General features: G+C 38.1%; 56 protein-coding genes, 6 tRNA genes and 1 riboswitch (1 of these 63 running past the window's edge). Of the genes, 15 read left to right on the top strand and 47 right to left on the bottom strand.

Annotated elements, in window-relative coordinates; genetic code table 11:
* The 3 genes from AACL61_RS02065 to AACL61_RS02055 form a co-directional block, all read right to left on the bottom strand.
* Positions 1-220 carry the 5' portion of a helix-turn-helix domain-containing protein gene (locus AACL61_RS02065; RefSeq protein WP_019253142.1) on the bottom strand. It extends 53 nt beyond the left edge of the window, so 220 of the gene's 273 nt are visible here — the first part of the coding sequence; it begins with the start codon at positions 218-220; the stop codon falls past the left edge of the window.
* A 90-nt stretch (positions 221-310) separates the two neighbouring features.
* Positions 311-646 (bottom strand): hypothetical protein, encoded by a 336-nt coding sequence (locus AACL61_RS02060; protein ID WP_229393183.1) that lies wholly within the window; start codon positions 644-646, stop codon positions 311-313.
* The gene (locus tag AACL61_RS02055) at positions 643-846 is read right to left on the bottom strand and encodes a helix-turn-helix domain-containing protein (protein WP_323058286.1); all 204 of its coding nucleotides are present in this window, start codon (positions 844-846) and stop codon (positions 643-645) included. The genes AACL61_RS02060 and AACL61_RS02055 overlap by 4 nt, the downstream gene beginning before the upstream one ends.
* A 134-nt stretch (positions 847-980) precedes the next feature.
* Here AACL61_RS02055 and AACL61_RS02050 point away from each other — a divergent pair, with 134 nt between their 5' ends.
* Both AACL61_RS02050 and AACL61_RS02045 read left to right on the top strand, forming a co-directional pair.
* The gene (locus tag AACL61_RS02050) at positions 981-1,478 is read left to right on the top strand and encodes a helix-turn-helix domain-containing protein (protein WP_229392733.1); all 498 of its coding nucleotides are present in this window, start codon (positions 981-983) and stop codon (positions 1,476-1,478) included.
* Positions 1,479-1,540: 62 nt separating this feature from the next.
* The gene (locus AACL61_RS02045; protein WP_019253146.1) at positions 1,541-2,692 is read left to right on the top strand and encodes a site-specific integrase; all 1,152 of its coding nucleotides are present in this window, start codon (positions 1,541-1,543) and stop codon (positions 2,690-2,692) included.
* A 149-nt stretch (positions 2,693-2,841) separates the two neighbouring features.
* Here AACL61_RS02045 and AACL61_RS02040 read toward each other — a convergent pair.
* The 13 genes from AACL61_RS02040 to AACL61_RS01980 form a co-directional block, all read right to left on the bottom strand.
* Positions 2,842-2,915 (bottom strand) — tRNA-Pro (locus tag AACL61_RS02040).
* A gap of 45 nt (positions 2,916-2,960) precedes the next feature.
* Positions 2,961-3,034, bottom strand: a tRNA-Arg gene (locus AACL61_RS02035).
* Between the two features lie 5 nt (positions 3,035-3,039).
* Positions 3,040-3,111, bottom strand: a tRNA-Gly gene (locus AACL61_RS02030).
* A 90-nt stretch (positions 3,112-3,201) separates the two neighbouring features.
* Positions 3,202-3,284: transfer RNA gene (locus AACL61_RS02025), tRNA-Leu, on the bottom strand.
* A 7-nt stretch (positions 3,285-3,291) separates the two neighbouring features.
* Positions 3,292-3,364: transfer RNA gene (locus tag AACL61_RS02020), tRNA-Val, on the bottom strand.
* Positions 3,365-3,429: 65 nt separating this feature from the next.
* A complete protein-coding gene (locus tag AACL61_RS02015) occupies positions 3,430-4,071 on the bottom strand; it encodes a deoxynucleoside kinase (RefSeq protein WP_078010119.1) in 642 nt (213 codons plus the stop codon).
* A 99-nt stretch (positions 4,072-4,170) separates the two neighbouring features.
* Positions 4,171-5,646 (bottom strand): amino acid permease, encoded by a 1,476-nt coding sequence (locus AACL61_RS02010; protein ID WP_339110913.1) that lies wholly within the window; start codon positions 5,644-5,646, stop codon positions 4,171-4,173.
* Positions 5,647-5,773: 127 nt separating this feature from the next.
* Positions 5,774-5,948: riboswitch (Lysine riboswitch) on the bottom strand.
* A 37-nt stretch (positions 5,949-5,985) separates the two neighbouring features.
* A complete protein-coding gene (locus AACL61_RS02005; protein ID WP_013923838.1) occupies positions 5,986-6,441 on the bottom strand; it encodes a GNAT family N-acetyltransferase in 456 nt (151 codons plus the stop codon).
* Positions 6,442-6,511: 70 nt separating this feature from the next.
* Positions 6,512-7,186 (bottom strand): phosphatase PAP2 family protein, encoded by a 675-nt coding sequence (locus tag AACL61_RS02000; protein ID WP_102815781.1) that lies wholly within the window; start codon positions 7,184-7,186, stop codon positions 6,512-6,514.
* A gap of 55 nt (positions 7,187-7,241) precedes the next feature.
* On the bottom strand, positions 7,242-7,715 hold the full coding sequence (locus AACL61_RS01995; RefSeq protein ID WP_078009679.1) for a threonine/serine exporter family protein: 474 nt from the start codon (positions 7,713-7,715) through the stop codon (positions 7,242-7,244).
* An 11-nt stretch (positions 7,716-7,726) separates the two neighbouring features.
* Positions 7,727-8,482 (bottom strand): threonine/serine exporter family protein, encoded by a 756-nt coding sequence (locus AACL61_RS01990; RefSeq protein WP_078009678.1) that lies wholly within the window; start codon positions 8,480-8,482, stop codon positions 7,727-7,729.
* 100 nt (positions 8,483-8,582) lie between these two features.
* Positions 8,583-8,783 carry a cold-shock protein gene (locus AACL61_RS01985; protein WP_102815779.1) on the bottom strand — a complete coding sequence of 67 codons (201 nt, stop codon included), beginning with the start codon at positions 8,781-8,783 and terminating at the stop codon, positions 8,583-8,585.
* Positions 8,784-8,929: 146 nt separating this feature from the next.
* Positions 8,930-9,604, bottom strand: coding sequence for a metal-dependent transcriptional regulator (locus tag AACL61_RS01980; RefSeq protein ID WP_339110912.1), 675 nt, complete (start codon positions 9,602-9,604; stop codon positions 8,930-8,932).
* Positions 9,605-9,786: 182 nt separating this feature from the next.
* On the opposite strand from AACL61_RS01980, the gene AACL61_RS01975 reads away from it, so the two are divergent.
* Complete coding sequence (locus AACL61_RS01975; RefSeq protein ID WP_102815777.1) at positions 9,787-10,707, top strand: cation diffusion facilitator family transporter; 921 nt, start codon at positions 9,787-9,789, stop codon at positions 10,705-10,707.
* Between the two features lie 63 nt (positions 10,708-10,770).
* Here AACL61_RS01975 and AACL61_RS01970 read toward each other — a convergent pair whose 3' ends face one another.
* The 3 genes from AACL61_RS01970 to AACL61_RS01960 all read right to left on the bottom strand — a co-directional run bounded on the left by AACL61_RS01970 (position 10,771) and on the right by AACL61_RS01960 (position 12,810).
* Complete coding sequence (locus tag AACL61_RS01970; protein ID WP_102815776.1) at positions 10,771-11,463, bottom strand: VIT1/CCC1 transporter family protein; 693 nt, start codon at positions 11,461-11,463, stop codon at positions 10,771-10,773.
* A 14-nt stretch (positions 11,464-11,477) separates the two neighbouring features.
* Entirely contained in the window at positions 11,478-12,161 is a 684-nt protein-coding gene (locus AACL61_RS01965) for a VIT1/CCC1 transporter family protein (RefSeq protein WP_339110911.1), read from the bottom strand.
* A gap of 172 nt (positions 12,162-12,333) precedes the next feature.
* Complete coding sequence (locus AACL61_RS01960; protein WP_339110910.1) at positions 12,334-12,810, bottom strand: universal stress protein; 477 nt, start codon at positions 12,808-12,810, stop codon at positions 12,334-12,336.
* A 276-nt stretch (positions 12,811-13,086) separates the two neighbouring features.
* On the opposite strand from AACL61_RS01960, the gene AACL61_RS01955 reads away from it, so the two are divergent.
* Genes AACL61_RS01955 through AACL61_RS01940 form a run of 4 tightly spaced genes read left to right on the top strand, consistent with a single transcriptional unit; the run spans position 13,087 to position 15,974 of the window.
* Positions 13,087-13,827 (top strand): amino acid ABC transporter ATP-binding protein, encoded by a 741-nt coding sequence (locus AACL61_RS01955; RefSeq protein WP_102815773.1) that lies wholly within the window; start codon positions 13,087-13,089, stop codon positions 13,825-13,827.
* Between the two features lie 12 nt (positions 13,828-13,839).
* Positions 13,840-14,670 (top strand): transporter substrate-binding domain-containing protein, encoded by an 831-nt coding sequence (locus AACL61_RS01950; RefSeq protein ID WP_102815772.1) that lies wholly within the window; start codon positions 13,840-13,842, stop codon positions 14,668-14,670.
* The gene (locus AACL61_RS01945) at positions 14,670-15,308 is read left to right on the top strand and encodes an amino acid ABC transporter permease (RefSeq protein WP_003664618.1); all 639 of its coding nucleotides are present in this window, start codon (positions 14,670-14,672) and stop codon (positions 15,306-15,308) included. Before AACL61_RS01950 ends, AACL61_RS01945 begins: the two co-directional genes overlap by 1 nt.
* A gap of 12 nt (positions 15,309-15,320) precedes the next feature.
* Positions 15,321-15,974, top strand: a complete 654-nt coding sequence (locus tag AACL61_RS01940; protein ID WP_102815771.1) for an amino acid ABC transporter permease — start codon at positions 15,321-15,323, stop codon at positions 15,972-15,974.
* Positions 15,975-16,021: 47 nt separating this feature from the next.
* Here AACL61_RS01940 and AACL61_RS01935 read toward each other — a convergent pair whose 3' ends face one another.
* The 4 genes from AACL61_RS01935 to AACL61_RS01920 all read right to left on the bottom strand — a co-directional run bounded on the left by AACL61_RS01935 (position 16,022) and on the right by AACL61_RS01920 (position 20,516).
* Positions 16,022-17,209 (bottom strand): CPBP family intramembrane glutamic endopeptidase, encoded by a 1,188-nt coding sequence (locus tag AACL61_RS01935; RefSeq protein WP_102815770.1) that lies wholly within the window; start codon positions 17,207-17,209, stop codon positions 16,022-16,024.
* A 147-nt stretch (positions 17,210-17,356) separates the two neighbouring features.
* Entirely contained in the window at positions 17,357-19,213 is a 1,857-nt protein-coding gene (gene rnjA, locus AACL61_RS01930; protein ID WP_102815769.1) for a ribonuclease J1, read from the bottom strand.
* A 430-nt stretch (positions 19,214-19,643) separates the two neighbouring features.
* On the bottom strand, positions 19,644-19,991 hold the full coding sequence (locus AACL61_RS01925; RefSeq protein ID WP_339110909.1) for a DUF3368 domain-containing protein: 348 nt from the start codon (positions 19,989-19,991) through the stop codon (positions 19,644-19,646).
* 78 nt (positions 19,992-20,069) lie between these two features.
* Complete coding sequence (locus AACL61_RS01920) at positions 20,070-20,516, bottom strand: MerR family transcriptional regulator (protein WP_003668831.1); 447 nt, start codon at positions 20,514-20,516, stop codon at positions 20,070-20,072.
* 132 nt (positions 20,517-20,648) lie between these two features.
* Here AACL61_RS01920 and AACL61_RS01915 point away from each other — a divergent pair, with 132 nt between their 5' ends.
* On the top strand, positions 20,649-22,157 hold the full coding sequence (locus tag AACL61_RS01915) for an MDR family MFS transporter (protein ID WP_339110908.1): 1,509 nt from the start codon (positions 20,649-20,651) through the stop codon (positions 22,155-22,157).
* Positions 22,157-22,885: a DUF4811 domain-containing protein gene (locus AACL61_RS01910; RefSeq protein ID WP_339110907.1), complete on the top strand. Its 729-nt coding sequence runs from the start codon at positions 22,157-22,159 to the stop codon at positions 22,883-22,885. Before AACL61_RS01915 ends, AACL61_RS01910 begins: the two co-directional genes overlap by 1 nt.
* Positions 22,886-22,934: 49 nt before the next feature.
* On the opposite strand, the gene AACL61_RS01905 is transcribed toward AACL61_RS01910, so the two are convergent.
* Together AACL61_RS01905 and AACL61_RS01900 are read right to left on the bottom strand one after the other, a co-directional pair.
* On the bottom strand, positions 22,935-23,807 hold the full coding sequence (locus tag AACL61_RS01905) for an RluA family pseudouridine synthase (protein ID WP_339110906.1): 873 nt from the start codon (positions 23,805-23,807) through the stop codon (positions 22,935-22,937).
* 77 nt (positions 23,808-23,884) lie between these two features.
* Positions 23,885-23,959: transfer RNA gene (locus AACL61_RS01900), tRNA-Asp, on the bottom strand.
* 154 nt (positions 23,960-24,113) lie between these two features.
* On the opposite strand from AACL61_RS01900, the gene mprF reads away from it, so the two are divergent.
* Positions 24,114-26,699 (top strand): bifunctional lysylphosphatidylglycerol flippase/synthetase MprF, encoded by a 2,586-nt coding sequence (gene mprF / locus AACL61_RS01895; RefSeq protein WP_339110905.1) that lies wholly within the window; start codon positions 24,114-24,116, stop codon positions 26,697-26,699.
* A 59-nt stretch (positions 26,700-26,758) separates the two neighbouring features.
* On the opposite strand, the gene AACL61_RS01890 is transcribed toward mprF, so the two are convergent.
* From AACL61_RS01890 to AACL61_RS01830, 13 genes are all read right to left on the bottom strand, one after another.
* Positions 26,759-27,331: a DJ-1 family glyoxalase III gene (locus tag AACL61_RS01890; RefSeq protein ID WP_065533247.1), complete on the bottom strand. Its 573-nt coding sequence runs from the start codon at positions 27,329-27,331 to the stop codon at positions 26,759-26,761.
* 12 nt (positions 27,332-27,343) lie between these two features.
* Positions 27,344-28,327: an alpha/beta hydrolase fold domain-containing protein gene (locus AACL61_RS01885; RefSeq protein WP_102815763.1), complete on the bottom strand. Its 984-nt coding sequence runs from the start codon at positions 28,325-28,327 to the stop codon at positions 27,344-27,346.
* Between the two features lie 48 nt (positions 28,328-28,375).
* A complete protein-coding gene (locus tag AACL61_RS01880) occupies positions 28,376-29,935 on the bottom strand; it encodes an MFS transporter (RefSeq protein ID WP_003674934.1) in 1,560 nt (519 codons plus the stop codon).
* Between the two features lie 76 nt (positions 29,936-30,011).
* On the bottom strand, positions 30,012-30,665 hold the full coding sequence (locus tag AACL61_RS01875; RefSeq protein ID WP_339110904.1) for a uracil-DNA glycosylase: 654 nt from the start codon (positions 30,663-30,665) through the stop codon (positions 30,012-30,014).
* A 12-nt stretch (positions 30,666-30,677) separates the two neighbouring features.
* Positions 30,678-32,045: a threonine/serine exporter family protein gene (locus tag AACL61_RS01870; RefSeq protein WP_226062069.1), complete on the bottom strand. Its 1,368-nt coding sequence runs from the start codon at positions 32,043-32,045 to the stop codon at positions 30,678-30,680.
* Between the two features lie 54 nt (positions 32,046-32,099).
* Positions 32,100-32,987, bottom strand: a complete 888-nt coding sequence (locus tag AACL61_RS01865) for a LysR family transcriptional regulator (RefSeq protein ID WP_226061983.1) — start codon at positions 32,985-32,987, stop codon at positions 32,100-32,102.
* A 216-nt stretch (positions 32,988-33,203) separates the two neighbouring features.
* Positions 33,204-33,995, bottom strand: a complete 792-nt coding sequence (locus tag AACL61_RS01860) for an alpha/beta fold hydrolase (RefSeq protein ID WP_016496579.1) — start codon at positions 33,993-33,995, stop codon at positions 33,204-33,206.
* Complete coding sequence (citG, locus tag AACL61_RS01855; protein WP_102815760.1) at positions 33,976-35,403, bottom strand: triphosphoribosyl-dephospho-CoA synthase CitG; 1,428 nt, start codon at positions 35,401-35,403, stop codon at positions 33,976-33,978. Before citG ends, AACL61_RS01860 begins: the two co-directional genes overlap by 20 nt.
* A gap of 96 nt (positions 35,404-35,499) precedes the next feature.
* Complete coding sequence (gene citF / locus AACL61_RS01850) at positions 35,500-37,038, bottom strand: citrate lyase subunit alpha (protein ID WP_102815759.1); 1,539 nt, start codon at positions 37,036-37,038, stop codon at positions 35,500-35,502.
* Positions 37,028-37,933, bottom strand: coding sequence for a citrate (pro-3S)-lyase subunit beta (gene citE, locus AACL61_RS01845; protein ID WP_003670699.1), 906 nt, complete (start codon positions 37,931-37,933; stop codon positions 37,028-37,030). The genes citF and citE overlap by 11 nt, the downstream gene beginning before the upstream one ends.
* A gap of 2 nt (positions 37,934-37,935) precedes the next feature.
* The gene (gene citD / locus AACL61_RS01840; protein ID WP_016496576.1) at positions 37,936-38,229 is read right to left on the bottom strand and encodes a citrate lyase acyl carrier protein; all 294 of its coding nucleotides are present in this window, start codon (positions 38,227-38,229) and stop codon (positions 37,936-37,938) included.
* Positions 38,219-39,274, bottom strand: a complete 1,056-nt coding sequence (gene citC, locus AACL61_RS01835; protein ID WP_102815758.1) for a [citrate (pro-3S)-lyase] ligase — start codon at positions 39,272-39,274, stop codon at positions 38,219-38,221. The genes citD and citC overlap by 11 nt, the downstream gene beginning before the upstream one ends.
* A gap of 10 nt (positions 39,275-39,284) precedes the next feature.
* Entirely contained in the window at positions 39,285-40,442 is a 1,158-nt protein-coding gene (locus AACL61_RS01830; RefSeq protein WP_016496574.1) for an NAD(P)-dependent malic enzyme, read from the bottom strand.
* A 136-nt stretch (positions 40,443-40,578) separates the two neighbouring features.
* Here AACL61_RS01830 and AACL61_RS01825 point away from each other — a divergent pair, with 136 nt between their 5' ends.
* A complete protein-coding gene (locus AACL61_RS01825) occupies positions 40,579-41,520 on the top strand; it encodes a sugar-binding transcriptional regulator (protein WP_016496573.1) in 942 nt (313 codons plus the stop codon).
* A gap of 33 nt (positions 41,521-41,553) precedes the next feature.
* Here the strand turns inward: AACL61_RS01825 and AACL61_RS01820 are convergent, their stop codons facing one another.
* The 5 genes from AACL61_RS01820 to AACL61_RS01800 all read right to left on the bottom strand — a co-directional run bounded on the left by AACL61_RS01820 (position 41,554) and on the right by AACL61_RS01800 (position 48,822).
* Entirely contained in the window at positions 41,554-42,972 is a 1,419-nt protein-coding gene (locus AACL61_RS01820) for an anion permease (RefSeq protein WP_016496572.1), read from the bottom strand.
* A gap of 22 nt (positions 42,973-42,994) precedes the next feature.
* On the bottom strand, positions 42,995-43,930 hold the full coding sequence (locus tag AACL61_RS01815) for an L-lactate dehydrogenase (protein WP_102815756.1): 936 nt from the start codon (positions 43,928-43,930) through the stop codon (positions 42,995-42,997).
* A 64-nt stretch (positions 43,931-43,994) separates the two neighbouring features.
* Positions 43,995-45,389 carry a flavocytochrome c gene (locus AACL61_RS01810; protein ID WP_102815755.1) on the bottom strand — a complete coding sequence of 465 codons (1,395 nt, stop codon included), beginning with the start codon at positions 45,387-45,389 and terminating at the stop codon, positions 43,995-43,997.
* A 121-nt stretch (positions 45,390-45,510) separates the two neighbouring features.
* Positions 45,511-46,899 carry a class II fumarate hydratase gene (locus tag AACL61_RS01805; protein WP_003668857.1) on the bottom strand — a complete coding sequence of 463 codons (1,389 nt, stop codon included), beginning with the start codon at positions 46,897-46,899 and terminating at the stop codon, positions 45,511-45,513.
* A gap of 294 nt (positions 46,900-47,193) precedes the next feature.
* Positions 47,194-48,822 carry a malolactic enzyme gene (locus tag AACL61_RS01800; protein ID WP_102815754.1) on the bottom strand — a complete coding sequence of 543 codons (1,629 nt, stop codon included), beginning with the start codon at positions 48,820-48,822 and terminating at the stop codon, positions 47,194-47,196.
* Positions 48,823-48,958: 136 nt separating this feature from the next.
* Between AACL61_RS01800 and AACL61_RS01795 the strand changes: the two genes are divergently transcribed.
* Positions 48,959-49,840 carry a LysR family transcriptional regulator gene (locus AACL61_RS01795; RefSeq protein ID WP_102815753.1) on the top strand — a complete coding sequence of 294 codons (882 nt, stop codon included), beginning with the start codon at positions 48,959-48,961 and terminating at the stop codon, positions 49,838-49,840.
* Between the two features lie 42 nt (positions 49,841-49,882).
* Here AACL61_RS01795 and AACL61_RS01790 read toward each other — a convergent pair whose 3' ends face one another.
* The 3 genes from AACL61_RS01790 to AACL61_RS01780 all read right to left on the bottom strand — a co-directional run bounded on the left by AACL61_RS01790 (position 49,883) and on the right by AACL61_RS01780 (position 53,185).
* A complete protein-coding gene (locus AACL61_RS01790; RefSeq protein WP_035168606.1) occupies positions 49,883-50,476 on the bottom strand; it encodes a peptidylprolyl isomerase in 594 nt (197 codons plus the stop codon).
* A 73-nt stretch (positions 50,477-50,549) separates the two neighbouring features.
* Positions 50,550-51,596 carry a zinc-dependent alcohol dehydrogenase family protein gene (locus AACL61_RS01785; RefSeq protein ID WP_123835722.1) on the bottom strand — a complete coding sequence of 349 codons (1,047 nt, stop codon included), beginning with the start codon at positions 51,594-51,596 and terminating at the stop codon, positions 50,550-50,552.
* A gap of 50 nt (positions 51,597-51,646) precedes the next feature.
* Positions 51,647-53,185 carry an IS1096 element passenger TnpR family protein gene (locus AACL61_RS01780; RefSeq protein ID WP_102815800.1) on the bottom strand — a complete coding sequence of 513 codons (1,539 nt, stop codon included), beginning with the start codon at positions 53,183-53,185 and terminating at the stop codon, positions 51,647-51,649.
* Positions 53,186-53,422: 237 nt separating this feature from the next.
* On the opposite strand from AACL61_RS01780, the gene AACL61_RS01775 reads away from it, so the two are divergent.
* Both AACL61_RS01775 and AACL61_RS01770 read left to right on the top strand, forming a co-directional pair.
* On the top strand, positions 53,423-54,517 hold the full coding sequence (locus AACL61_RS01775) for an RNA-guided endonuclease TnpB family protein (protein ID WP_339110903.1): 1,095 nt from the start codon (positions 53,423-53,425) through the stop codon (positions 54,515-54,517).
* Between the two features lie 180 nt (positions 54,518-54,697).
* Positions 54,698-56,095 (top strand): DUF2252 domain-containing protein, encoded by a 1,398-nt coding sequence (locus AACL61_RS01770; RefSeq protein WP_339110902.1) that lies wholly within the window; start codon positions 54,698-54,700, stop codon positions 56,093-56,095.
* A 51-nt stretch (positions 56,096-56,146) separates the two neighbouring features.
* On the opposite strand, the gene AACL61_RS01765 is transcribed toward AACL61_RS01770, so the two are convergent.
* Positions 56,147-56,347: a hypothetical protein gene (locus tag AACL61_RS01765; RefSeq protein WP_019253181.1), complete on the bottom strand. Its 201-nt coding sequence runs from the start codon at positions 56,345-56,347 to the stop codon at positions 56,147-56,149.
* A 117-nt stretch (positions 56,348-56,464) separates the two neighbouring features.
* On the opposite strand from AACL61_RS01765, the gene AACL61_RS01760 reads away from it, so the two are divergent.
* Positions 56,465-57,502 carry an aldose epimerase family protein gene (locus AACL61_RS01760; protein ID WP_102816775.1) on the top strand — a complete coding sequence of 346 codons (1,038 nt, stop codon included), beginning with the start codon at positions 56,465-56,467 and terminating at the stop codon, positions 57,500-57,502.
* Positions 57,503-57,671 lie beyond the last annotated feature (169 nt).

Raw genomic sequence — 57,671 nt, 5'->3', positions numbered from 1 at the left:
TTACATTTCCAATTTTGACAAAAGGCAATTTAACTTCATCAGCCCACTTATCAAATGTCTTGTAAGATACCCCAACATACTTCGCCGTTACCTTTTTATTCATGTATGGTGGATAGCCACTTGTATTAACAAAGCTTTCCAATTCTTGATGTAACTGTTGAGAAATTGCTTCTCGTAATTGATTTTCAAAGGTTTCTGATGTTTCTAAGCTTAATTGCAACTCAACCACTCCTTTAAGGAATTCTGCTAGGTTACTTCCTGATGGTCTAAAAATTACGTCGTTTTATTTATGGGTAATTTATAAAATTAATTAGTTGATGTCTGATTTCTTCGATCGTGAACTAGCTCTGTGAGAAATAAGAGCATTCTGTAATACTTGTTTCCGCCTTTCTTTTTGTTTTTCCGTAAGGCGTACTTTCTTACTAATGGAAACCGTCCCTTTATCAATATCACCCTCCAGCATGATTAATTGACCTGCTGAGTTGTAACCTTTGCGTTGAGGACAAGTTACATACTTCTCATACTTCCTGGCATGCTTAGGCTCGTCCGTATAAATGTGCCACGTTTTTGTTTGACGGTCATAAGAAATAATCGTCTCACGTTCTTCTTGTGGGGCTGTTTTCATGTCCTGTTTAACTTCTGTCATTCTTTGTCACCTCCTTGTTTGTTCTGCGCAGCTACTACCGTGTGAGCATTCATAAACTCGTCAATAGCTTTTTTACTAATTCGTTTTGACCTTCCAATCATAATAACCGGCAGGCCCTCACGAATATAATTTTTTAAGCTTTTTTGTGACTTAAAGCCTAAATACTTCGTAGCCTGCTCTAAACTCATAAATTCTGGCACGCCTAATCACTCCTTTGAATACTTTTAGTATTTTATATACTGTAAGTATTATATAACATAATTTGGCATTTTCAATACTTAAAGTATTATTTGATGATTTTTATGGTATTATTATTGAAAGAAGGTGATATCCTTTGTATAGACTTAGAGAGCTAAGAAAAAAACATGGATTATCCTTGGCTCAACTTAGCGATAAATTAAATAGCAGAGGGCTTTCGATATCCTCTGACTCATTGAGTAAATATGAACGTGGAGAACGTGAACCAAAGCTTAAAACTTGGCAAAAGCTTGCTGATTTCTTTAATGTTTCCGTTGAGTACCTCATGGGACTTAGTGATACTCCAAATACTGAACCAAAATGGGACTTTTCAAAACCCTACAAAGATCCACCAGCCCACGGTTTAAGTGGTATGGCTGATGATAATAACCTACCCCTCACCATAAGTAGCCAATCGCTATTTTCAATGCTATACATGATTTACTCCAACCGCGCGTCTGATAACCCTGACGCCAAGTTTGCTGACACAAACGAAAAAATCAGGGAACTAAATAAACCTCAAAAAGAGCAAGTCATCAAAAGCTTTATTTCTTGGTTTGAAAACGAAGTAGATCGCTCTAAAGACATAGATTAACCTCTCAAGTGACATACATAATCACCTGCCGGACAGCTGTGCGATTATGGAGGTTAATCAACATGGCATCTTACCGGAAATATCAAACTAAAAAGGGACAACGTTGGATGGTTACAGTGTCATACACTGATAGATACGGAAAATATCGGCAAGTTAATAAAGCTGGTTTTAAACTAAAAAAAGAAGCCACCCAAGTTGCATTACAACTTGAAAATGAGCTTCAACAAAGAGATTATTTTGCAGATTCAAAGCTAACATTTCAGCAAGTATATACTAAATGGCTTAAGATTAAAGCTGACCTTAAACCATCTAGCTTAAACAATATTCATACAGTTATGCGAAACCACATTTCTCCGTTTTTCGGTGAAATGATCATTAGCAAAATCACAATTGATGATTGCCAAAATGCAGTTGAAAAATGGTATTTCCACCCTTACAAGAAATACTATCGCTTTTATTTATTGTTAAACAGCATTTTAGAGTTTGCTGTTGAGCGTAATTATATTCATACTAACCCTGCTCAAAAAGTTCATTTACCAAGAGCTGACCGCCAACCAGTGAAGACTTCTTCAAAAAAGCAATTCTACACACGTGAGGAGCTTCAAACTGTCTTAAAGGCAATGAAAGCTAACGCTCCAACGGAAATGTTCACTTTCTTTTGGCTTATTGCTAACTCTGGTTTACGCCGTGGCGAAATGTTAGGTTTGCAATGGCAAGATATTGATTTTGAAACTCATACTTTAAGAGTTCAACGCACACAGTCGTTTGGCGTTGGTAATAAATCAATTCTTAATTCGCCTAAAACAAAGAATAGCAAACGAACAATTTTTCTTGCTACGAAAACTGAAAAATACTTAAAAATTTGGCAATTAGAACAGGCAAAATACTTACTTTCTATCGGCCAAAATTCTCATAGAGCTAATTTGCCCGTATTCACCCGTATAAGCGATTCTAATATGATGTCAGTAAATTACCCATCACAATGGTTAAAACGCTTCTGTGAGGCTCACAGCGTCCCATATTTAGAAATCAAGGGGTGGCGACATACTTTTGCAACTCTTGGAATTGAAAATAATAATCTAACGGCTAAACAAGTTCAAGCAGAATTAGGTCACGCTTCCGCTGATACGACCTTAAACGTTTACGCTGGAATATCCGAAGAAGAAAAAGCGAGAACCGCTGACACAATGGCTAATTTAATCGCTTTTGATTAAGAATTTTCATTACAGAATTTTCAAAACTCTATTACAGAATTTTTTACAGAATTGTTGCCTACTAGGTACAATTCAATACATTTTACAAAACAAAAAAGACTGTCATTTCAACGATTTACCGTTTAATGACAGTCCTTATTATATATAAATCGGAATTACAAGATTTGAACTTGCGACCTCTGCGTCCCGAACGCAGCGCTCTACCAAGCTGAGCTAAATTCCGAAAAAATAAGCGTGACAGTTTAACTGTTACGCTTACTATAATTAGTGCACCCAGAAGGAGTCGAACCTTCAACCTTCTGATTCGTAGTCAGACACTCTATCCAATTGCGCTATGGGTGCATATAAGCGGAAGACGGGATTCGAACCCGCGACCCCCACCATGGCAAGGTGATGTTCTACCACTGAACTACTTCCGCATGTCTCTGATAAGTTATTACCTATCAACGATTACTAATATTACATGAAAATCTCATCAATGTCAACAAGAATTTTCAAAAAATATTAAATGCGGATGAAGGGACTTGAACCCTTACATCAAAATGATACAAGATCCTAAATCTTGCGCGTCTGCCAATTCCGCCACATCCGCAAATTAATGGAGGATACAGGGCTCGAACCTGTGACCTCCTGCTTGTAAGGCAGATGCTCTCCCAACTGAGCTAATCCTCCATAAATAGGCTTGCTATATAAATCAGCCTATTTAATATATCATCTATATGATTTTTTGTCAAATCCTATTTAAGATTTAATTCAATTAATTTTTCATCAATCATGGCTAAAACCTTCTTAGCAGCAGCCGGATCTTCAACAAAATCATATTTATCACCATTAATAACCATCTTAGGACTTTCATTATAATCCTCATACCATTGAACATAACGTTCGTTTAAGTTTTTATAATATGAATATAATGAAGGATCATTAGCAATTTGTTCAAATGAACGTCCCCGTTTCTTAATCCGTTCAAGCATTGTCTCAAACGAAATCCTAATTGTAATTAAAAGGTTGGGGGCTTTTTGGTGTGGTTGCTCTGGTAATTCTTCCATCATGTTACCTAATAATGAAGAATAAATATTTGACTCCGTTTCCGTAGCTCGACCCATATCTGCGTTTAACTTGAATAATAAGGCATCTTCAAAAATTGAACGGTCCAAAACATTTAAATCATTTGAGTATGAATCTTTAATCTCATCAAGCCGCTTGTTTAAAAAGTAAATCTGTAATAAGAAACCATATTTTTTAGGATCTTTATAAAAAAGCGGCAAAATTTTATTGTCGTCAACAGATTCATAGAAGGCCTGGCTATTAAGATGGTCTGCCAACAGCTTTGTCAAACTGGTCTTTCCTGCACCGATTGTCCCGGCTATAGCAATCATTAGTTATTTCCCCCTGTTTCAAATTCAAAAAGTAACGAAAACAATTCTAACATTTAAAATAAAAAGGAGCGAGTATTTTCTCGTTCCCTTTTTATTTTATTAATCATCTTCCGGTTCGTACGACTCACCCTTTGTTCGCCTTGATAAATCAACCTTATCAAGCGGAATCAAGTGCGTCTTGTAACGAATCTTGTAGTAGAAGAAAAGAATTAAGAATAATGGAATTCCCATGTAAGTAATTAAAATGTTTTGCCAATCCATTTTTACAAAAGCATCAATGTTTTGACCACAAATAACGATAATACATAGAGTAAGCGCGAATACTGGACCAAATGGGAACCCTGTTGCATGATACTTCAATTCAGACAGTGTATGGCCTTGCTTAAGAAATGCCTTCCTAAAGCGGTAGTGGGAAATTGCAATTCCTAACCATGCAATAAATCCACACAATCCAGATGCACCAATTAAGTAGTTATAAGCTTTGGGACCAATGAATTGGGTTGCATAGGCTGCTAATGAAACAACCATCGTTCCCAGCAAAGCATAAATCGGAATACCATGCCGGTTTACATAACCAAAAATCCGCCATGCATATCCTTCACGCGCTTGTGAATAAAGCATCCGGGTTGAAGCATATAAACCAGAGTTAGCAGCAGAAATGACGGCAGTTAAGATAACCGCATTCATTGCACTAGCCGCAAATGCTAATCCTGCCCGCTTAAACACAATCGTAAATGGACTCATTGTAATATTTGAAACGTCTTGATTCAATAAGTTCTTATCTGTGTAAGGAAGGATGCAGGCAATAACAAAAATAGCAAAAATATAAAAAAGTAAAATTCGCCAGAAAGTTGAATGGATTGCCTTTGAGACAGACTTTTCTGGTGTAGCAGCTTCACCAGCAGTAATTCCAACTAATTCTGTTCCTTGGAATGAGAACCCAGCAACCAAGAAAACACTAATAATTGCTGGCACACCTCCAACAAACGGTGCCTGCTTATAGTGGAAGTTGCTTAATCCAACTGGCTTACCACCCATAATTCCAAAAATAATTGCAACACCGACAATTAAAAATACGATAACTGTGACAACTTTGATTAAAGCAAGCCAAAATTCAGTTTCACCATAAGATCGTACTGATAAATAATTGATTAAGAAAATTAATGCCATCACTGTTACACTAAAAATCCAGCCTGGAACATTAGGAAGCCAATAATTCATTACAATTCCCGCAGTTGTAACATCTACGGGGATTGTAATCGCCCAGTTAAACCAATAATTCCAACCAAGAGCAAAACCTAGTGCTGGATCAACAAATTTTGTTGAATAAGCTGAAAATGACCCAGTTAATGGCATATATGTTGCCATTTCCCCTAGACTCGTCATTAGGAAATAAACCATAATTCCCATAATTCCATATGCAACTAACGCTCCACCAGGTCCCGCAGTTGAAATAGCGGATCCACTGGCAATAAAAAGTCCCGTACCGATTGTTCCACCAAGAGCAATCATGGACAAATGACGTGTCTGTAATGTCCGTTCCATATGACCCGTCGACTTAGATTCATCTGCCATAAATATATTTCCTCCAAATTTGTGTGCCTTAACGTCAACATTTTCGAAGAGGATAAATCAAAAGGGTCTTCTGATCGGTAACCCCACCAGAAGACCCAACTTAATACCTATAATTAATCGTTGAATCAATTTAGGAAGCGCTCCGCAATTATTGCGACAGTCTATAGCCTATTGTGACTATAGCCCAACATCTACCAGAAATAAGCTAAGTAGTGTTTCGGCATATTTCCCTTTTACTAATACTCCGGTGCTTATTCACCTAATACTAGTTACTGATAAAATATGCAACCTCTTCATCGAATGAAATTATACCCCACTCAAATAAAAATGCAAGTCCGATTATTTAATAATGCGTTGCCATAAGTCATCCTTGTCATAAGTAAAACCACATTTAACAAGTACTCGCTGAGAACGATAATTACTTTGTTTGCACTCCGCATGAATCGTAATTTTAGATGGCAAAATAGAAATAAATTTTTGAAGTGCAGTTGTCATTATGCCTTTATTCCATTGGTTTTGCTGCAAAAGATAACCTAATTCATAATGATGAGCAATTCTTTTTCCTTCATCCCCATACCAAGCACTTAATACAATCATCCCCACTACATCTTCATTTAGTTTCACTACCATTACATGATTCTGGCGAACAAACATCTTAATAGCTTGCACACGTTTTTCTCTTTGAAGTGGTAAAAGCAGTCCCACTGCTTGTGTTAAGTTTTCATTATCCAACAATTTAACTATTGCTCCTAAATTGTTATTAGTTTTTGCTGATTCAATTATAATTTCACTCATTTTTCTCCTATTTCCCGGGAAATAAAAAAGAGAAGCAACCAAAAAGATTGCCCTCCATCAATTTCGATTATTAAATTTCAATGCTACGGAAGAACGGAATCCGTTGCAATCGTGGTGCCCAAGCGACATAGAGCCATTCAGCTACTTGTAACCATGCATAAGCTAATAACATTGCACCAATAGTATCAAAAGGCCAGTGAGCATAAAGATATACCCGCGATACCGTCAAAAAGAAGACTGCAAATATTAATAAAATTTGCAAAATTGTGCGGACAGATGCTTTTTGAATAAGCGGAATTACAATTAAGAATAAAATTGCTACTACCAAGAAGAATCCTAAAGTGTGACCACTAGGGAAACTATAGCCATCATCTGCTGCCAAGTGTTGTGCAGGACGGACCCGCTTAACGATGTGTTTAATAATTGTTCCAAGCACATCACCACCAAAAATCGTTCCTAATGACCATAAAGCCGGGATGCGATAGCCCTTCAACCATAAAACACCTGCAATAATAAATACCCATACTAAATCTAAGACCGGTTTAGCTAAAAATGAAAGTAAGCTCATCAAAGCATGGAACCAACCAATTCCTTCCAGGCGCTGACTAGTAAATAACGACTGCAGAACAGCATCAATCATTGTTAGCACTGACGAATTAAACATAATTAATAGCATCAATGCGATAAAGAAACCACCGCTTAAGGCAAAGCGCCACCACCGATGATCATCACGTTCAATAAACATAATCAAGGATTCTCCTAACTTAAATTAATTAATCAAAAATGAGTATACCACAGTGTCAAAAATTCCATCGTGACTTTTTGATTAAATATTTATGAAGATAGTTCAAAACACGATTTAAAAGCTCTCCCAAACCAAAACCAAGCGTAATTGCACCAACAATGACAACTACCTGGTAGAAATAAACATTAACAAGATGGTAATTACCAATAGCAAAATTACGAACCATTTTATAAGCCTGTCCTCCAGGCACAAATGGAACTAGCGCGGGCACATTAAAAACAATAATTGGCATTCGTTTTCGACGAGCTGCTGCCTGGCTTAATACCGAAATTAAGATTGCAGCAACTAAATTACTAAACGCAAGGCCAATGCCACTGCAATAATACATTATCCAGTAGACTACCCATACGCCTCCACCAATCATCCCCGCAGTATGATAGGCACGTTTAGGAATATTTAAGAGGATACCAAAACAAACTGTCGAAACATAGCATAAGAAAAATTGTAATAATAGGTTACCCCAATTCATCTCCTACCCTCCTAATTAAAGTGCAGAACAATTACAATTGCACTACCAATCGAAACGGCAGTTAGAATCGCCTCAATCCCTCTTGTAGGTCCACTAATTAAGTTTCCGGAAACTAAATCCCGTGCCGCATTAGTTAAGGGTACCCCAGGAACCAGAGGCATAACCGCACCAATAATAATATCATTAATATTATTAGCAAGGTGCATTTTAACAAAGATCACCGCCAAAATACCTATAATTAAGGAAGAACAAAACTCTCCTAAATATTGAATCTTAAACTTTCGTAAAAGGTATGAAAATGCTCCGTAACCTACGCCACCTGCAAGAAAACCAGCCCAAGAATCAGAAACATTACCTGTAAAGACAATCATTAATGCACCACTTAAAATCGCAGCAGCAAATGATTCATACCAGTTTTGCCATCTTGACATCTTTTGGCGATCAATCTTTTTTAATTTAGCAAATGCTTGTGGAACATCAATTTTGCGCCGTGCTAGTTCACGAGAAACTTCATTGACATCCGCAATTTTACTTAAATTGTTTTTGCGATGACGAATAGTAATTACTTGGGCATCAGGTTCATTAATCGTCCCAACTACAATTCCAGTTACGGTTGTAAAAGCCTGAAAGCCATGAAGTCCTGCACTTTTTGCCATTCGGGATAAGGTGTCGTTAACTCGTTCCATATTTGATCCATTTTCAATTAAAAGTCTCCCAGCTAGCAAACAAGTCTTTAGTGCTAGTGCTTGTCGTCGTTTCGTTAACATCTTTTCGCCTTCTCTGTTCAAAGATATTTATTATTATCCTCTGTTTAGATAAGGAGCTCAATACAAAAAACGGCCGGAAAAATCCAGTCGTTTTTTGTATTTAGTCTTTAACTACATTTGCAGCTTGAAGGCCACGTTCGCCTTCTTCAACTTCAAACGTAACATGTTGTCCTTCGCTCAATGACTTAAAGCCATCCCCTTGAATAGTAGAAAAATGAACAAACACGTCATCGCCGCTTTCACGAGTAATGAAGCCATATCCCTTATCGTCATTAAACCATTTAACAGTTCCTTGTTCCATGTTGGAAATCCTCCTGTGCATTAAGCACTAATATAATTTGTAATTCGTCTCAGGTGAAGAGATCCATTTGCAATGAAACAATCGAACCAACCGCACTTAAAAAAACTACAAAAACCATTGTATCACATAAGCAATCATTTACATAATTAACCTTTATTTTCTTGAGCTGTGTCCGGTTCAATAAAAATATTATGTGAGGCCTTATATGAAACATTAATTTCTTGGTCGTTATCCTCTTTTTGAATCACAATTGGTCCTTCAAAAGGCTCATGGCGAATTACAGTTACTTGTTCCTGAGGTCGTAATCCTAACTCTTCTAAGTAAGTGAGAAGTTCATGATTATCTAAGAATCGTTCTAGTTCAACTTTTTCCCCATCATTAGCATCTGCTAATAAACGATGTGTTACATCTGGGAACTTGCCATTAGCTGATGGAATTACTCCACCATGCGGACAATGATCAGGGTGTTGAAGAAAAGCATCTAAGGCCGTTGCTAGTCGATCACTTGTCTGATGTTCAAGAATTTCCGCTTCTGAATGGACGTCGGCAAAATTGTAGTGAAGCTTATCCACTAAAAATGTTTCCCATAAACGATGCTTTCGAACTAATTCTGCAGCATACTTTTGTCCCTTTTCAGTTAAAGAAATACCAGCATATGGTTCATGAACAACTAGCCCTTCGTCAGCCAACTTAGAAATCATCTCGGTTACTGATCCAGCGGCAATTCCTAGTCCAAGGGAAATCTCTTTATTAGAAACTTTTTTATGACTACCACCTAATTCAAAAATAATTTTTAGATAGTCTTCCTTCATTGGAGTCAAATTGTTTCACCTCTGGGTATTAAAATTTGGCCTACGATCGGTCATTATGTGTTTTTATATATTAACATTGAACCCAAATTGATTATAGCATATTATTAAAAGTGTAGTTTGGAAAGCCTAACTTTTTTGTTATAAGCTTTTTATAAACCCGCAATCGATCTTTACGGAGGAGTAGGTAAATCATGGACGAAAAAGTAACGGGGAAACGCTTTTTAGCAGTTACCCTCCTAAATGTATTAATTACAATTGTTGAAATCTTCGGAGGTATTCTTTCGGGAAGTTTAGCCTTACTATCAGATGCTTTTCATAATTTAGGGGATTCGCTTTCCATTGTACTAGGCTACTTTGCCCAGCATATTGGCGGGCAACCAGAGAATCAGCAACGAACTTATGGCTACCGTCGAGCTGAAATCCTCTCAGCATTAACTAATAGTATTTTTTTAATTGTTATCTCTGTCTTTTTAATTATTGAAGCTATTAAGCGGTTAGAGCATCCCCAGCATATTAACGGGGGCATTATGTTAACCGTAGCCGTGATTGGTCTGCTTGCCAACTTTATTTCTGCAACCCTCTTACATGCCGGAAGCGAAGACAGCTTAAATGTCAAAGCAACTTATCTCCACATTCTAAGTGATGCACTTTCATCAGTTGCCGTTATCATTGGAGGAATCATTCTTACCTTTGTTAATGTTCCATGGCTTGATCCCGCCTTGACAATTGGGGTTGCCCTCTATATTGCTTATGAGGCTTGGCCGATTATTAATCAAACCATTAAAATTCTCATGCAGTCCTCCCCAGATCTTGATTATAATTCCATCGAAAATGATTTAAAGCAAATCGACGGAGTTACGGCAGTTCATCACGTCCATGCATGGATGATGGATGAACACCGAATCATTTTCTCTGCCCATCTTAATTGTGATGACTTGCCACTAAGCCAAGTTGAGCGAATCTATAGTCAAGTAGAAAAAATCTTGCATGAAAAATATGGGATCTGTCACGTTACTATTCAAGCAGAATATCACCGTGGGAAAGATGAAAAATTATTCAACACTCCTGTTGATGAAAAGAACGTTATTAATAACGATTTCAAAGAGGACTAAAATTAAAAGGAAGCAAAAAGTTGAGCGAAAACTCAGCCTCTTGCTTCCTATTTTTTACATCGATTAAAATAATTTTCCGACTCCATAGTGAATCGTAATCGTAATCAAACCAATAATAATATTTCGAATAACTGCAACTTTTACAAGCCCGTTCCCGAGTTTAGAACTGATATAACCGGTTAGAGCACTCGTAAAGGCAACTGCCAAAATCACGGCATACCACTTATATGCTTCGGGAGCAAAAGTCATCGCCATCAACGGAATTAATCCTCCGGCAGCTGCTGAAAAAAGAGAAGAAAATGCAGCATCCCAAGGGTTAAGATAGTGACCAAGCTCAATATCATACTTAATCCGAACAACTGTCTCGAGGGGCTTTTTATTAAGGAGATCCTTAGCAATTTTGATTGATGTTTCAGGAGTAACTCCTTTATTTACATAATAGTCTTTTACTGCCGCAAGTTCCCCTTCATAATCGTCCTTTAAGAGTTGCTCTTCTTTAGCAACGGCCGCTTTTTCTGTATCCTTTTGAGTAGATACAGAGGCATATTCGCCAGAAGCCATTGAAAATGCACAGGCAAGCAAATCAGATAAGCCAGCAATGAAGATAGTAAAACGGTCACTTGTCGCTGCTGCCACCGATACCAAAACACCGACAACAGTCAAAATCCCATCATTTGAACCTAGTACCCCTGCTCGTAACGTATTCAGTTTTTCTTCCATTGTTTGCTTCTGATGTTTTTTCACCTTAATACTCATTTAATCTCATCTCCCTACCGCGCAAATAATTGTCCAATCAGGTACGTAACCCCCATTGTTAATAATCCAGCAGCTGCATTCCTGATCATCGATTTAATTCGGTTAGATTTTCCTAAAACCGCCGCAAAATAACCAGTAATTAACAAGGCAATTAGAACTGCAATTGCGGTTGCTAAGATTCGAACATTTGCGGGAGAAACGGTAACCGCCACCATTGGTAAAATTGAACCAGTTGGAAAGGATATAAAGGAAGCAATCGCCGCAGCATATGGACTTGTAAACTCATTGGGATTAAAGCCATGGCGCTCTTGAACAGCTGTCCCTAAAGCATCTTTTTCCATTAATTCTTTCGTCGCTTGTTTAGCTAATTGCGGATCAATGTCTTGAGCTTCATATTTCTTTTGAACATAGTCAAATTCATGCTGGTATTGATTCTGAAGCCGCTGCTTTTCACTAATCAAAGCCATTTTTTGTGAGTCCTTTTGGGTCGAAACTGAGACGTACTCCCCCATACACATTGAGATCATACCGGCAAGTGTTCCGGACAAACCCGCGATTAAGATGGAACGGGCATTACTCGTTGCCGCTGCCACCCCGATAACAATTCCGGCAATTGAAATAATCCCATCATTAGCCCCCATCACACTTGCACGCAGAACGTTTACCTTTTGTGCTAGTGACATCTTTTTCTTGGACACATTTATCCCTTCCCTCTTTTAGTTTAGAATCATTATAACATAGGGATAAGAAAAAACAACCAAATAATCTTCAAATGATATTCTATCTTAGAATCATTAAAAAATATATTTTCATGTAAAAAGCGATAGTCCTAATCAGAACTATCGCAATAATCTTAAAAAATTAAATTATTTATTCATAAGCCTGAACAGTGTTTGTCCGAATAACAAATACTGACGTTCCAGCATGACGAGCCATGTATGATGCCTGAGAACCAACCGCCTTACGATTACCCTTCTTACCAATTGAACCAACAACTAATAAATCTGGCTGAAAAGCGGGGATAACATGATTACAAATCCGCTCAGCTGGCCGTTCCCCACGATCAACAATCGCCGTAATCTTTTCTGGATCAACGCCGTAATCAATTGCTGCTTGGACATATTCATTTACCCGTTGACGTAATTCGTCTTCACTGCTATGAACATAATCCTTATCTAAGATTTGATATACATTTACCTGGTCAGTTTCCAGAATTGATACAATTCCTAGCTCTGAACCATCACGTTTCGCCTTATCAACCGCGTATGAGAAAGCGGCACGGGCATCTGGTGCATCGTCAACACCAACGAGGATCTTCTTGAACTTCTTTGGCTTTATTTCGAACATTAGTATTCTCCTCCCTATGTTCTACACTTTAACGGTGAAGCATTACTCGCTCCTCTTCGTTAAATCATATTCTTCACTCCTTATGTTACTACTTATCTCGATTTTGTAAATAATTATTTCGGCATTCCTAAAATAAAAGTGATTTATTAAAGGATTTTATAATTATTTTTTCAAATTCACTTCTGCACAATTCTCATTTTGACGACTTATAGAACAATCGATATAATAAAAGTTACTTACTTCTTGATAATATAACGAAACGGGGTTAATTATTTCATGTCAATGATTGAATTTCATAATGTACAAAAATATTATGGCAAGTTTCATGCATTAAAAGATATTAATTTAACAATCGATGATGGTGAAACAGTTGTTTTAATTGGGCCATCTGGCTCGGGAAAAAGTAGTTTAATCCGGACTGTTAATGGTTTAGATCCTATTAGAGACGGTCAATTAATCGTTAATGGGTTTGACCTTGCCGATAAGAAAACCAATGTAAATTTAATTCGAAAAGATGTCGGAATGGTCTTTCAACACTTTAACTTATACAACAATAAGAGTGTTATCGAAAACATAATGCTCGCACCACGAATTGTATTAAAGCGTCCGGAAGAAGAAAACCGTGAGTTAGCAATGAAACTGCTTGATAAAGTTGGCCTTGCAAATAAAGCTGAAAGTATGCCTGCTCAGCTATCTGGAGGGCAAAAACAACGAATTGCGATTGCCCGCAGTCTGGCTATGAAGCCTAAATGCCTCCTATTCGATGAACCAACAAGTGCTCTCGATCCTGAAATGATTGATGATGTTTTAGACGTTATGAAAGATATCGCTAAAAACTCCAACATGACAATGTTAGTAGTGACCCATGAAATGGGCTTTGCACGGGCAGTTGCTGACCGGGTTATTTTTATGGCAGATGGTCGGATCTTAGAAGACGATTCAACCGAAAAATTCTTTGACGACCAGCCTTCTACAGAGCGTGCTCGCGAATTTATGAGTAAGATCAGTGGTCACTAAGGAGGAATTATAATGAAAAAGTATTGGCGATTGATTAGTCTTAGCGCCCTCCTCTTTGTTGCTCTCCTTACTCTTTCTGCCTGCGGTACCTCAATTGCAAAAAAAGATGTTCTGACCGAAGATATGCGTAGTCAACGAATTACCTGGGGAGTTAAAGCAGATACCCGCCTATTTGGGCTGGAAAATATCCGGACAGGAAAGCTAGAAGGATTTGAAATTGATCTTGCAACAGCTATTACAAAAAAGATCCTCGGCCCACAGGGAAAACCAATTTTTGTTCCTGTAACCAGCGGAACCCGGGTGCCCCTATTAAAAAATGGTAATATTGATGCGATTATGGCAACCATGACGATCACTCCTGAGCGAGAAAAGCAAGTTGACTTTACCCATTCTTACTTTGATGCTGGTCAATCTCTCCTAGTTAAAAAGGGAAGTCCAATCAAAAACATCAGCGATTTAAATCGACGAGGTGCTGTAATTCTTGGGGTTTCTGGATCAAATTCAGTTAAAAACGTTGCGAAGTTTGCTCCTAAAGCACGTGTCCTTCAATTATCTGACTATGCTCAAGCGATGACGGCCCTTAAATCTAAACAGGGGGATGCCCTTACCACTGATAATGGGATTCTCTATGGGATGGCAGCTGAAAACCCGGGCTATGAAGTTGTCGGCGGTAACTTTACTAAAGAACCTTATGGAATCGCCGTTAACAAAAACCAAGCGCGCTTCCGTAATAAATTAAACTGGGCGTTAAGAGAAGTTGAAAAGGATGGTACTTACAACCGTCTTCTTCTTAAATGGTTTGGGAATGTTAAAGGATTTAATTATCAGGAGATGAAACGCTAATGTTAAATTTAATTATAAATGAGTGGCATCCCCTTTTAACAGGCCTCTGGAATACTATTCTGTGTAGCCTTATCGCATTAATTGGGAGCCTCATTATCGGAACCTTTTTTGCTCTTCTTGAGATTTCGCAACACCGTGTTGTTAAAATAATTGGTCATGTCTATGTAGAGGTCTTTCGTAATATCCCATTATTGGTAATTACGATGGCTTTTTTCCTGATCATTCCAATGTATATTGTTAAAATTAATGGATTTACTGCGGGAACAATTGGCTTAACGCTTTATACGTCCGCCTTTATTGCTGAGACCGTACGCGCTGGAATTAATTCAATTGATCCTGGCCAAATGGAAGGAGCCCTTGCCAATGGACTTACTTATGGACAAGCGATGCGCTACATTGTTTTACCACAAGCATTTCGCGTTGTTATTCCACCACTCGGTAATCAATTTATCAATTTGGTTAAAAACTCATCGGTTCTTGCCTTTGTTGCTGGCTTTGATCTTATGTACCAAGGAAATTTAATTGCAAACGATACCTTAGCAACTATGCCCACGTATTTCATTGTCGGTATCATGTACCTCATCATCACGCTTCCGTTGAGTTATTATATGCGACACCTTGAAAAGAAATTGGCCTAGGAGGAATGATCAATGCAAAATTTTATTGACGCTTATTCATGGATTAATATCCGTTTTCTCCTAGAAGGGCTTTGGATTACAATTGAAGTTTCCGTAATTTCAATTATAATCAGCTTTATTTTGGGAACTTTTCTCGGAATTATTCGTTACGCTAACATCAAATACTTATCAGCAATTGTGGGGTTCATTATCGATATTATCCGTAACCTTCCCCTCCTGCTAATAATTTTCTTCACCTACTTTGGTCTCCCGAATATCGGAATTAAACCAGAAATTATTCCAGCTGCAATTATGGCGCTTTCAATTTTCGAATCGGCAATGGTTGCTGAAATTGTTCGCTCAGGAATAAATTCGATTGATTATGGGCAAACAGAAGGGGCATTAGCTAACGGATTATCTAAGTGGCAAGCTTTACGAATTATTGTCTTACCACAAGCAATTAAGAATATGATGCCGGCTCTCGTTAGTCAGTTCATTTCATTAGTTAAGGATACATCACTAGCAACAATCATCGTCTTGCCAGAGTTAATGTACCACGCCCAAATCATCTATGGACAAAACACAAATTATATTATTCCAATGTTCGTTGCGTTAGCAGTCCTCTACTTTATTGTCTGCTACTCATTATCATTGGTTGCACGTTATTTGCATAAACACATTGCCTGAGTATTAAAAACGGCGAGACTAGAAAACTTTTCTAATCTCGCCATTTTTTAATACTGAATCATAAAATCAAACCGTTGATGCTCTCCCGTTAAGCGATTAACATGTCGTTCCATCACTTGACGTCGTTGTCCAAACATCATCCAAACGGCAATTCCAATAAATACTACTAATTCAATTCCCGTCCCAATCCAATCCTGAACTGTTACTTTGCCAGTCATCAACGTTGAATCAGAAGCAATAAATGCCGTCCAATCTAATAAGAAGTGCATTAACATTGCTAACCACAATTGACCAGTATAAACATAAACAGTTGCAAAAAATAGTCCAATACCAGCTGCACTAACTGCTTGTAAAACAGTCATTGACCATTCTTGAGGGCCATAGTTGGTAAGATGAACAATTCCGAATAAAATTGAGCTCGTTGCCAATGCTAACGGAAGGCGTTGCTTGACATTGCGCCAAGCATAGAATAAGATGCCCAGAATAGCGAAACGGAACAAGGTCTCTTCCATTACCGCAGCCTCAAATGCTGAAAGGGTAAAATCCCAATTAGCACGGTGGAGTCTTGGCATTTCTCCCGTATTTAAGGCCATAAAGATAATATCAACAACAACTAATCCAGCAAATATCCCCCAATTAAAATCACCGCTCCAATGTGGTTTTAATCCTGGCCATGATAAGTGCCACGTCCGCATGACAGTTGTCGTAAGAATAAAAAAGGCAACTGCGCCAACTGCACCAGTGGATAATGCCAATAATAAGAAGTGATTATCAACCAAGTCTGTTGGTAAAGCAATCAATGGCGTGAAAACCACCTGAGCTAACCAGGCAATAAAGATTAGTCGTTCGATGCTCCAATGCATGAATTCACCAATTACGCTTGCAAATGGTGCAAACATTATAAAGTAATAAAAAATCATCATTGTCACAACGCCTCGGGATGGTAAACGTAATAGAACAATAATTTCTCGAACCATTACATCCCAGGCAAACACTAAAATTATCGGCTGGGCAATTACCTGCAGCCATGCATTTAACTTCTTAACTAGTAAGGACACATTAGGCAAGAGTTCAAAGATTAAACCAATTCCTAAAATAATAACCATGATCAATAATGCTAATGCAACGGTCTGACGATTAAATTCGTAATTACGAATCATCATCATTGCCAAAATGACCAGGGTCGCCCCAATTTGAACCCGGTACCAGATCCTAAGATAATCGTTTCCGGTCATTTTTCCTCATCCTCTCTGGGAAATATAAAATAATTGCTAAATATGATCATACCAAACAATCTCCTTAGTTTTAAGAACAAATCTTCTTTTTTTAGTTTAAACCACAAAAGAACCTGCAGGCAAAAAAACCGCAAGTTCTTTTATCGTTTATTTTGTGTTTCCAGTTGCAACTGGTTGCTTCTCTTTACTATTCTTCTTTTTAGAATGTTGCTGAGAGTTCCGGTGGGAATGATTATTTTGTCGTTCGTTTTTATGTGTTTGATTATTTTTATTGTTTGGTCGACGATAGTGTTGGTTTTCGGAACGATTATTACCGTTCAAAATTGTCACCATCGGAATAATCACTGGACGACGACCGGTGCGATCATAGAGTAATTTTTGTAAACGGCTGATGATTGTCCGGTTTAATACTCGTTGATCAACGTGTTTGTGATTCTTAAACGTATTAAGGATTGCCCAGAATACTTCATGATTGGCTGCCTTAATTAGTTCTTGTGACTCATGCATATAAACAAAGCCACGAGAAACAATATCAGGTCCCGCAATAATTTGGTAATCCTTTAAGTCGACAACCGCAATCGCTGTTACAACTCCTTCTTCCGAAAGTAAGCGCCGTTCGCGAATTTCTGGGTTTCCAACTGTATCTCCGGCATCACGACCATCGATATAAACATCGCTAACACTATCAATATGGTCTGCTACTCGGCAAGAATCCTTCGTAAGAGCTAAAACATCCCCATTTGCAAGGACAAAGCTATTTTCCTTTGGTACACCAGTCATTTCAGCTAACTTGGTGTGAATTTTTTGCATTCGGTATTCCCCGTGAACCGGAGCAAAGAACTTAGGCTTCATTAACCGTAGCATAAATTCTTCATCGACTTGACCACCGTGTCCTGATGTGTGGATATTATTAACATACCCGTGAATTACATTAGCCCCGCTCTCTTCAAGCTTATTGATAAGGGCATTAACACTAGTAGTATTTCCTGGAATTGGGTTACTAGAGAAAACAACTGTATCTTCGGGCTGAATAGTAATTTGACGGTGAGTACCATTAGCAATCCGACTAAGGGCTGCCATAGGTTCTCCCTGCGATCCAGTACACATGATCAATACTTTTTCTGGTGGATAATTGTTAATTTCATTTTGGTCAATAAGTGAATCTTTAGGAATGTTAAGGTACCCTAATTCTTGACCAGCAGTGATTGCATTTTCCATACTGCGACCAAAAACCGCAATCTTTCGCCCTTGCGCAATTGCGGCATCAGATGCTTCACGCAATCGATAAACATTAGATGCAAATGAGGCAAAGATAATGCGTCCCTTAATTCGTTCAAAGATCCGGCGAATATGGATATCAACCCAGCGTTCAGACTTTGTAAATTCTGGTCGTTCAGCGTTTGTACTATCTGATGTTAAAAGGAGAACCCCATCATCCCCTAACTTAGCCATTTGTTGAAGATTAGGACCTGGTAAATTACCAACTGGTGTTAAATCAAACTTAAAGTCACCAGTCTGGACAATTGTTCCTTGAGGAGTATGAACGGCCACACCCAGGGTATCAGGAATTGAGTGCGTTGTTCGGAAAAAGCTCACCCATAACTTCTTAAAATGAACTTCATCAAATTCATTAATTTCATGCAATTCGGCATTTCTTAGTAAGTGTTTTTCTTCCAGTTTTCCTTTAATTAATGACATTGCAAATGGTCCAGCATAAATAGGTGCATTGACCTTTTGTAAGAAGAATGGTAATCCTCCAATGTGGTCTTCGTGACCGTGAGTAATAAAGATTCCCTTAATCTTATCTTTATTTTCAATGAGGTAATCATAATTTTGAATTACGTAATCCACTCCTAGTAATTCATCTTCGGGGAATAAAACTCCACAGTCAATAACAATAATTTCATCTTGGAATTGTACACAATACATATTTTTACCAATCTCACCAAGACCACCCATGGCGTAAAAGGCAACTTCATTGTTTTTAATCTTTAATTTTGTCATAATACCTTTCCTTCTATAGATTTTTATCATGTTAATTAACGGAATTTAAGTAAGCCAAAAGAACCGCTTTGTTCTGACAAGGTCGGTTATTGATATTCATTTTATTATTGGCACTTAATCTTAATTATTTAATCCGTACGTAAAACTAACTATTATTTTACCACATCTACAAAATTGAAGGTAGTAATTGCCTAATTCTTTGATTAAAAAAGAAGGTTGTGAGTGGGAATTAACTTCCTCGACAAGGCGGTGGGCTAAGGATAGAACGGTGATTAGCACGGCACGGGCTGATTATCGTTCGGACTTAGCCTCGAGCCTTGTAGTTAATTTCCACGATATCTTACTACTGTTCATAAAAGCAGTTGAGGCTGAGAGAAAACAAAAGTTTTCTCCCAGCCACCTTCCTTTTTTAATCCCACTCGTTGCTTGCCTAATCTTCTTCTGGTAACTGTTCCTCTTTTTGTTCCCAAGCCTCCATCCAATCAACAACCGGTTCCCCATCTTCATGAAATTTAACATTAGTCAATGCGGTTAAAATTTTTTGATAAGCTGGCTTACTTAGCCGCGTGCTTACATTAACTAATTCTTGATGACCCATAAAAGCATTATCGCGCAAGATTTGATTAATTGTAGCCATTAATTCATTAGATACTTGTGAGCTAAGGATCTCTAAACTACCTCTATGATATTGATCAACATAAAAATTAATAAAGGAATTAAGAGCAACTTCTTTAGCATTGTCGCTTAACTCACTATAACTTAAACCTGTTGTAGCCAATTAGTATTCTTCCTTTCTCAAATTAATTTACTTTGATTATCCTCTACATTTTAACCTTAACACAAAGTTTATTATCCGTTAATTTTCTTTCCGATCCCGAATACGAAGACTAGTCTTTTCACCATCAATCACTGCATATACTTCTTTTGTGGAATCTTCAGCTAATGCACCCAGCTTAACTTCTCCACTATCTTCTCCAGTTTGTTCTACCTCTTTGATACCGTCCGTAATAAAACGGGTAAAAATCTTATGAAGTTCGCGTCGTTTTCGTTCCTTTTTTACAGCCATCGCTAAAGTAAAACCTTGATCCAAAAATACTTTAATCGTTAATACCTGAAAAATTGTTGGAAAACTAAAATAGTGATTTTTATTCTGCTCATCTTGTTCCGATTTAATATAACCCTTTTTCTCCCAATATCTTAGTTGACTAGTAGAGACACCAGTTACACGTGCTACTTCACTCATACTAATCTTTAATTGTTTACTAGCGATCATTTTTCTAATTTTTTCAGAAAGCGGATCCATCATTTTCCTCCAAAGTGTATATTTTAATCATAAATTACCAAAAATTTGATATCTTTGTCAAATTATTTGACAAAGATATCAAATAGTATTATTATTTTTCACATTGTAAAAATGTAAAGGAGGATTCTATTAGTGAATCAAGAGCAACAACCTGTTGATATTAATGGTCAAACTTATAATCGTTCCTTAATGATCTTTGTCTTATTAATTGGAGCTTTTTGTACCATTTTAAATCAAACTATTCTTTCAACAGCCTTTCCAGCATTAATGGATGCTTTTAATATTAGTACAGCCACCGTTCAATGGTTAACTACTGGGTTCTTAATGGTTAATGGGATTATGATCCCCGTAAGTGCCTACCTAACTAGTCGTTTTAATACTAAAAGTCTTTTTATCATTGCTATGTCGACCTTTGAAGTTGGGACAATCCTAGCATGGATCGCTCCATCATTTGCCGTTTTATTAGCCGGTCGTCTTATTCAAGCAGTCGGAGTAGGAATCAACATGCCTTTAATGCAGAATATCATGCTAACTGTTTATCCTCCTGAAAAGCGTGGGGCTGCGATGGGAGTGAATGGCCTAGTTATCGGATTAGCGCCAGCAATCGGTCCGGCTTTATCTGGATGGGTTATCGATAGTTATAGCTGGCGGTGGCTTTTCGGAATGATTGCCCCCATTACTGCTTTAGTCATCATTGTTAGTCTTTTTGCAGTTAAGAATGTTATCCCTAACAAAAAGCCGCATCTTGACTGGCTTTCTGTTATTATTTCAACACTAGGATTTGGGAGCGTGCTTTATGGGTTCTCAAGTGTCGGTGATAAGGGTTGGACAGATCCAGTTGTCCTTTCAACCATTATCATTGGGGTGATTTTAGTTGTAATTCTAATCATACGTCAAAACAAGCTAGACGACCCATTTCTTGAATTCAAAGTCTTTGAAAGCAAAGAATTCTCCCTCGCAACTATCCTTAGTTCAATTGTAATGATGGCAATGGTTGGGGTAGAATTCGTCATTCCTCTTTACCTTCAAATCATTCATGGAATGTCTGCCTTCCATTCAGGTCTTACCCTTTTATTTGGGGCCCTTTTCATGGGAATTATGAGTCCAATTACTGGGAACTTATTTGACCGTCACGGTGCTAAGCGCTTAGCCTTTACGGGAATGTTTATCTTAACTGTTGGAACAATTCCTTTTGCCTTTATTACTCGTGATACCCCAACTATTTATATTGTCTTCTTATATGCAGTCCGGATGTTTGGTATTTCGATGGTAATGATGCCAGTTACTACGGCGGGAATGAATTCTCTTCCTTACAATTTAATCTCGCATGGTACAGCCGTTAACAACACCATTCGTCAAGTTGCTACTTCTGTGGGAACAGCAATCATGATCTCTGTTTTGACAAATATTACTAATAGCAATCGACCTGCTCATTCATTGCTGACACAATCCCCATTACAATATAAAGCAAAGATGTTTGATGCTACTTTGATGGGGTACCATGCAGCATTCTGGTTTGCAATCGCCTTCTCACTCATTGGTTTATTCCTTACATTCTTTGTTACAAGTGGTAATGGAATTCACCTCCGCCTTGATAGCGAAGACATTGCAGAACCAACTGATAAAGGAGGGATGAAGTAATGGTTATTATTTTAACTTTTCTAGGAGCACTCGCCTTTTTTGCTTGCATGATGTTTATTCGGCAAAAAAGCCTGCGAATTATTTTATCTACACTCACGGGAATTATCTTTGTGGGCTCAACTCTTTTGATGACACTAAATTACAGTCACCATTTTGGAATGCAAAAAGTTACGACAACAACCACCAAGCGGATTTACTCTGCTTCAAATTCCTCAATGCCCCTGGCAATTTATCAACCGGTTGGTAAAAGCGGTCGCGATGATGTTTATATTTATAACACCAAAGTTAAACAAAAAACGCCTTACCATACCCAAGCAAACGAATACACCACTAGCCGGATTAAATGGACTAATGGTTCTACCCCTCAGCTCGTAACAACTGAGACGCGCTGGCAATATCGTAATAATTTTTATAAAGTCCTATATGCATGGTCAGGAATGAACAATGCATTAGTTAAGCGAACTAACGTGTTAGAATATCCACGAATGTATGTTAAACTCACAACGAGTCAGGCAGATAAACTTGCCAGAGTTGCTAAATCTGCTACGGGTGCCAAATTACAAGCACAAGCAGCAGGACAAGGACGCGCTTTTGTTACGTCAAAGCTTCAAGCAGCAATGGCCAAGAATCCTAACATGACTGCTAAGCAAATCCAAGAAGTATCGGCACAAGCAGAACAAGAATTTCAGGCCCAAAGCGTTAAACAAATTTTAAAACAAGTTAAGTAAAAAAATAGAGACTAAGAGAAAAAACAATCTCCTAGTCTCTATTTTATATTTAAACTAATTCAAAAAATGCTGCGGGCAATTCTGAGGTAAATGTCATTTGTTTAAGGGTGAAGGGATCGTTAAAGCTAATTTTACTTGCATGAAGCAACTGATGATCATATTTACTAGTATCACCGCCATAAAGATGGTCACCAATTAGGGGATGACCAATAGCGGCAAAGTGAACCCTAATCTGGTGTGTGCGTCCAGTGTGAAGTCTTACCCGTACTCGTGTCCACTTTGCACCTCGTTCTTCCACCCAATACTCAGTCAAAGCTCGTTGCCCATTCTCGTCAATTACCCGTGCAGCCTGCCCATCCTTTCTTCCAATCGGCTTGTTAATCTCGCCATGTTCGTCCATAATTTGTCCTTCTACTAATGCAGTATACTCCTTCAGCATTTGATGTTGCTGCACTTGCTGACTGATCATACTGGAGGCAATATGATGCTTAGCGATAAGAATTAATCCCCCCGTAAAACGATCCAGTCGTGTAATTAAATGAGGGCGAAGATCTACAGAATTATTTGCGATTAAGTATCCCTTTACCCGATTTAAAACTGTATCATTTTGAACGGTTGGTCCTGGGATAGAAGTCACACCTGCTGGCTTATCTACTACCAACCAATTATTATCTTCATAAACAACATTTAAGGGCTCATTACTAATTTCAACAGTATCATCAGCTAACTCTGGCTGAGCCTTAATGGTTAAAGGTTGATTAGGAAGAATCTGGGTTGTTGGCCGTACCTTCCGATGATCAACAAGGAATTCTCCTTCACCGTTTTTAAGATCGTTAAATAAACGGTGCCCCATCCCCAACGACTGAAGATACTTCTTTATTTTAATCGGTTCGGTTCCTCGGTATATCCACGTATTTTCCATCTTAATTTCCTCCATCAACATTGCAAAAGATACAAAAAAAGAGCTGATGACCTAAATCACAGCTCTTTAATATTGAACGGTCCGTACGAGACTCGAACTCGTGATCTCATCCGTGACAGGGATGCGTCCTAAACCAACTAGACCAACGGACCAACTTGACAACAAATAAAAGTATACGAGATTTCTCAAAATTAGTCAACAAAAATTTGTAATTTATTTTTGATTTTTCGTTTTTCCTATCTATACCGTAAAAATTATCAATAGTTTATAATGAAAGTACTAGCTATTATTAAGGAGGAGTTTTTAATGCAGCAGTTGGGCAAGCGCCTATTAAACTGGTGGTCTAAGTATTCAAAAATCATAAAAGTAGTGTTTGTAACCTCAGTCCTAGTCTTTGTTATTCTCGCGTTAGGTAACTTTTTTAAAACAGTTAAATGGCATGAAGTAGGGGTTGGTTTAGCAAACCTGTCTTGGGAAAGTATCATTCTGCTACTAATTACGGGATGCATCGCAGTCATCCCTATGTTGGGGTATGATTTTGCAATCACTCATTTATTACCCGGGAAATTTAAGAAATCATATATTATCCGCTGTGGATGGATTACTAACACTTTAACAAATATTGCCGGATTTGGCGGAATTCTTGGTTCTACTTTACGAGCATACTTCTATCGAAAGAACGCAACTAAGAAAGAGATTCTACTTGCTATCTCTAAAATCGCTGTTTTCTTACTTTCTGGTTTATCTGTTCTTTGTTGGGTAGCTTTGATCATCATGTTTGTGTTTCACGATGGTGGCCACTTCAACCAATACGCACTTTGGCTTGTGGGGGGCGGATTATATTTCCCAATCGTTTTTTATTTTACTGTTATTCATAATAGTAAAATATTTAAGGATATCACGCCAAAAGTAGGAACCTTTTTAGTTACTAGTTCAACTTGTGAATGGCTATTTGTCGCACTTTTCTTCTTATTAGTCGGTTGGTGCTTAGGCGTTCGGCATAACCTTATTAGCGTTCTGCCGTTATACGTTGTTGCCCAGGTTCTCGGGGTTCTTTCAATGATTCCGGGGGCGCTTGGTTCGTTTGACCTTTTAATGATGTTAGAACTGTCATTACTTGGCGTTTCCCAAACTACCTCTGTTATCTGGTTATTACTATTCCGAATTTTTTACTACATCGTTCCATTAATTATTGCTGGATTCATGTTCTTGCATTCGCTGGCATCACAAGTTAATCAGTTCTTTGACGGATTGCCATTACTAATGGTCCGTAAACTTGCTTACTATTTAATTACAACATTTATGTATATTTCTGGGATTTTGATGCTTATCACTGCCTCAATTCCAGACATCACAGCACAAAATAAGATTATCGCGCACCTTTATCCCTATACCTTCTTCTTCCTCCATCAATTGACAACCATCTTATTTGCACTGGCTATGCTTGCCTGTGCTCGCGGTCTTCAATCAAAGGTGAAAAAGGCATACCTTCCTACTTTAATATTATTGGTAATTGGAATTGCTAATACCATTTGGAATCTGGGAACATTGAGCTTAACAATTTACCTCGTCATTGTTTTGATACTTGTTTTACTCTCTCGCCATGTGTTGTACCGGAAGAAATTGGAATACTCAATTGGGAAATTCGCAATTGATAGTCTTATCTTTGCTGGGGCTTGTATCCTCTATGTAATTGTCGGTGTTATTAATGCTCCTCAATATTCCAGCAAGCATCACATCCCTGATTTCCTATTTTTCCCTGGTGAAAAGATTTGGATTTCTGGACTCTTCGGATTAATCCTCGGCCTCTTATTAATTTTCATCATTCTGCGTTACTTTATGGCCGGGACTGATCCTTTCAATATTCCAAACGTATTTGATGCTGAACGGGTCCGCAATGTTATTAAAGAATATGGGGGAAATGAAACTAGTCACCTTGCCTTCTTAAAGGATAAAAGTATCTACTATTACAGTGTTGACGATCATGATAAGCTCTTTTTCATGTATCGCCGTAAATATGATCGCCTGGTCGTAATGGGCGATCCAGTTGGAGATAAGGATAGTTGGCGACCAGCTCTTCGACAATTTGTCTTAGAAGCTGATAAGTATGGCTATCAGCTTGTCTTTTATGAAGTCTCCAGCGATATGACAACGCTTCTTCATGAATTTGGCTTCGACTTTATTAAAACCGGTGAAACTGGCCTCGTTAAGCTGGCAGACTTTACGCTTGCTGGTAAACGACAACGATCACAACGAGCATTGATGCATAAATTTGATCGTGAAGGCTATACCTTCTCCGTTGAAAAGCCACCATTTAGTAAAGAATTAATGCAAGAGATGAAACAAGTCTCCGATAGCTGGTTAGGAAACGAAACAGAAAAGGGATTCTCTCTTGGTTTCTTTGACTCCTACTATATTAATCAAGCACCAGTTGGCATTATTCGGGATAAAGAGGGCAAAATGGTCGCCTTTGCAACATTTATGCCAACAGGGGGTAAAAAGATTTTAACAATTGACCTTATGCGTCATAGCAAAGATGCTCCTTCTGGAATAATGGATAAAATTTTCATCAGTATGTTCCAATATGGTCAGGAAAACGGCTATACCTACTTTGATCTCGGAATGGCACCTCTTTCAAATGTCGGGGAATATCAATTTAGTTTTATTGAAGAGAAAGCTGCGCACTTTATTTATGAATATGGATACCATTTGTATGGCTTTCAAGGATTACGGCGATACAAGGATAAATATGCGACAGTTTGGTATTCACGTTATACTGCCTTTCGTAAGAAGAATTCAATCATTGCCACAATGATGATTTTAGTTAGCGTTGTTAACCAACGTGTTGATCAGCAAAACCATCGTTCAATCTTCTGGTGGTTGATTAAATAATATTAAGAGGGTGAGGAAAAACTTTTTTCGTTTTTCCTCACCCGCTTTACTTTTATCGCCTATTTTTGATCCATCAAATAATCATATAGCATCTCATGCTTAATCTTATCAGTGTTGTATCCTAATACCTCTGCAATCTGATAAGCAAAGGCTAAGGCAGTTGCGGGGCCACGACTGGTAATGATTTTTCCGTCATTATCAACAACCGTAATGTCCTCTTCAAAATTTGCTGTTGGGGCTACCTTAGCAATTTCCTCGTTAATTCCCGGGAAACAAGTATAGTTATGATTATCAAGCAAACCATACCGAGCCAAGGCAATCGGAGCAGCACACATTGCGGCATCCCACTTATTTTCTGCGTTGCGTTTTTGCATCAATTTCATCAACCTATCATTATCGCGAAGCTTTTGGGCACCCCCGCGACCACCAGGAAAGGCCACCACATCATAATCGAGGAGCCGATCACTCATTACCTCATCACAAGTTAATTCAATTCCATGAGCGCCAGGAACATGAAGATCCTCTAATCCGACCATTGTGGTTTCAATCCCCATTCGCCGGAGAACGTCCACAATTGTAAGTCCTTCTACTTCTTCACAACCTGGTGCAAACACTACAGCAACTTTAGCCAAAATATCACCCCATCAATTATTAATTGTTGCAACTACCCGTTTCATTACACCCTTTGCTTCTGGAATTTGATAAAGCGGGTAAATATGAAACAGTCCACGACCCGTATATGAGTTTACAGCGATCCCAACGTCACGCAATTTTTGAACAAACAAGGTCACATCAGGATACATTATTTCCCTTGTCCCTACAAAAACAGTCACATCGCGCAACTGATCAAGATTCCCATACAAGGGACTTAAGCGATAGTCTTGATGATCCGTATCACCGGCCCACATCGTACCAATTTTTCGCAAACCGTTCACTGCTAGTGTAACATCTTTATCCTCATATTTGCTAATGAGAGGATTTGTAAGGTTAAGATCGAGCCAAGGAGAAAATAAGATGAGGTGACCAGGCTGTGGAAGCCCCTTTTTACCAAGATATTCACAAAAGCCAGCTGCCAATCCTCCACCAGCTGAATCGCCCATAATAGTTACTTTACTAGCAGGCATAAGGGTATAAATTTTACTATAAAGACTAGCAATTTCTTGGTATGCAGTACGGTAAGTATCATGCGGAACCAACGAATAAATCGGGACATAAATCTTCGCATCCGTGGCGATTGCCAACCGATTTAAATATTGCCAATGAGTCTTATCGGGACGCTGAATATAGGCTCCCCCGGTTAGATACATGATTACTCGTTGATTATTTCCGTGATCATTTAAGACATATGTTGTTACTTCCTGTTCTTGACGCTGAACATCAACCGTCATTACAGCAGCAGGCAAGTAGTAATCAGCCTCGTTGTCAATCCATGCGTTCCCCACCAAGGCATTAAACTTATTATTTTCTGCAAGATCGTTTTTAAACCCGCTTAATTGAATTCCCATTTCAGTAAAGGTTGCTTTACTAGAACGATGAGCACCACATCGTCGTAACTCTCGCAAACTATTCTCAAGATTATTAGCCAAATGACTAGCAATTTGAGTATTAAATTTCTTTATTTTCTCCACTGAAACGATCGCTCCTCATTTAAAATCTTACTATTATCCTATCATGATTTAAGATTTTGTGTCTTTAAGATTACCTAAAGCCATTAGCTCGCGTTGATGACAATGGTTTTGCCATCCTAAAACTACAACTAAAATTAAGGCAATAACAATTAAAATTACTGCCGCAATGATAATGTCGCGATACCCATTATAAAGAATCGTACGCATGGTTGGTAAAAGCTTATCTGGAAGGCTACTAGCAGTTTGGGCATTTGATAATTTATTTAGCATTCTTAAGGTAATTCCATGGTGCGTTTGAACACCCTGGAATAGCTCTTGGTTAAGAATAACTCCGTAAACCGCGGACATAAGGGTCTGACTCAAAATTCGCAATAAGTATCCTAGTGAAGTAGCAATTGGCACATCCCGTAATTCAGCATCTGTTTGAACATTAATCTGTAAAATATTAAAGACAAGACCAACACCGAATCCTTCAAAAGCACCCATGAATAAAATAAGCCAGAATGGTGTTTTTTGTCCCCCAATCATTATTCCTAAATAGGCAATAAAAATTGAAGCCGCCCCACAGGTAACAATCCAGTATTTTCCCCATCGTTCCTGTAATACTGGCACTAATTCTGAACCAATAAAGTTAGTAACCGCCCCTGGAATTTGTGTCATCCCCCCAAGCAGCGCACTTAAACCTAAAATTCCCTGCGCCCACATTGGAATATAAGTAACAAAAGCAATAAATGAACCCCAAATTATGACGAATAAAGTAAAATCAATTACTAGTTCGCGATTTTTAAACAGGCGACTAGGAACAATTGGGTCTACCGCCTTACTGTCAACTTTTATCATTCCGCCAAGCAATAAGAGGCCAACAACAAATAAACAGCCCACTACTAATCCAGATGCTGAACCAATTAATTGAACAGCTACTAAAATCATTACTAAACTGACTACCAATAAAGTCGCTCCAAGATAATCAACCGGCTTACCAGCAGCTTGCTTTTTCACATTCTTATAGAACAGACTAATAATGGTAATCGCAATTAAGGCAATCGGCACATTAACATAGAAAACCCAGTGCCAGCTCAACGCGTCAACAATCCATCCACCGAGTAGGGGGCCAATAATCGAAGCAGTTCCAAAACAAGCACTGGCAATTCCCAATACTTGAGCTCGTTTTTTTAGGTTGTCGTACAATTCAGCAAAAACAATAAACGGGATTGTATTCATTCCTCCAGCACCAATTCCCATTACAGTTCGCGCGATAATAAACCATAAAATATTAGGAGCTAATCCTTGAAAGATTGCTCCAACTAAAAACATGGAGGTAGCAGTAATATAGGCTTGCTTGTTTCCCTTATGCTCACCAAACTTACTCCATAATGGGGTCGCAACAGCCATTCCCAAAAGAAAAGTTGCGATGATCCACCCCATATATTGCAACCCATGAAGGTCACTAGTAATAGCTGGCAAGGCCGTATTTACAATCGTACCATCCATTCCCGCCATAATGTTAGATAGTAACAACGCACCAGTAACAATTGTTCGTCGTTGTTGTAATTCCACTTTTTCATCCCCTTTAATTCTCTCCGTACTAAAGAGGATGGAACAGAGCATCTAAGTGCGTTGTCCCATCCTCTTGAATTACAAACTGTTTTCCATTATACGACCTTAGGCATAAAAAGTATAATGGTTATTTTTTCATTTTCTTAATGTCCTGCCCTAACTGTTGCCAGTCAGCTTTAATAGTAGGCTCCAATCGGCGGGCATAGAGTACTGCGGCCGGATGATACATCGGCATAATCCAATGCTTATCAGTCGTCAACTCATAACCATCATGCACATCATTAGTCCGTTGAATTTTTTCGTGGAGAAGTTGCCCATGAAGCTTACCAATATTAGCCTGACTACCAAGCAGCCGTTGTAAAGCCGTATTGCCAAGCGTAATAATAATTTTCGGCTTAACTTGAGCTAATTCCCAATCAAACAAAGGAGCAAATGCTAAGACTTCTTTTTTAGTTGGCGTCCGGTTAGGGTGCTTTTCAATTACTTCACCCGTCTTCTTATCAACTACCTTTTTAATACTATAAGGCCGTTGACGAACGACACTGGTAATATAAACAGTTGAACGTGAATATCCAATAGATTCAATAAATTTCATTAGTTCTTGACCCGAAGCACCAGAAAAAGGAATATTCACTTCTTCTTCGTGACGACCCGGAGCCTCCCCTACTAACATTAAGTCTGGATTAAGCGGTCCTTGTCCTGGAGTAAAACCTGTTAATTGTCGATCCTTTGTTTTTTCTTTTACCTCTGCCAGTAGCGTTGGCGGATATTCTGCAATCATGTTCTCACTCTCCTATCCATTATGTCGCCACTTAGAATCTGTAAGAATACGAGCAGCAATCAATCCCATTGGCAAGAAGACAACAATCATAAGCGCCTTAGTCATCCAAAGAGTTCCTACACTAATCGAAGTTAAACCGATATTATACATTGCCCGATACATGTAAAGTCCTGGGACCATAATAACAATCGATGGAACCGTGATTGAAATTTGCGGATATTGAATTTTACGTTTAACAATTGATGCCAATAACCCGGCAACTAACGCTCCTAAAAATGCAGCTGCTCCTGCTGGAATTCCAGTTAAGTCTGTTAATTCCAACCGTAATGTATTAGCAATCGCACCAATACAACCAGCAGTAGCTGCCATTTTAGGCGTACTGTTAAACATTATTGAGAAGCCAAACACCCCACAGAAGCTGGCAGGCAGCCGGAGTAAAAAGAGCATTAATGCCGATAATGGTAATGCTTGAAAATTCTCAGGACGGAGATTAACCATTAATGCCACGATCCACCCAACCAAGGTAGCAACTGTAATAATTGCGATTGCATAGGTCATTCGTTCAAGCCCGGACCGCATGTCAAGTTTTGAAATATCAAGGCCACTAGTAATAAATGGAAATCCCGGAATAATAAACAGCATTGCGCCGATATACCCTGCTTCATGACGCGAACTCACATTAAACGTTAATTGCATCAAACTTAAAGCCAGCAGGTAAGAAAGGCACGCAACTGCAACCGCAACCGCGACTCCCGCAAATAAGGTAATGTGATGGTCAATCATCTTACGGCGGGCATAGTTTCCAAGGCCAGCCCCGATAAAACTACAAAACATTTCAACTGGTCCACCACCGAGTAAAAAGACAAAGGCGCTACATGCCAGAGCAGCTGCTAGTCCTACTTGGTAAGGAGCGTAATTTCCTTTTGAGTGGGCGATTTCTTCCAAACGGGAGTGGATTTCTCCAATTGTCATCTCACTCCCATGCTGGTCAAATTCTTTAATAAATCGCTCCATCTGCGAAAGTTTCGTCGTATTTACACTTGTGCTTGGTAAAGATATTGCCTGCGTGTAACTATGGTGGGCGTCCATACAAGTATATTCGAGGGAAACTAACCCAATATCGACCGAACAAGTCATTTTCAACGTCCGGGCAACTGTATTCATTGAATCACGGACTCGCCATGCCCCTGTTCCATAAGAAAGCATCATTAATCCAATTCGTCCGACAATCGCTGCTCGTTCTACTAAATTAGCCTCATACGCAGGGGTAAAATTATCATTTGTAAAAAAGTCATGCCATGGAATCGCCATATGATGCTTATCAGACAAATGTTCAGTCGGCGCAAAATCATTCGCTGAGATCTCTTTATCCTTACTCAAACCCATCAAGCTCCTCTTATCAATTCTCTTAACTATTTAATTATACGGCGGCTGTCAAGCGACGGGAGTAATTTCTTTTAATTTAGTGATTAATTGCTGTTCATCATCGCTTAAAATGTAATCCTCCCGTGTGGCAAGCGAAATAAAAAACTTTTCCGGAATTGGGTCTTTAATATCGAGGGCGACAATTCCCGGTTCATCCTTTACTGCATCTTTAACCATCAAACTAATTCCCTTATTTTGCCGTACCAACTCTTTAATCCAAGAAACATTTGGCACCTTATAAATTGCCGTTTGTGGATTAATTTGGGCATAGGTAGAATAAGCTTGGAAGGCAGCTTTATGCACATATTGCTGGTCATAATTAATAAAGATTTCGTTCGTTAAGTCTTGAAAACTAACCGCCTTTTTCTTTGCAAGCGGATGATCAGCACTTACGATGATACTAAATGGTCGCGCAGTTATTAATTCCGCAAAAATACCGGTTTGATCAATTGGTGCAATTGAACCCAGTATGGCAATATCGATCTTTCCCGCTTGTAATTCACTTAGCAATTCATGAGACCCCACAGAAACGATTTTTATTCGTTGAAGAAGCTGCTTAGAAAGATTGCCGATAATGTGTGAAATATACATTTTTCCAATGATTGGCGGAAGGCCGAATTTTATTTGTCGTTGATCGGACCGTGCTATTTCTTGATGAGCAATGTCTATTTTTTTGTTTATCGCCAACGCTTTTTCATATAGTAACTGCCCACTGCGCGTAATCATTTCATCCCTATGAACACGATCTTTGCGCACTAATTTTGTGTCAAATTCTTGTTCAAGGCGACGAATTGCCTGGGTAATACTAGGTTGAGAAACATTAAAATACTTTGCTACTTGCGTATAATTTTTTAATTTAACTAACATGGCAAAGTATTGTAAATCACGAGTATTCATCGTCTTAACCCTTTCTATATCGAAATAATATCTTTATCTTACGTCAATTTATACTTGAATACAAAAGAATGTTCGCAAAAGAAATTAATCTTTTCAACAAGAAGGGCGGCTAAACTAGCTTCATGTTATCTTGTTATTTAAAATAATAAGGCTGGGGGAATTTTTCATTTCTCCCAGCTTCCGCACTAATCTTAAGCTATTCAAGTAAATATTAAATTATTGATGTTCTTTTAAGTAATTGTCCATTATTTTATTAAATTTGTTTGCCTGTTCTGCCATTATTACATGACCACTTTGATCAACAGCTTGATGCGATATAAACTTTGGATTAGCTTGTCTCATAACATCCGCAAATTTACCATTAAAATATGGACTTTGATTTGCGGTAACTAATAATGTTGGAATATTAATTTTTTCAAGTGTTAATCGCCAATCCCGTTTAGCGTGATCATAGAGTAAGGGAAGATTTTCGGCCCTAATAAATGGAAACATTTCTTTTTCTGGCTCTAATTTTGATATTACTTGAGATGGTACCCCATTTAATGTCTCTCTAACATTCCCATGCTCTTTCAATTTTAATTTATACGATGCCCTTGTGACATCCATATATCCATAAGGCCATTGAACCGTATTAAGCATCTTTGGAGATTGATCAATTGCTATCACGCCACTTAAAGGAAAATCAGTATAAAGTGATAAGAATCCATATATTACCGATGCACCCATAGAGTGTCCAATTAAAAAGGGCTTTGTAACATTTAAATAATTTAATAGTTCATATAGATCCTTTATTAAGGGCTCAATGGAATCTAATTGCTCATTCCTAGTTGATGCTCCATGATTTCGCTGATCGTACGTAATTACTTGATAACCTTGCTGAATTAAGTTTTTAATTTGTAAACACCATATTTGTTGATAACCACCAAAGCCATGAATTAAAACAACTGGTTTCCCAGTACCATAAACATAGTAATTAATTCTTATCCCATCACTTGTTTTGAAGTCCATCAGGCAACCCTTCCTTCACTAAAGCTAAAAAGATAGTAACTATTAATAAATCAGCAGTGCCTCCAAGGCTTAAATTTTGTTGAGTGAATTTTTCTTCAATTTGGGTTAGCTTTTGTTGTCCAGACTTAGTATTTATTCCGCCTAGTCTTAAACACTCCTGAATTTCTTTATTTTTCCATTCTTGAATAGCTGGATCCCCTGCTCTTTTAATTAAGGTCGAGTCTTCAATATGTAAAGCTAGTTCTAAAAAAGTTATTAAAATTCGGCTATTCCAATCATAGTTTGATGTTAATAAGGTCGGTAACCCATACTTAAAAACTGTCGGGTATCCTGCATGTGCTTCCCCTCGAATACCAGAAAGGCCGTATTTTAAATACTGTTTCTCACCCGCAGTTAAAAAATTTTTCGATGAAAGGTGTTTTAGATCATCATTAATCAAATTCTTTAACATCTTTTTAATCACGTTTTTAATATCATTTGCATCAAATTGTTTTAGATGCTGTAAGCTGTAGGCTGTTGCTGCAACAAATACTCCTAATGAAAAAACTGCTCCTTTATGAGTATTAACATTATTTGTAGCAACAAACATTGTTTTCTCAGCTTTTTTGCCATATTCACGTAACTCTTCAAATATCAATGATAAATTAGCAGAACGACTCATTATTCCTAGTAATGCTGCTTGATGAAGATAGTTACGCAAACTAATAGAACTATTAATGAATGTAAATATATCCATATCTAAGTGTGCTCCATGTTCAACTGGATCCACTAATCCAGGCTTAGGCCAAGCAGATACTTCATATAAAAGGGCTCGTTGTGCAAGTTGAGTTAACCAATTTGTAATGTTTTCTTTTTCTTGATATGCCAATTCTACGCAAACTAACTGACTAACTTTTTCTTGTAACTCTTCAACTGAATGTCGACGGGAGCGACCACATTCTTTAGCTGGACGACCACAAATTAAACACTTTCTAGCAGGTAGATTTACATCTGACCTTGATAGTGATTTTATTGTTCCACTATCATTAGCTAGCACATCTAAGTCAAATAAACGATAACTTGGCTTCAATTCTTCAAAATGACTCGTAATCTCTTTTACTAAAATTGCACCCATCTCAACAAGATAGAAGCGCTCTGGACCGGTTTTCTTATCCAGCCACTCTTTTTTTGAAATAAAAACAATTCCAGCATCTAATAACATTTTTTCAAATTCATTGAGGCCAGCTATAAAAAATGACTCTATCTTTTTATTATTCTTTATTGGACCAGGAATATTTAATTTAGCTGCTACAACAGTCATTGATGGATTAGTTTTCAATAACTGGTTTTGTATTTTTACACGCTCATCCTTATTTTTTAAAACAGCAAGAATGTCTTGGTATTCACCGTGATCAAAAATAGTTTGCATACTAACTCCTCAAATCAAACTTTAATATTAATTATAGCAATAATGGGTATAAAAAACGGTACTAGAAAATTCCAGTACCGCAATTTCTATTCGTAATTAGTCCTTAATTTGTTTAATTTCATCAATTAAAGTACCATCACGATATTCAACAAGTGCAACTGTTCGATCAGTATATTCAATCTTTTCCGGCTTACCAACAATCTTTTCTGCACGTTGTTGTAATTCTTCAATTGAAATCAATGGAATACTTGGCACATTCTTGAATGTTTCAATTAAATCTTTACGTGCAGGATTTACAGCAACCCCTACTTCAGTAACAACAACATCAATTGATGAACCTGGAGTAGTTACTGAATTAACAGCTGGTACAATTGTTGCAATCCGACCACGAGTTAATGGGGCAGAAATAATTGTCATCTTTGCAGTACCAGCATCTTGGTGTCCACCAACAGCACCACGAATTTCACCATTAGATCCAGTTAAAACATTAACATTGAAATCAGTATCAATTTCCAAAGCAGAAAGAATTGCAATGTCCAGTTGATCAACCATTGCTCCCTTGTTATCAGGATCAGCATACCATGATCCGTCAATTTCAATTTGACCAGGATTACTCTTCATACTTGAAGCAGCACCCTTATCAAAATCTTGAACATCCATAACTTTCTTTACTAATCCTTCTTCTAAAAGTTTAACGATTGGCGAAGTAGTTCCACCACAAGTAAAGGAAGCAGTAATGTTGTTATCAATCATTGCTTGACGAAGGAAACGGGTAACAGCTAAAGCAGCTCCACCAGTACCAGTTTGGAATGAGAAACCTTCTTTAAAGTATGGAGAATTTACAATTACATCATTAACCATCTTTGCAATCTTCAATTCTTTAGGATCCTTAGTGAAACGTGTTGCACCACTACCAATACGGTCTGGATCCCCAACTTTATCAACTTTTACAACGTAATCTACTTGTGTTTGTTGGATTGATGCAGGTGTATTAGGATAATCAGCAATTGTATCTGTTACAAGAACAACTTTATCTGCGTATTTGGCATCAACTAATGCATAACCTAATGATCCCAAAGCTGACTCACCATTCATACCATTAGCATTTCCCATTCGATCTGAGTTAGGAACACCAATAAAGGCCACATCAATTTTAATGTTTCCATTTTCAATTGAACGTGCACGATTACCATGTGAACGGAAAATAACCGGATTCTTTAATAAACCGTGAGAAACGGCTTCCCCAAGACTTCCTCGCATACCAGAACTAGTAATGTTAGTAATTGTACCAGCCTTAATAGCTTCGATTACCTTATCATTCATTACCCCAGTTAACGATGATGGAGCCAAAGTTAAGTCTTTGTAACCCATCTTGATGATTTTATCCATAACCATGTTAAATACAAAGTCACCATTACGGAAGTGGTGGTGGAACGAAATTGTCATCCCGTCCTTCAAGTTATTCTTGATAACATCATCTAATGAATCTACTAACTTATCGTCACCCTTGGTAACACGAACATCATGACCAGTATAGTGAACAATTGGATGACCAATTTCAGTAGTTTCAAATGGCTTGTAGTTTGTTGAATCTAAAATTTTATCTGAAATTTCGCGTCCGACTTTATTTTTCAATGTATTCGCCCTCCTCATTGATCAAGTTAGAAGCCTTTGCTAAACGAATTACCCGTTGTGCACGTAATACAACTGGGCGGTCAACCATTTGACCGTTCATTGAGATAACACCTGAACCCTTTTGGTGTGCTTCTTCAATTGCAGCTTCAACGTCCAATGCATTTTCAATTTCTTTCTTGGTTGGTTCATAAATCTTATTTACCCAATCAATTTGACGAGGGTTAACAAGAGATTTACCGTCAAATCCTAATTCGTGAATGTGTTCAGTCTCACGTTTAAAGCCTTCTACATCATTCATATTAGTAAAGACAGTATCAAAGGCTGCAATGCCAGCGGCACGTGCTGCATGAAGAATCATGTTACGAGCAAATTCAAGTTCTGCTCCATCTGGGTAACGATGAGTCTTCATATCAGTCGTATAGTCTTCAGCAGAAAGTGCCAAACCAATCATCCGGTCAGTACTTGCAGCGATTTCTGGTGCATTAAGCACTCCCTTAGCACTTTCAATAGCTGCCATAACATGCGTTGTACCTGGCTTAATACCAAATTTGTTTTCAGCTTCTTCTACTACTTTTACAAGATCTAGCATCATTTGAGCTGATTCTACTTTTGGCAAACGAACAACTTGAATACCGGCTTTTACCATTGCGAAAACATCATTCTTAAAAAATGGTGTATCAATTCCATTAACACGAACAACTAATTCTGAATCACCATAATCTTGTGTTTGGAGAGCTTGATAAACTAACATCCGGGCAGCATCTTTTTCTGCCATTGAAACTGAATCTTCCAAGTCAAACATAATGGAGTCGGCACCATAAATACCAGCATCCTTTACCATTCCGGCATTGTTACCTGGAACAAACATCATTGTCCGACGTAAACGTTCTTCCATTATTAAAATACCTCCCAGTCTGGTTGATTTGCTGTATCAAGAGCACGTTGAGCAGCAGCCATTGTCCGTGCTTTAATTACACAATCTAAAGCTCCTTTATCCACAGCTTTAACATTGGCATTATCAATTCCATAAGCAGTTAAAGTATCAGTAATCACCTTACGAATTTGATTACCATAAAGTTCTTCCACAGAGGAATCTAAGTCAATGCTGATACCATTATTACCTTGGCTCAAAGTAATTTGAATATCGGAAGATTCCAAAGTTCCTGCTAATGCAGTCTTCTTAATATCCATTATTTAATATACTTCCTTCCTTTATCCGAGTTTGAAGCTCAGACCAGTTGTTTTTAATAAATTCGAGCGTTGTATCTGGAACATACTTTTTTACTAACGCAATATCATCATTAGTAATTGCTGCTCGTACCTTCGTTGCTGAAATAATATCCTGATCCTTGTTTTTCTTTCGATCAATAATCTTTACTTCAACATCAGGTGGTAGAACCCTATTTAACTCTTCATTATATATATTTGTTGTTTTGGAATATGGTTCATTCCCAAGATATCGAGATGTTATATTAAGCGGTTTTGCAATTTGTTCCTTAAAAAGGGTTGCATCCAAGGAAGCTTGAAATCTTCCAACATTTTGATCATCTTTTAAAAAGTATGCTGGAAACGTAGCATAACTAACCATGTATTCCTTACCTGGTACTACTATAACATTTGGTAAATCAGCTACTCCTGCTTTAACTAACTTAAAACGATCAGAAAATGAAAAAATGGAAACATCTTCACTAACAACAAAAACATATACATAATCATTTTCTTTACTAGCAGTTTCCACTAAGTAACGATGTCCTTTTGTAAAAGGATTAGCGTTCATAACAATTCCCGCGATCTTGCTTCTTTCTTGATCGTTAAAGTGTGGCAAAGACGAAATATAGTCATGAATATCAGGAGTACCACTTTCTAATACAGTTCCTTGTTCTACTTTTGCTAATTCATGAAATCCAACATATTGGAAACTTTGGCTATATTGTGGTTTCGTAAAAACAAACAAATGGAAGCGCCCCATCATTGCAGCTTCATTTTCTAATTTACTAACCAAACTATTAAATGTTTCACCATGCCCCTGAACTTTTGAACAAATTGCAATATACTTCAATACATTACCAGCAATTGATCCGGTTGCTAAAATCTCACCATTTTCTTTCCATACAAAAGTCTTATCAATAGAAGATGTTTCTTTTTCAGAAAAAACTTCAATTCCATTGAATTGCAAGAACTTTTGCCACTTGGTGAAATTGCGTTTTAAATGAATGTTAATTTCACGAACTTCCATTAATATTCTCCTAATCGTTATTCTTTTGACTTGCGTAATGTTGAACAGCTTTAGCTACTGTATTTACTACACCATCATCAAATACTCCAGGAACAATTTTTTCAGCTGTTGGATTAGAAATCATATTTGCTAATGCAGAAGCAATTGCTTTTTCAAGGCCAAAATCAACTTTATTTAAATCAGTTGATAATAATCCTTTATATAACCCGGGAAATACCAAAATATTATTTACTTGATTTGGGTATTGACTTGATCCAGTTGCCATTACTGCTACATCTGCATCTTTTGCAACTTGAGGATCAATCTCAGGCTTTGGATTTGCAAGTGCAAAAATAATTGGATTCTTAGCCATTGTCTTTACTTGTTCACTTGTTAAAACATCTGCATCAGAAAGACCGATAAAAACATCCCGATCCTTTACCGCTTCACTTAAATTCTTATAAGGAGTTTGATCAGCACTTTGTTTTACTAAATCTGTTTGATAATGATTATAATTTTGACTATCAACATGCACTGGTCCATCAATATCAACAAATGTAATATTTTTAATACCTGCCGCAAAAAGTAATCGAGCTGTTGCAACTCCTGACGCTCCAACTCCATTAATTATAACTTTCAAATCTTTCAGATTTTTCTTTACTACTCTAGCAGCATTAATTAATCCAGCCAAAACAACAATTGCTGTTCCTTCTTGATCATCATGATAAACTGGAATATTAACTACTTTAGACAATTTCTCTTCGATTTCAAAACAACGAGGTGCTTTAATATCTTCTAAATGAAAACCTGCAAAAGATTCCTGCATATTCTTTAATGTTGCTACAAATTCATTAACAGGAACTTGCTCAACAGTTAAAGGTAGTGCATTAACATTAGCCAAATCCTTATAAAGTAATGCTTTCCCCTCAACAACTGGAAGACCACCGGCTGGGCCAATATTTCCTAATCCCAAAACAGCAGAGCCATCTGTTACTAATGCTACAAGTTTTCCACTAAGAGTATATTTATCCTTTAGTTCGGGATAACGTTCTATAAGCTTAGAGATTATCGCAACTCCTGGAGTATACGCTTCACCTAATTCTTTTCGATTTTTCACTTCAAATTGAGGTGCAATATTAAGTACTCCTTGGTTCTTAGCATGCATTGAGAGTATTTCTTTATCTTCCATTTATCGAAAGCCTCCTCATTTCATTATTAATATCTTACCACCTTTTTAAAAAAATTAAAATAATTACCGTATTTTTTAAATATTTAAAAATAATGATATACTTAAAACAACATTGAGCATGAAAGGAATAAAAATAATGAACTCACAGCATCAACAATTACTCGGTAATCTTGCACAAGATTATTACCTTAGCAAAATGGCAATTAGTGATATTTCTAAAAAATATAATCTTAGTCGCTACCTCATTATGAAATACCTTGATGAAGCATTTTCAAGCGGGATTGTTGATATAAGCATTCATACAGATTATGACCGAAATGCCCAACTAGAACGCGAATTATCAAATAGTTTTGATATAAAAAATGTCTATGTTATCAAAGATCCAAGCAACCCCTTGGACCGCGATAAAATCATTGCTAACTTTGCAGCTAATCAGATTCAATCTCTTATTAAAGAATATAAAATAATCGGATTATCGTGGGGGGAAACAATTTATACTGTTCTTGATCATTTCAGCAAACACTCTTCCCGCAATTTAGTTTTCACACAATTTATGGGTGAAAATATGAAATATAAATCTTCTGCCGCATCAATGCGAATGGTACAAAAAGCTGCATCCAAATATGATTGTCCTTATTACACCATTCCCGGACCACTTTATATTCTTAATGACGAAGCAAGAAATGACCTATATTCCGAACCGGCTTTTACAGAAGCATTTAAGGTTGCCAATAAAATGGAAATGATTGTTTGCGGATTAGGTACTCTCCAATCAATAGACAGTATCCCTGCTTGGCATGATTATAAAAAGAGGTTATTTAAAGGAGTTAGTTTAAACCAAATTGCTGGAATGGCATTTGGTCGTCCATATGATATTAACGGTAACTTTCTAATTCATCCCAATAACGATAAAACTCTCTCTATCCCTTTAAATAAAATTCTTAACGTTCCTATACGCTTTGCTATTGTTCAACGCAAATCAAAGTATCAAGCCGCTTTAGGAGCCCTTCGTGGAGGTTTATTTACTGATATGATACTTACAGAATCAATCGCTTTACGAATTATTGAGGAAATATAAAAAAGACCTGACAAATTTGCCAGATCTTTTTTATTACCATAAACCAATAACTTTCATCCATACTGTTCCGATTCCGATAAATACTACCAGATAAAGAAGACCAAGGATAAAGTTCATTCGCCACCAGTCACTCTGTTTAACGTAACCTGTACTGAATAAAGCAGAAGCAGGACCGTTAGCGTAGTGAGTAGTTGAACTATAAGCGGCAGCAGTCAATGAAAGAAGCATTGCTGCTAAGAATGGTGGAACACCAGCTGAAATCGCAACTCCAAGGAATCCACTAAACATAGCAGTAACTTGGGCTGTACCAGAAGCAAATAGATAGTGACTGTAGAAGTAAATCAGTACTAATGCAATCATGATCACAAACCAGTTCATTCCACTAAGTGAATGACTAACAGTCTTCGAGAACCATGGAATAATTCCAAGCTTGTTTAATTCTCCAGCAAGGAAAATTAAGATTGAGAACCAGAGAACAACATTCCAAGCACCAGTTTCATTTAAAACATCTTTAGTAGTAAGAATACCTGTTAAAAGCATTAATGCAACAGCAATAAATGCAACTGTCATTGCATCCATTCCAATGAAGCTTGAAATCATCCATAGAACGATTGCAATTGCAAAAATAACTAACATTAATTTTTCAGAAAGCTTCATTGGACCCATTTCAGCTAGTTGACTATCAGCTAACTGACGAGCATCCGGTGTTTTCTTAATTTCTGGTGGATACATCTTGTAGATGATCCATGGAATCAATGCTAAAAGAATAACACCAGGAAGTAAAGCAGCTAAGAACCATGAAATCCAAGTAATGTTAACACCCAACTCTTTTGCAAGGCCAACAGCAACAATGTTTGGTGCCATGGCAGTCATAAACATCGCACTAGTAATAATATTGACATGGAATTCAGTGAATAATAAGTAAGAACCCATCTTCCGTTCTGTCCCATCTTTTGGTGATGAATGGAACGTATTCGAAAGAGCATCAATAATTGGTAAAACAATACCACTAGCACGTGCCGTGTTACTTGGTGTAGCAGGCGCTGTAACAAGATCAATTCCCATTAAAGCATATCCTAAACCAATTGATTTTTTACCAAAATAACGAACAAATAGTAAGGCTACTCGATTTCCTAAACCAGTCTTAATAAATCCACGGGCAATTAAGTATGCCATTGCAATAGTCCAAGGAGTACTATTTCCAAAAGCAACTACTGCTTCTTTCATCGGAGCAATTCCTAGTAAGACCGTGAGTGTAAAACCAATTAATGCAACCCCAGCAATTGGCAATGGCTGAGTAATACATCCAACAATCGTTGCAATAAATAATGCTAACAAGTGCCAAGCTACAACGCTAATTCCTACAGGCCGGACTGGAGTACAAAGCCAAATGATAACTCCAACAAGTACCGGCCAGATAAATCCTTTATAATTTACCTTTGATAATCCCATTAGATTATTCCTCCCTTAATAATTAAACTTCCACACCATCTAAGACATCTTTCATCTTAGCAGCAGAGTATTTTAGTTTTTCGATTTCTGTATCCGAAAGTCCGTAATCAATGACTTTTTCTATTCCTGTTCGATTAACAATTGCAGGTATTCCAAGATACAAATCATTAATCCCATATTGACCCGTTAAAGGAGCTGATATTGGGAGCATGATGTTACGATTTTCAATAATCGCTTTTACAATATAAGCAAGATATTTAGCTACTCCATAGAAAGTAGCTCCTTTTCCTTCGATAATCTTACCACCACGTTCTTTAACTGCTTTTTCAAGTTCGCTATAGTCCTGAGCAGTTAAATCAGTAACTTCTTTTAACGGTTTTCCATTAATAGTAGCTTCATCGAATGCACCAAACGATGTATCTCCATGTTCCCCTAAAACTAAAGCATCAATTTCATTTACTGGAATATTTAACTTTTCAGATAAAAGTACATTCAATCGAGCTGTGTCTAGTGAAGTACCAGTTCCTATAACACGATGCTTAGGAAATCCAGAAAGTTGTTGTGTCACTGTAGTTAAAATATCAACAGGATTACTTGATACAACAAAAATGCCGTTGAATCCACTTTCAACAATTGGGTTAACAATAGTTGAAAGAATCTTTGTGTTCTTTGAAACAAGATCCAAACGAGTCTCTCCTGGCTTTCGTGGAACTCCAGCAGTAATAACTACAACATCAGCATCTGTAGCATCAGAATAATCTCCTGCGTGAATGTTGACTGGACTAGTTAGTGGAGTAATATCTTGTAAATCCAATGATTCTCCAGTTGCCTTTTCTTTCTTTAGGTCAACAATAACTAATTCATCAATTTCTTGTGTTGTTTGAAGGAGTGAGAATGCGAATGATGATCCTACAGCTCCATCACCAACAAGCACAACTTTATGATGATGTCTTAACATAAAATTTTCCTCCAAATAATATATAAATAATTGCTCTAGGCAGTTTCTCACTGCCCATTATTTTTTACTTTAAGCCACGGGCGTAAACAGTTACTTGTTGACCTGCTTGACGTCCAAAGACAATTGTTTCTGCAATTGAGTTACCACCAACACGGTTATTACCATGCAAACCACCAGCAACTTCACCTGCAGCATATAATCCCTTGATTACATCCCCATTACCATCAAGCACTTGAGTCTTTGTATTAATATGAATACCACCCATAGTGTAGTGAATTGCAGGTGCAATATGGATTGCGAAGAATCCTGGCTTAGTAATTCCACGATCCATCCCTGTTGTCCGATGGAATTCTTTATCGTCATGATTTTCAACAGCTTCATTCCATGTTACGACTGTCTTCTTTAAGTTCTCAGGATCCATGTTGAGGTTCTTTGCAAGATCCTCAATCGTATCGCCATGAACAACAAGACCAACTTTATCGTAAAATTCAATTGCCTTAGCATGGTCACGAATACCTTGATCAAAAATTAAGTAAGCACTGTGTTCTGGAAGGGCAGTAATCGCATTAGAAACAATCTTTCGAGTGTTTAATTCGTTAACAAACCGATTACCTTCAGCATTAACTAAGATTGCACCTTCACCACGGACAGCTTCACCAATAAGGTAAACATGAGGATTATCTTGTTGAACAGTTGGGTGAACTTGTACAAGATCCATTTGCATTAATTCACCGCCAACGCCTTCAGCAAGCTTCAAGCCATCACCAGTTGCTCCTGGTTGATTGGTAGTCTTGTAATCAGCAAGGTCAGGGCGGAACCGCTTCATGTATTCTTTAGAAGCACCGAATCCACCAGTAGCTAAGATAACAGCCTTTGCGTGGATGGTTTTAATTAGGCCATCAGCATTAGCTTCAACACCGATTACCTTACCTTCATCATCTTGTAAGAGCTTGTTAACTTTAACCTTATTGAATACTGGAATGTTTTCCTTTTGAACAACTTCCAATAAACTCTTTACTAAGAAACCACCAATTGGCGCCATACTTGCTGGACGGTGAGTACGCTTACGAGACATTCCACCAGTAATTGTAATGTCATCAAGCTTAATCCCATGATCAGCTAACCAGTCGATTGCTGGGGCTGTATGATATACAAAGTAACCAAGCATATCCTTATCGTTTAGACGTCCACCATCTTTGTATGTTTCATGGTAAAAGTCAGCAACGTTATCAATTACTCCATGTTGTAATTGCACGTTGGTTTCAGCGGCATTCATTCCTGAAGAAGCTCGGTTGGTATTTCCTCCAAGTTCTTCTTCCTTTTCAAGAACAACCGTCTTCATTCCCAATTCGTTTGCTTGAATTGATGCGGAAAGACCTGTTCCACCAGAACCAATTACAATAACATCGTAATCATTATCTAATTTACTTACAGATAATGGTTGGAATTTTTCAGCCATGATATTGCTCTCCTTTTAATTCTTAATTTTAAATACATTAACAGTCAAAAAGAGTGGAACAAGTTCTTTTTATTGCTTATTTCCACTCTTGCCAAAATTGGCATTACTTTTAACTCAATTCTTATTTATCCCGATCAACGTTGGTCATCTTAAGCATGTCCATCCATTCATCGTATTGTTCTTCAGTAAGCTTACCGGACTTCAAAGCAGCTTCTTTTAATGTGCTACCAGCTTTATCAGCAGCTTGAGCAATCTTAGCACTGTCATGGTAACCAATGTGCGGTGACAAAGCAGTAACAGTCATTAATGAATTATCAACTAATTCTTCCATCCGCTTTTCATTAACTGTCATTCCGTGGATCATCTTGTCAGCAAATCCAGTAATTGTTCCAGTTAATAAGTCAGCTGATTCGAGGAATGCATCGATCAATACTGGCTTGTAAACATTCATTTCGAAGTTACCTTGTGATGAAGCCATTGTTACTACAGTATCGTTACCGAATACCCGTAAAGCAGCCATTGTTACAGCTTCTGCTTGAGTTGGGTTAACCTTTCCTGGCATGATTGATGAACCTGGTTCGTTAGCTGGGATATTTAATTCACCATAACCAGCACGTGGACCAGAAGCCAAGAAACGAATATCTTGAGCAAGCTTGAACATGTCAGCTGCTAATGTCTTCAAAGCACCGTGAACAACATCTAAACCAGAGTGGTTAGCTAAACCGTAGAACTTGTTTGAATCAGCAGTTAAGTTTAAGCCGTAAACTTCGCTAAGCTTTTCAGCAATCTTTTCAGGCATTCCTTCTGCAGCATTCAAGCCAGTACCAACAGCAGTACCACCAATTGCCAATTCATCTAATGTTGGTTCCAAAGTTTTAATGTAATCAAGGTCATGTTCTAAGGAAGCAATGTAACCAGAAAGTTCTTGACCAAATGTCAATGGAACTGCATCTTGCAAGTGAGTACGTCCAACTTTAACAGTCTTCATGTACTTCTCTTCCTTAACCTTTAATTCATCAATTAAGTGTTGAACAGCTGGCTTCAACTTATCAAGCGCTTCTAAGGCAACCACATTCATAGCAGTTGGGAAAGTATCGTTTGAACTTTGACCCTTGTTAACATCATCATTTGGCAAGATTTCAATGTCAGGGTTAATTTCATGAGCCTTGTGCGCAACAACTTCATTAGTGTTCATGTTGGTTTGGGTACCAGAACCAGTTTGGTAAACCTTTAATGGGAAGTCCTTCCGCAATTCTTCATCACTTAATGCGAGTAATTCATCAATCGCTTTAACAATTAAATTACCCTTTTCTTCAGAGATAGCTTTAGTTTCCATATTAGCTTGAGCCGCTGCTTTTTTAATGTTCAATAAAGCACGGATGATTGCTAATGGCATGTATTGACCGGTTGGGAAGTTATTCCGACTCCGTTCTGTTTGTGGTCCCCATAGTGCTTCAGCAGGGATTTTAACAGGACCTAACGTATCTTCTTCAGTACGGTATTCTGACATCTCAAAAACCTCCAATATATTAATTGAGCAATTTTATCTTGTGAAATGTTACACATCATTTACACGTATATCCTACCTTGTAAGTAAAGCTATAGTCAAATCTTTAATTTTCAATAAATTTCACTTATAGCTATTGCCTTACCAACTGCTATAATAGCTTTTTTTAATCGTGTTTGCAAAAGTTTCACAAACTTCGATACAAAAAAACACCTAAGATTTTTTAATTTCTTAGATGCTTTTCTATTTTTGTCTAATAATCTGGTTTTATTATTCACAAAGATGCAAGCTGCTTGATTAATATTGAGGCTTCCAAATTTTTTCTGCTACTGCCTTCTTTGCATCGGTAATTCCGTCGCCGGCTAGGCCTTGATCGATAGCAGATTCGGCTACTCGTTCAGCCACTCGCTTAGAAAATTCTGTTAACTTAGAAACAGGAGGTAACACCGCTGCGCCTGGCTTTTCCGGATCAACTAAGCCACTTAAAGCATGAGCAGCTGCTGCTAACATATTATCATTTAGCACTTTAGCTTCAGCAGCCAAGGCCCCAAAACCAACTCCAGGATAAATTAACGCATTGTTAGCTTGTCCGATTTGGTAAACAGTTCCGTTATATTCAATATCTTTAACCGGGATTCCAGTCGCAATTAATGCCTTTCCATCAGTCCACTTGAGGAGGTCAGCTGCTTTTGCTTCTGCTAACTTAGTTGGGTTAGAGAGTGGAAAAATGACTGGCCGTGAAGTATGAGCTGCCATTTCCTTTACAACCGCTTCATCAAAACTGCCTGGTTGAGTGGATGTACCAATCATTACTGTTGGGTGAACAGCTTTAACAACCGCAAGTAAATTAGTTAATTCATCAGCATTAGCAAATTCGCTCCGTTGACGGGTAAATGGCTTTTGCTTTGGTGTTAAGCCTGGCGTATCTTCAAATAATAATCCTTGCTTGTCAACAAGGTAGAAGTGCTTCTTTGCTTCTTCGGGTGTGAGGCCTTGACGGATCAATTCGTCATAAAGCATCTTAGCGATTCCCATTCCAGCGGTCCCTGCACCGAATGTTAAGAATGTTTGATCCGTTAACTTTTCTTTTGAGATATTCATGGCTCCTAGCACACCAGCTAAGGCAATAATTCCAGTTCCTTGAATATCATCATTAAAGGTCAAAATCTTATCCTGGTACTTATCAAGAATCCGTGCAGCCGTTCCCCGACCAAAATCTTCAAAGTGTAATAAACTCTTAGGGAATAATCCTTCAACTGCATCAACAAACTTATCGATGAAGTCAAAGTAAGGTTGTCCCTCAACGCGCTTAATTCGATTTCCTAGGTAATTAGCGGACTTCAACAATTTTTCATTATTAGTCCCTGCATCAATAGAGACCGGGAGAACTTGGGATGGATCAATCCCAGCCGCTGCCGTGTAAACCATTAATTTCCCAACAGAAATGTCAACCCCATTTACACCCCAGTCACCAATGCCAAGGATTCCTTCAGCATCTGTAACAACAATGAGGCGAATATCACGACCATCGGCGGCATCAGCAAGTTCCTCTTTAATTAAGTCAGGATGCTCAATGCTCAAATATGCAGCATCTTGCGGCTTAATGTAACGTTCATTATATTGCTCAATCGCCTCAGCAATTACGGGATCATACACAACCGGCATAAATTCCGCAATATGTTTTTCCATCAAGTAGAAGAAAAGAGTGCGGTTAGTATTGAATACTTCCATCAACAGGTGACGTTGTTCAATCCGTGAGTTCTTAGATTGATATAACCGGTAGATTTCGTCTGCCTGTTCCTCAATCGTTCTTACACAAGATGGTAACAAGCCTAATAAACCATACTTTTTTCGTTCTTCAATTGTAAAAGCAGTTCCCTTATTCTTAAAGGGGTCATTTAACATTTGCATTCCTTTACGCAACATTATCGCCTATCCTTTACCTTTTATCTGTTTCAACAATCTTAGGGTAATTCCAGCGCTAGTTTATAGTCAAATATATGCTATGATATAAATAAAATTGATAGTACCCATTATAATTACTGACAGAAAGGCATTTACTATGAAATTAAACGACCTAAAATATTATCAAGCACTGGTAAAATATAAAAATTTTTCGCAAGTTGCAACAAAATTTAATGTCAGTCAGCCTACTATTACAATGGCTATCCAACGCCTAGAAAAAGATTTTGGCACGTCATTTTTTGTTCGTGACCATGTCCATAAACAATTACATATCACACCGACTGGTAAGCAATTTGCCGTTCACGTTGACGTTATCTTAAACGAATTAAGGATTGCCCGCCAAGAAATCAATCAAGCTGAATCGTCCAGCATTCGCTTTGGCCTGCCACCCATTATCGGTAATTACTACTTTCCGCCATTGACCCCGCTATTAATGCGAGAAGGCCTTTTAAGCCACTTGGAAACCTCTGAGCATGGTTCGAAGGAAATTCTCAAGATGCTTAAACATGGCCACCTTGATTTGGCATTGCTCGGATCGCTTAACCCCCTAAAGGAAGTGGGGCTAAAAACCACTGAACTAGCTGAGTATCCCTTTAAGATTATCGTTAGCAAGCGCCATCCCCTCGCTGCTAAAAAGGAGATTGATTTTGCTACTCTTAAAAATGAACGCTTTATTGTTCCTGATACTGAATTCTTTCATGAGCAAGCCTTTAAGCAAATCTCTCATTTGGCTCATTTTCGTCCTCAAGTCATCTACCGAACCGCTGACATTCACGTTATCAAAACCATGGTTGCAGAAAATCTTGGAATTGCTTATTTAACAAGTTTGGCGATTACTCCAGAAGATAACATCCATTCCATAAATGTTACTAGCCCGTTAAAACAATCATTTCGCCTGTCAGCTGTTACCCGTTCAACTGAATTATTAACAGCCCCCAAGCAAAAACTATGGGATCTCTTAACTGCAAAAAAGGAATGACAAATAACCGTCTAATACGGTGGCTATTGTCATTCCTTTTTATTATTTCTCTTTTTCAATCTTAATTGTTTTTATAATAACGTCTTTCTTAGGCTTATCCATCGCATCCCGCTTAACTTTGCTGATCTTTTCGACAACATCCATCCCGGATAATACTTGGCCAAATACGGTGTGGTGGAAGTCAAGCCACGGTGTACCACCATGTTTTTCGTAATAATCAATAATCTCCTGCGGATACCCAACGGCCTTCATTTGATCAATCATATTTTCTGGAACATGTTCATTAGTGACAATAAAGAATTGACTGCCATTTGTGTTCGGACCAGCATTAGCCATTGAAAGAGCACCAGTGAAGTTAAATAGTTCTTCAGAAAACTCGTCTTCAAACGGGTGACCATAAATACTTTCGCCACCACGGCCGGTTCCAGTTGGGTCGCCACCTTGAATCATAAAATCCGGAATAACCCGGTGAAAAATTACATCGTCATAATAATTTTTCTCTGCTAATTTAACAAAGTTTTCAACTGTTTTAGGTGCGTACTTTGGAAAAAGTTGGGCCGTAATTGTTCCCATTGTAGTTTCAATTACTGCTTTTGGTCCTTCAACTTCATCCAATGATAATTGGGGATATTTCATAAATAAAGCCTCCTCTTTTCTCTACTAAACCTCTCTAACCATCTTAGCAGGAATCAGAAGGAAAAGACAATTATTAGTCCTCACTAACACGTAATACACAAGCTCCCTTAATATCACCGTGCTTAACATAGCGTAATGCTTCATCAGCCTTTGCTAGTGGATATTCGTGTACTTCAGGATGGATATTGAGACGGTCAGCTAATGTTAAGAATTCTTCCCCATCACGACGGGTATTGCTCTCAACACTCGTTAATGTCTTTTCATGGAATATTTCTTTTTGGTAATTCATCGTTGGAATATCAGTCATATGAATACCAGCTAATGCTAAAGTCCCACCTGGAACTAAACTTGCTAAAGCCGGTAATACCATATCACCAACTGGCGCAAAAATGATTGACGAATCCAAAGGAACTGGCGCGGGGTCATAGGAGCCTTGAACAGAAGCACAACCTAATTCTAGGGCGAATTTCTTTGCATCCTCACCACGTGTAAAGACATGCACTTCAATTCCCTGGGCAAGTGCAATCTGGGCCGTAATGTGCGCTGAGCCACCGAAGCCATATAGTCCTAGGCGGCCACCAGCGGGAACATTGGCACGTTCAAAGGCCCGATAACCAATAATCCCTGCACATAATAATGGAGCGGCCTCTAGGGAATCAAACTTTTCCGGAAGCCGATACGCAAATCCTTCTGGAACCGTGACATATTCTGCATAGCCGCCATCATGATCCCAACCGGTATAAAGTGAGTGGGGACAGAGATTCTCATGACCTGATCGGCAAAACTTGCATACCCCACAAGCATGCCGGAACCATGGAATTCCAATTCGCTCACCAAGCTTAAATCGTTGTGTCTCTGGTCCAAAGCCGACAACTTTACCAACAATTTCATGACCAGGAGTAACGTGTTCGTGGTGAACCGGCAAGTCTCCTTCAGTCACGTGCAAGTCTGTATGACATACTCCACACGTCAATACCTTAACAAGGACTTCTCCCCGTTTAGGAGTCGGCACAGGCTTTTCAGTAAATTCGATTGGTGATTCCTTACCATCAATCGGCCCAGGAGTTGTGACTGCCCAAGCCTTCATTGTTTTCGGAATAGCATTTTCGCGTTTTTCCATCCTTAAAGACCTCGATTAATTAAATATTTCATTCTCTATTGTAGTGCTTTTTATTCATAAGAGTGTCGTATTTTTTCAATTTGACGAGACCATTGATCCTTAAATTTTGGAATGTTTAACGGCTCATTAATAGCTGGATCATCTTTTGCCGCTTGGGTCAGCCCTTCTACTCCTCCAATATCATCTAAGATTCCATTTCCAAAACCACTGACAATTTGGGGACCGGTATGAGCCGGAAGTCGCTTAGGTTTTACTTCCTCAAATTTAATTTTAAAGTTCCACATATCGCCAAAGTCATATACTAGGTTATATTCATGGTCAAGATTACAATCGCCTACCCAACTTTGAGTAATATCTTTGGATTGACCAAAGCCGCTATCAAGAATCGGCAACTGATAATGAGTATTCCCCTGATGCAGTTCAAATAAGTGGTGCCCGTCCGCATTAAATGCTGCTAAAATTGCAAAGCACAACATATCCAGACGCGTATCACCGCTGACGGTAAATCGCCGCCACATTTTAGGATGATAATCGCTAAGCTCAACATAAATAGTATATTGCTTATTAACATATTGGATTGCATGCTCGCGTTGATTCCTTACTTGCCGCTGCATATCACGAATTATACGTTGCAGGTGGTACATCCGCTGTTTAGAACCAAGATCTTTTATCCCCTGACTAATTGCTTGAACAAACAAATCGTAGTCTTCACTAGAGAAGAGATCTTCTGCCCGTAAAAACTTCCCAAATTCGCGAAAGGCATCACTTTTAGAATGAAAGCCGGTATCAGTAGGACGATCATTATGTAGTTTTTCATAGTTAATTAAATAGTGATAGACCAAGGTAATATCATCAAGAACAGATTCGCCCAGGGCTTCACAGTAACCGATGTAATCTGCAGCACAATCCAAATCCCTATCAACGATGCTCTCGCTTTTTCCACGACTTTCTAAATAACCTTGATAATCATCTAAAATCTTTTCTCCTACCGCTGTTGCATTCATGATATCGTTAATTGAAAGTGAGCGGTAAAGATAGCGACGGTTATGTTCATTAAGTTTAGGATGAGTAGCCACCTTAAAGTCCGTAACTGAATAATCTTCAAAAATATCCATTACAACATATTCTTCGTCCGTTGTCTTATTGGTAATCCGTGTCTGTTCTGCTAATTGAAGCGCAATTTCAGCATTGGTCGGGTCTTTTTCCCAATCAATAATTGAATTAGGCCCCATCATGAGGTTCTCATACATCTGCAATTGCTGTTGAGTTTCTGGCTGAATTTGGCGTGTAAATACTACTTTGCTAAATTGGGCATCACGAATCATCCTAATTTTTGCATGCGGAATTGGCGAAACTTCTAATAAACTTAAGAATTCACGCTTAAATGCCGCAATAAAAGAGCGTGAGTCATTAAATCGTTGAGGATAGCGTACAATAATTGGCAACGACATTAAGTTATTCATAATAATCATGAATTCCCCAGTAACACGAATTGTCCAAACATTTGTCTCTAATAGATCAGATGGAGCAATCACCTGTGAATTAATATGCAAATGTTGGGCAAGTGAATTTTCCACTGCAATAATCACCCTATCAACCCCTCCTATAATTTCGCTTATATTAATTTTATTTTGAAAAGCATTATTTATCAACTTAATCAAACCATATTTACTGAAAATTATAGGCAGAAAGCCTGTGACTTCAGTCATGGGATGAATGCCTTCCAAAGCCAGCCATGAGACTGCTTTTTCTTACTAAAAAGTCTATAAAATCTCGTTTTTGCCCCTGCAAATTTAGTAAAATTAAAGTATAAAGGAGTTGAAAACATGACCACAGTTTTGAAAGGGATCAAGCTTCGCTTGTATCCCAACAAGCAACAACAAGCTCAACTATGTCAAATGTTTGGTAATGACCGCTTTGTTTGGAACCAGATGCTTGATATGGCAAAACAACGTTATCAAAACAATCCTAGTAGCCAGTTTGTTGATCAATATGGCATGGATGCATTATTGAAACCTTTGAAGCAGGAATATCCATTTCTAAAACGTAGTGATTCTACCAGTCTCCAAGTTGTTAATCATAACTTATATCAGGCCTTTCAAAGATTATTTAAGCATCTGGGTGGTTACCCACGCTTTAAATCCAGACGGTCTGCTAAGCAGTCCTATACTGGTAAAAGCAAAATTCAAATAGTGGCGAACCGCTATTTGAAATTACCCAAAATTGGCTATATTAAAACCAGCAAAACTCGCCAGTTAACTCATTGTAAGATCAAACGCTATACGGTTAGTTACGATCCGTCGGGTCGTTATTACCTGTCACTACAGGTTGAGACCACAGTACAGCCACTATCGAAGACTAGTCAACAGGTCGGCATTGACGTTGGCGTAACTAATTTAGCCATTACTAGTGACGGCCATAAGTATGCTAAATTTGACGCTGTCTGGTTAACTCAACAGGCGCAACATTGGCAGTCTAAGTATAGTCGCCGCCGTCATCAAGCCACGGTGAGTGTCCGTCAATGGAANNAAGCTCGCTATCAACGACGAGTCGCTGATCAGCGGCGTGATTACCTGCATAAGCTGACGATGGCATTGGTCACGCAATACGATGTGATTGTCATTGAAGATTTGAAAGTCAAGAATCTGCAAAAGAATCATCATCTTGCCGCGGCCATTGCCAACGCTAGTTGGCATCAATTCCGTACCATGCTGGGATACAAGTGTGACTGGTATGGTAAACAGCTCATTACTGTCAAGCCCAACTATACCAGTCAAATCTGTAGTCATTGTGACTACCATAGTGGGTCCAAACCGCTCGCAATTCGTGAATGGACGTGTCCAAAGTGTGGGGCCCATCACGATCGGGATATTAATGCGGCAGTTAATATTCTGCATAAAGGGTTAAAAGCCGTTGGCTAGGGACTAGCCGTGGTAAAAGAACGAAGTTCTGTAAGTTAGGTATTTGGAATACCAATGTAACAGCCTAAATACTACTTCGCGTTCCCAGAAACCGCCGACTTTAGTCGGTGTGTAGTTCATAAATAAACTAGAAGATTTAAAATAAGATATAAGTATTGTCTCTGAAAGGATGCGCAACTTTTGATCAATCAAAATCTCGATATCTTTGACTTACGAAAAATTCAAATCAATAAAACCAAAGCTGAATTGGAAAATAATGGTAAACGGCAGCAAAAAGTAGTCTCTAGTGACATGTTAGGAACCTTCACACCAGTTGATCGGGACCCCGTTAAAATAATTCAGATCACTGAAGCCAACATGATCCCCGAGTTGCTTCCATTGCGTCACCAAAGAATGATTGCCAGTCGCTTTTCATTTTTCCGTGGAACTGCCGAATTAATGGAACATGACCTTAAACGACAGGCTCAAAGCAATCTTCCCGTAATTATCTGCGGGGATGCTCATGTAAATAATTTTGGCTTTTACGCCTCCCCTGAACGCAAACTTCTTTTTGGCCTTAATGACTTTGATGAAGCCCGAATCGGAAATTGGGAAAGTGATTTGAAACGGTTATTAGTTAGTGCTGAACTGGCAGGAGAAGAGAACGGTTTTGATCGCAATGACCTTTACCACCTCCTTCAATTAACCACTAAGACCTACCGCCATACTATCAAAAGCGCCAATAAGATGAGCCTTTCCCAACTGTTTTATTTTTCATTTGCCTATGAAGATATGGGGAAAGCGATTGAGTCTTTTGGTGATATTTCAACGCAAATGCAAACAGTCCTTAATAAGGTTCTTAAAAAGAGTCAGCGTAGCAATTCAGAAGAAATAATCCAAAAAATGGCGACTATCAATAACCAAGGGCACCTTGTTTTTCGGGATAATCCACCACGCGCACGTCATCTTAGTGCTGTGCGTTATCAACAGATTGTTAAAGGATATAACAAATATCGCGAAAATGTTCGGCAAGATGTCCGAGTCCTTTTAGCAAACTTTCACATTTCTGATATTATCCGCTACAGTGTCGGGGTTGGCAGTTTCGGAACACGATGTTACTTAATCATGCTTACTGGCAACGATAATAGTCACATCGTTCTACAAGTCAAAGAAGCTATGCCATTGCGTTATAACTTACTTTCCCTCCCTGTACAGCAAGCGATTAGAAATGGAGGGATCGCTGGTCAAAGAATTGTAACAGCGCAACGGGTTCTTCAATCCTCATCCGATCGCTTTTTAGGGAGCACTACTTTCGGCGGTCGCAGTTATTACATTCGACAGTTCCGGGATATGAAAGAATCAATTAATGTTAATAAGCTTGACTTTGAAAGTTTCCAATTCTACTGCCAAACGTGTGCTTACTTGCTAGCGATGGCTCATTTCCAAAGTCCCACCGCACCGATGATCCGTGGTTATTTAAAACATCAAAAGATATTAGATACTCTTTTACCAAATTGGGCTTTAAGGTATGTAGATCAAGTCACAGCAGACTATGGACAATTCAAATTGGCAATTGCTAAAGGAAAATTAATAAATTAACTATAATTAAAAAGGACTTGCATTCATCGTTTTGCAAGTCCTTCCTTAATACTATTTTTCAGAATTTTTTCGCTGATCACTTCCATAACGGTCTTGTTCCTTGATTACACTGCTTTTACGGCGATGCTTATTAATAAAATCTTGCTCAGCAGCGAAAATCATTAAAAAGTCGATAAAATTTTTACTAAAATTCTTTTTAAATTTGTCCCATTTATTTTTGGTCATTTTATATACCTCATAAATATCATTCATCTTTACTTTTATTCATTCTAGCATATCTATTTTTGTGCAAACGATTGCGTAATTTTAAAATAAAATTGTGGTAAAATAGAATTTGTAAAAGCGCTTACTTCAAGGAGGAAATATTTTATGGAAATATCTAAAGTACCATTTGGAACCTACAAAGGCGATCCAGTAACAAAATACATTTTAACGAACGATAATGGTGTTCAAGTAGGAATTCTTGATTTTGCCGGTTTACTTCAATCTTTTAAAGTTCCAACAAAAGATGGTGGTAAGGCCGATATGATTTTGACTTCTGAAAACCTCAACGAATTTACTAATAATGGCTTTTGTACTAATCGCTTAATCGGCCGGGTTGCTGGACGAATTGCAGATGGTAAGTTCAGCATTAACGGTAACGATTACCAAATCGAACAAAACGAAGGTAAAAATGCTCTTCATGGTGGAACTAATGGTTTTTACAGTCACATTTGGCATGTTGATAGCACGAAAGCAACTGATGATTCTGTTTCCATCACTCTTAGTTTAATCTTAAGTCCTGAAGTTGATACATACCCTGGTAAGATGCATGTTACTGCAACCTACACTTTAACTAATGACGACTTCCTTTCACTTAAGATGGCGGCTACTACTGATGCAGATACGTTGTTCAATCCTACCAACCACACTTACTGGAATATGGCAGCAGCAAATGTTCCAACGGTTGATCAATTAAAGCTTTATGTCAACTCCGAAAATCACTTAGCTGTTGACGACGGAAAGATTCCAACTGGTGAAAAGATCGCTAACGAAGGAACTCCATTTGACTTTAGTACCCCAACTACAATGGGCGATGCGCTAGAAAAAATGAGTTCAACTAAGGAAAATGGTTTTGATGATATTTGGGAAGTTACTCCTAGTCTCACAAAACCAGTTGCCACACTTGAAGATCCAGAAAGCGGCCGAAAGATGAGTCTTTACTCCGATCGTAACGGATTAGTTATGTATACGATGAACTCAGATGATGCAGCGGTTTACAATCACGGACAAGTTCATCCCCACCTTGGATTAGCAATGGAAGCGCAAAATCTTTCGGATGCACCTCATCACCCAGAATTTGGCGATATTACTTTACATCCGGGCGAAGAAAAAGCATACACCATTAAATGGCACGTTGAATACTAATTAAGTTACCAAGTGAAATATCGAGTAGGAGGTAATTGATTACTTCAATTACCGACCTCTCACACCACCGTACGTACGGATCCGTATACGGCGGTTCGACAACTTAATCACTAAATTATTCTCTAACGAACAGAAAACTGGAACGCCTTGGACTTATGAATATGTCCAA

The sequence above is a fragment of the Limosilactobacillus reuteri subsp. porcinus genome (assembly GCF_036621895.1).
Taxonomy (GTDB): Bacteria; Bacillota; Bacilli; order Lactobacillales; family Lactobacillaceae; genus Limosilactobacillus; species Limosilactobacillus reuteri_J.
The sequence above is the reverse complement of the archived record's forward strand: the minus strand, read 5'-3'. Positions and strand labels throughout refer to the sequence as shown.

Coding starts and splice junctions, on each gene's coding strand:
- AACL61_RS01860 (WP_016496579.1), bottom strand. CDS start 33,995: ATGGACTTCAAAACAAGTGATGGGATAAGAATTAATTACTATGTTTAT.
- AACL61_RS01950 (WP_102815772.1), top strand. CDS start 13,840: ATGAAAAAGTATTGGCGATTGATTAGTCTTAGCGCCCTCCTCTTTGTT.
- AACL61_RS02010 (WP_339110913.1), bottom strand. CDS start 5,646: ATGGCAGATGAATCTAAGTCGACGGGTCATATGGAACGGACATTACAG.
- AACL61_RS02000 (WP_102815781.1), bottom strand. CDS start 7,186: ATGTTTATTGAACGTGATGATCATCGGTGGTGGCGCTTTGCCTTAAGC.
- AACL61_RS01830 (WP_016496574.1), bottom strand. CDS start 40,442: ATGGAAGATAAAGAAATACTCTCAATGCATGCTAAGAACCAAGGAGTA.
- AACL61_RS01760 (WP_102816775.1), top strand. CDS start 56,465: ATGGAAATATCTAAAGTACCATTTGGAACCTACAAAGGCGATCCAGTA.
- AACL61_RS01945 (WP_003664618.1), top strand. CDS start 14,670: ATGTTAAATTTAATTATAAATGAGTGGCATCCCCTTTTAACAGGCCTC.
- AACL61_RS01990 (WP_078009678.1), bottom strand. CDS start 8,482: ATGTTAACGAAACGACGACAAGCACTAGCACTAAAGACTTGTTTGCTA.
- AACL61_RS01985 (WP_102815779.1), bottom strand. CDS start 8,783: ATGGAACAAGGAACTGTTAAATGGTTTAATGACGATAAGGGATATGGC.
- rnjA (WP_102815769.1), bottom strand. CDS start 19,213: ATGACAAAATTAAAGATTAAAAACAATGAAGTTGCCTTTTACGCCATG.
- AACL61_RS01810 (WP_102815755.1), bottom strand. CDS start 45,389: ATGGCTGAAAAATTCCAACCATTATCTGTAAGTAAATTAGATAATGAT.
- AACL61_RS01875 (WP_339110904.1), bottom strand. CDS start 30,665: ATGATTGCAGAATATCCGCCAACGCTACTGGCAGAGGTAAAAGAAAAA.
- AACL61_RS01880 (WP_003674934.1), bottom strand. CDS start 29,935: ATGCTCTGTTCCATCCTCTTTAGTACGGAGAGAATTAAAGGGGATGAA.
- AACL61_RS01905 (WP_339110906.1), bottom strand. CDS start 23,807: ATGGAAAATACGTGGATATACCGAGGAACCGAACCGATTAAAATAAAG.
- AACL61_RS01970 (WP_102815776.1), bottom strand. CDS start 11,463: ATGAGTATTAAGGTGAAAAAACATCAGAAGCAAACAATGGAAGAAAAA.
- AACL61_RS01960 (WP_339110910.1), bottom strand. CDS start 12,810: ATGTTCGAAATAAAGCCAAAGAAGTTCAAGAAGATCCTCGTTGGTGTT.
- AACL61_RS01940 (WP_102815771.1), top strand. CDS start 15,321: ATGCAAAATTTTATTGACGCTTATTCATGGATTAATATCCGTTTTCTC.
- AACL61_RS01765 (WP_019253181.1), bottom strand. CDS start 56,347: ATGAATGATATTTATGAGGTATATAAAATGACCAAAAATAAATGGGAC.
- AACL61_RS01995 (WP_078009679.1), bottom strand. CDS start 7,715: ATGAATTGGGGTAACCTATTATTACAATTTTTCTTATGCTATGTTTCG.
- AACL61_RS01805 (WP_003668857.1), bottom strand. CDS start 46,899: ATGTCAGAATACCGTACTGAAGAAGATACGTTAGGTCCTGTTAAAATC.
- AACL61_RS01825 (WP_016496573.1), top strand. CDS start 40,579: ATGAACTCACAGCATCAACAATTACTCGGTAATCTTGCACAAGATTAT.
- AACL61_RS01935 (WP_102815770.1), bottom strand. CDS start 17,209: ATGACCGGAAACGATTATCTTAGGATCTGGTACCGGGTTCAAATTGGG.
- AACL61_RS01785 (WP_123835722.1), bottom strand. CDS start 51,596: ATGGAAAAACGCGAAAATGCTATTCCGAAAACAATGAAGGCTTGGGCA.
- AACL61_RS01815 (WP_102815756.1), bottom strand. CDS start 43,930: ATGTTAAGACATCATCATAAAGTTGTGCTTGTTGGTGATGGAGCTGTA.
- mprF (WP_339110905.1), top strand. CDS start 24,114: ATGCAGCAGTTGGGCAAGCGCCTATTAAACTGGTGGTCTAAGTATTCA.
- AACL61_RS01975 (WP_102815777.1), top strand. CDS start 9,787: ATGGACGAAAAAGTAACGGGGAAACGCTTTTTAGCAGTTACCCTCCTA.
- AACL61_RS01955 (WP_102815773.1), top strand. CDS start 13,087: ATGTCAATGATTGAATTTCATAATGTACAAAAATATTATGGCAAGTTT.
- AACL61_RS01910 (WP_339110907.1), top strand. CDS start 22,157: ATGGTTATTATTTTAACTTTTCTAGGAGCACTCGCCTTTTTTGCTTGC.
- AACL61_RS01920 (WP_003668831.1), bottom strand. CDS start 20,516: ATGGATCCGCTTTCTGAAAAAATTAGAAAAATGATCGCTAGTAAACAA.
- AACL61_RS01790 (WP_035168606.1), bottom strand. CDS start 50,476: ATGAAATATCCCCAATTATCATTGGATGAAGTTGAAGGACCAAAAGCA.
- AACL61_RS02005 (WP_013923838.1), bottom strand. CDS start 6,441: ATGAGTGAAATTATAATTGAATCAGCAAAAACTAATAACAATTTAGGA.
- AACL61_RS02060 (WP_229393183.1), bottom strand. CDS start 646: ATGACAGAAGTTAAACAGGACATGAAAACAGCCCCACAAGAAGAACGT.
- AACL61_RS01795 (WP_102815753.1), top strand. CDS start 48,959: ATGAAATTAAACGACCTAAAATATTATCAAGCACTGGTAAAATATAAA.
- AACL61_RS01800 (WP_102815754.1), bottom strand. CDS start 48,822: ATGTTGCGTAAAGGAATGCAAATGTTAAATGACCCCTTTAAGAATAAG.
- AACL61_RS02015 (WP_078010119.1), bottom strand. CDS start 4,071: ATGATTGCTATAGCCGGGACAATCGGTGCAGGAAAGACCAGTTTGACA.
- citD (WP_016496576.1), bottom strand. CDS start 38,229: ATGGATATTAAGAAGACTGCATTAGCAGGAACTTTGGAATCTTCCGAT.
- citE (WP_003670699.1), bottom strand. CDS start 37,933: ATGGAAGAACGTTTACGTCGGACAATGATGTTTGTTCCAGGTAACAAT.
- AACL61_RS01820 (WP_016496572.1), bottom strand. CDS start 42,972: ATGGGATTATCAAAGGTAAATTATAAAGGATTTATCTGGCCGGTACTT.
- citC (WP_102815758.1), bottom strand. CDS start 39,274: ATGGAAGTTCGTGAAATTAACATTCATTTAAAACGCAATTTCACCAAG.
- citG (WP_102815760.1), bottom strand. CDS start 35,403: ATGCAAACTATTTTTGATCACGGTGAATACCAAGACATTCTTGCTGTT.
- AACL61_RS02045 (WP_019253146.1), top strand. CDS start 1,541: ATGGCATCTTACCGGAAATATCAAACTAAAAAGGGACAACGTTGGATG.
- AACL61_RS01865 (WP_226061983.1), bottom strand. CDS start 32,987: ATGAATACTCGTGATTTACAATACTTTGCCATGTTAGTTAAATTAAAA.